General features: G+C 51.9%; 53 protein-coding genes, 1 other RNA gene and 1 other annotated feature (1 of these 55 cut by a window edge). Of the genes, 38 read left to right on the top strand and 16 right to left on the bottom strand.

Annotated features, from left to right (window positions below; genetic code table 11):
• Positions 1 to 572: the 5' portion of a metal ABC transporter substrate-binding protein gene (locus tag SGR01S_RS12340; protein WP_061807574.1), read on the bottom strand. The gene continues 373 nt to the left of window position 1, outside the view; only the first 572 of its 945 coding nucleotides appear in the window; the start codon lies at positions 570 to 572; the stop codon falls past the left edge of the window.
• A gap of 131 nt (positions 573 to 703) precedes the next feature.
• A complete protein-coding gene (gene ghoS, locus SGR01S_RS12335; protein ID WP_037418544.1) occupies positions 704 to 1,003 on the bottom strand; it encodes a type V toxin-antitoxin system endoribonuclease antitoxin GhoS in 300 nt (99 codons plus the stop codon).
• A gap of 109 nt (positions 1,004 to 1,112) precedes the next feature.
• On the opposite strand from ghoS, the gene SGR01S_RS12330 reads away from it, so the two are divergent.
• The 6 genes from SGR01S_RS12330 (at position 1,113) to SGR01S_RS12305 (ending at position 8,772) form a co-directional block, all read left to right on the top strand.
• Positions 1,113 to 1,778, top strand: a complete 666-nt coding sequence (locus SGR01S_RS12330) for a transglycosylase SLT domain-containing protein (protein ID WP_037418547.1) — start codon at positions 1,113 to 1,115, stop codon at positions 1,776 to 1,778.
• Positions 1,779 to 2,087: 309 nt separating this feature from the next.
• On the top strand, positions 2,088 to 2,813 hold the full coding sequence (locus SGR01S_RS12325) for a gluconate 2-dehydrogenase subunit 3 family protein (RefSeq protein ID WP_037418550.1): 726 nt from the start codon (positions 2,088 to 2,090) through the stop codon (positions 2,811 to 2,813).
• Between the two features lie 2 nt (positions 2,814 to 2,815).
• Positions 2,816 to 4,597 (top strand): GMC family oxidoreductase, encoded by a 1,782-nt coding sequence (locus tag SGR01S_RS12320; protein ID WP_037418554.1) that lies wholly within the window; start codon positions 2,816 to 2,818, stop codon positions 4,595 to 4,597.
• Positions 4,598 to 4,609: 12 nt separating this feature from the next.
• On the top strand, positions 4,610 to 5,947 hold the full coding sequence (locus SGR01S_RS12315; RefSeq protein ID WP_061807573.1) for a cytochrome c: 1,338 nt from the start codon (positions 4,610 to 4,612) through the stop codon (positions 5,945 to 5,947).
• 258 nt (positions 5,948 to 6,205) lie between these two features.
• Entirely contained in the window at positions 6,206 to 7,489 is a 1,284-nt protein-coding gene (locus tag SGR01S_RS12310; RefSeq protein ID WP_061807572.1) for an SLC5/6 family protein, read from the top strand.
• 149 nt (positions 7,490 to 7,638) lie between these two features.
• A complete protein-coding gene (locus SGR01S_RS12305; protein ID WP_061807571.1) occupies positions 7,639 to 8,772 on the top strand; it encodes an ABC transporter substrate-binding protein in 1,134 nt (377 codons plus the stop codon).
• A gap of 36 nt (positions 8,773 to 8,808) precedes the next feature.
• On the opposite strand, the gene SGR01S_RS12300 is transcribed toward SGR01S_RS12305, so the two are convergent.
• Positions 8,809 to 9,498, bottom strand: coding sequence for a MarC family NAAT transporter (locus SGR01S_RS12300; RefSeq protein ID WP_037418566.1), 690 nt, complete (start codon positions 9,496 to 9,498; stop codon positions 8,809 to 8,811).
• A gap of 879 nt (positions 9,499 to 10,377) precedes the next feature.
• On the opposite strand from SGR01S_RS12300, the gene thrS reads away from it, so the two are divergent.
• The 8 genes from thrS to ihfA all read left to right on the top strand — a co-directional run bounded on the left by thrS (position 10,378) and on the right by ihfA (position 17,603).
• Positions 10,378 to 12,306, top strand: coding sequence for a threonine--tRNA ligase (thrS, locus tag SGR01S_RS12290; RefSeq protein ID WP_037418568.1), 1,929 nt, complete (start codon positions 10,378 to 10,380; stop codon positions 12,304 to 12,306).
• A gap of 3 nt (positions 12,307 to 12,309) precedes the next feature.
• On the top strand, positions 12,310 to 12,861 hold the full coding sequence (infC, locus tag SGR01S_RS23740) for a translation initiation factor IF-3 (protein WP_013812633.1): 552 nt from the start codon (positions 12,310 to 12,312) through the stop codon (positions 12,859 to 12,861).
• 98 nt (positions 12,862 to 12,959) lie between these two features.
• The gene (gene rpmI, locus SGR01S_RS12280) at positions 12,960 to 13,157 is read left to right on the top strand and encodes a 50S ribosomal protein L35 (RefSeq protein ID WP_004931418.1); all 198 of its coding nucleotides are present in this window, start codon (positions 12,960 to 12,962) and stop codon (positions 13,155 to 13,157) included.
• Between the two features lie 43 nt (positions 13,158 to 13,200).
• Positions 13,201 to 13,557 carry a 50S ribosomal protein L20 gene (rplT, locus tag SGR01S_RS12275; RefSeq protein WP_004943595.1) on the top strand — a complete coding sequence of 119 codons (357 nt, stop codon included), beginning with the start codon at positions 13,201 to 13,203 and terminating at the stop codon, positions 13,555 to 13,557.
• A gap of 115 nt (positions 13,558 to 13,672) precedes the next feature.
• Positions 13,673 to 13,795 (top strand) — a sequence feature (Phe leader region).
• Positions 13,677 to 13,721, top strand: coding sequence for a pheST operon leader peptide PheM (pheM, locus tag SGR01S_RS24200; RefSeq protein WP_130383008.1), 45 nt, complete (start codon positions 13,677 to 13,679; stop codon positions 13,719 to 13,721). (Overlaps the previous feature by 45 nt.)
• A gap of 121 nt (positions 13,796 to 13,916) precedes the next feature.
• A complete protein-coding gene (gene pheS / locus SGR01S_RS12270) occupies positions 13,917 to 14,900 on the top strand; it encodes a phenylalanine--tRNA ligase subunit alpha (RefSeq protein ID WP_037418571.1) in 984 nt (327 codons plus the stop codon).
• A 14-nt stretch (positions 14,901 to 14,914) separates the two neighbouring features.
• Entirely contained in the window at positions 14,915 to 17,302 is a 2,388-nt protein-coding gene (gene pheT, locus SGR01S_RS12265) for a phenylalanine--tRNA ligase subunit beta (RefSeq protein WP_061807570.1), read from the top strand.
• Positions 17,303 to 17,306: 4 nt separating this feature from the next.
• Positions 17,307 to 17,603 (top strand): integration host factor subunit alpha, encoded by a 297-nt coding sequence (ihfA, locus tag SGR01S_RS12260; RefSeq protein ID WP_004943604.1) that lies wholly within the window; start codon positions 17,307 to 17,309, stop codon positions 17,601 to 17,603.
• Between the two features lie 213 nt (positions 17,604 to 17,816).
• Here ihfA and SGR01S_RS24500 read toward each other — a convergent pair whose 3' ends face one another.
• A complete protein-coding gene (locus tag SGR01S_RS24500) occupies positions 17,817 to 17,948 on the bottom strand; it encodes a hypothetical protein (protein WP_037418578.1) in 132 nt (43 codons plus the stop codon).
• 234 nt (positions 17,949 to 18,182) lie between these two features.
• Here SGR01S_RS24500 and SGR01S_RS12255 point away from each other — a divergent pair, with 234 nt between their 5' ends.
• The 15 genes from SGR01S_RS12255 (at position 18,183) to SGR01S_RS12185 (ending at position 33,654) form a co-directional block, all read left to right on the top strand.
• Positions 18,183 to 18,605 carry a DUF2502 domain-containing protein gene (locus tag SGR01S_RS12255; RefSeq protein WP_061807569.1) on the top strand — a complete coding sequence of 141 codons (423 nt, stop codon included), beginning with the start codon at positions 18,183 to 18,185 and terminating at the stop codon, positions 18,603 to 18,605.
• A gap of 176 nt (positions 18,606 to 18,781) precedes the next feature.
• Positions 18,782 to 19,789, top strand: a complete 1,008-nt coding sequence (gene btuC / locus SGR01S_RS12250) for a vitamin B12 ABC transporter permease BtuC (RefSeq protein ID WP_061807568.1) — start codon at positions 18,782 to 18,784, stop codon at positions 19,787 to 19,789.
• 41 nt (positions 19,790 to 19,830) lie between these two features.
• Entirely contained in the window at positions 19,831 to 20,385 is a 555-nt protein-coding gene (locus SGR01S_RS12245) for a glutathione peroxidase (protein ID WP_061807567.1), read from the top strand.
• 20 nt (positions 20,386 to 20,405) lie between these two features.
• Positions 20,406 to 21,161 carry a vitamin B12 ABC transporter ATP-binding protein BtuD gene (gene btuD, locus SGR01S_RS12240; RefSeq protein ID WP_061807566.1) on the top strand — a complete coding sequence of 252 codons (756 nt, stop codon included), beginning with the start codon at positions 20,406 to 20,408 and terminating at the stop codon, positions 21,159 to 21,161.
• A gap of 400 nt (positions 21,162 to 21,561) precedes the next feature.
• Positions 21,562 to 22,716, top strand: a complete 1,155-nt coding sequence (arnB, locus tag SGR01S_RS12235; RefSeq protein ID WP_037418591.1) for a UDP-4-amino-4-deoxy-L-arabinose aminotransferase — start codon at positions 21,562 to 21,564, stop codon at positions 22,714 to 22,716.
• On the top strand, positions 22,703 to 23,683 hold the full coding sequence (gene arnC / locus SGR01S_RS12230; RefSeq protein ID WP_037418594.1) for an undecaprenyl-phosphate 4-deoxy-4-formamido-L-arabinose transferase: 981 nt from the start codon (positions 22,703 to 22,705) through the stop codon (positions 23,681 to 23,683). The genes arnB and arnC overlap by 14 nt, the downstream gene beginning before the upstream one ends.
• Entirely contained in the window at positions 23,683 to 25,665 is a 1,983-nt protein-coding gene (gene arnA, locus SGR01S_RS12225; protein ID WP_037418597.1) for a bifunctional UDP-4-amino-4-deoxy-L-arabinose formyltransferase/UDP-glucuronic acid oxidase ArnA, read from the top strand. The genes arnC and arnA overlap by 1 nt, the downstream gene beginning before the upstream one ends.
• Positions 25,662 to 26,567, top strand: a complete 906-nt coding sequence (gene arnD, locus SGR01S_RS12220) for a 4-deoxy-4-formamido-L-arabinose-phosphoundecaprenol deformylase (RefSeq protein ID WP_061807565.1) — start codon at positions 25,662 to 25,664, stop codon at positions 26,565 to 26,567. The genes arnA and arnD overlap by 4 nt, the downstream gene beginning before the upstream one ends.
• Entirely contained in the window at positions 26,564 to 28,231 is a 1,668-nt protein-coding gene (gene arnT / locus SGR01S_RS12215) for a lipid IV(A) 4-amino-4-deoxy-L-arabinosyltransferase (RefSeq protein WP_061807564.1), read from the top strand. Before arnD ends, arnT begins: the two co-directional genes overlap by 4 nt.
• Positions 28,228 to 28,575, top strand: coding sequence for a 4-amino-4-deoxy-L-arabinose-phosphoundecaprenol flippase subunit ArnE (gene arnE, locus SGR01S_RS12210; protein WP_061807563.1), 348 nt, complete (start codon positions 28,228 to 28,230; stop codon positions 28,573 to 28,575). The genes arnT and arnE overlap by 4 nt, the downstream gene beginning before the upstream one ends.
• Positions 28,572 to 28,964, top strand: coding sequence for a 4-amino-4-deoxy-L-arabinose-phosphoundecaprenol flippase subunit ArnF (gene arnF / locus SGR01S_RS12205; RefSeq protein ID WP_037418607.1), 393 nt, complete (start codon positions 28,572 to 28,574; stop codon positions 28,962 to 28,964). Before arnE ends, arnF begins: the two co-directional genes overlap by 4 nt.
• A 173-nt stretch (positions 28,965 to 29,137) precedes the next feature.
• Complete coding sequence (locus tag SGR01S_RS12200; RefSeq protein WP_037418610.1) at positions 29,138 to 29,602, top strand: NlpC/P60 family protein; 465 nt, start codon at positions 29,138 to 29,140, stop codon at positions 29,600 to 29,602.
• 57 nt (positions 29,603 to 29,659) lie between these two features.
• Positions 29,660 to 30,673 (top strand): lipoate--protein ligase, encoded by a 1,014-nt coding sequence (gene lplA / locus SGR01S_RS12195; protein ID WP_061807562.1) that lies wholly within the window; start codon positions 29,660 to 29,662, stop codon positions 30,671 to 30,673.
• A gap of 552 nt (positions 30,674 to 31,225) precedes the next feature.
• A complete protein-coding gene (locus SGR01S_RS12190; protein ID WP_037418614.1) occupies positions 31,226 to 31,963 on the top strand; it encodes an EAL domain-containing protein in 738 nt (245 codons plus the stop codon).
• A 248-nt stretch (positions 31,964 to 32,211) separates the two neighbouring features.
• Entirely contained in the window at positions 32,212 to 33,654 is a 1,443-nt protein-coding gene (locus SGR01S_RS12185; protein ID WP_061807561.1) for a protein adenylyltransferase SelO, read from the top strand.
• A 45-nt stretch (positions 33,655 to 33,699) separates the two neighbouring features.
• Here the strand turns inward: SGR01S_RS12185 and SGR01S_RS12180 are convergent, their stop codons facing one another.
• The 9 genes from SGR01S_RS12180 to ppsR form a co-directional block, all read right to left on the bottom strand.
• The gene (locus SGR01S_RS12180) at positions 33,700 to 34,485 is read right to left on the bottom strand and encodes a heme ABC transporter ATP-binding protein (protein WP_037418616.1); all 786 of its coding nucleotides are present in this window, start codon (positions 34,483 to 34,485) and stop codon (positions 33,700 to 33,702) included.
• On the bottom strand, positions 34,478 to 35,482 hold the full coding sequence (locus SGR01S_RS12175; protein ID WP_061807560.1) for a FecCD family ABC transporter permease: 1,005 nt from the start codon (positions 35,480 to 35,482) through the stop codon (positions 34,478 to 34,480). The genes SGR01S_RS12180 and SGR01S_RS12175 overlap by 8 nt, the downstream gene beginning before the upstream one ends.
• The gene (locus SGR01S_RS12170; protein WP_061807559.1) at positions 35,482 to 36,312 is read right to left on the bottom strand and encodes a heme/hemin ABC transporter substrate-binding protein; all 831 of its coding nucleotides are present in this window, start codon (positions 36,310 to 36,312) and stop codon (positions 35,482 to 35,484) included. Before SGR01S_RS12170 ends, SGR01S_RS12175 begins: the two co-directional genes overlap by 1 nt.
• Positions 36,309 to 37,343 (bottom strand): hemin-degrading factor, encoded by a 1,035-nt coding sequence (locus SGR01S_RS12165; protein WP_061807558.1) that lies wholly within the window; start codon positions 37,341 to 37,343, stop codon positions 36,309 to 36,311. Before SGR01S_RS12165 ends, SGR01S_RS12170 begins: the two co-directional genes overlap by 4 nt.
• A gap of 63 nt (positions 37,344 to 37,406) precedes the next feature.
• Complete coding sequence (locus tag SGR01S_RS12160) at positions 37,407 to 39,497, bottom strand: TonB-dependent hemoglobin/transferrin/lactoferrin family receptor (protein WP_061807557.1); 2,091 nt, start codon at positions 39,495 to 39,497, stop codon at positions 37,407 to 37,409.
• A gap of 93 nt (positions 39,498 to 39,590) precedes the next feature.
• Positions 39,591 to 39,782 carry a hemin uptake protein HemP gene (hemP, locus tag SGR01S_RS12155; protein ID WP_172479780.1) on the bottom strand — a complete coding sequence of 64 codons (192 nt, stop codon included), beginning with the start codon at positions 39,780 to 39,782 and terminating at the stop codon, positions 39,591 to 39,593.
• 160 nt (positions 39,783 to 39,942) lie between these two features.
• Positions 39,943 to 40,428, bottom strand: coding sequence for a glutathione peroxidase (locus SGR01S_RS12150; protein WP_037418626.1), 486 nt, complete (start codon positions 40,426 to 40,428; stop codon positions 39,943 to 39,945).
• A 112-nt stretch (positions 40,429 to 40,540) separates the two neighbouring features.
• Positions 40,541 to 41,587, bottom strand: coding sequence for a 3-deoxy-7-phosphoheptulonate synthase (locus SGR01S_RS12145; RefSeq protein WP_037418629.1), 1,047 nt, complete (start codon positions 41,585 to 41,587; stop codon positions 40,541 to 40,543).
• A gap of 194 nt (positions 41,588 to 41,781) precedes the next feature.
• Complete coding sequence (ppsR, locus tag SGR01S_RS12140) at positions 41,782 to 42,603, bottom strand: posphoenolpyruvate synthetase regulatory kinase/phosphorylase PpsR (protein ID WP_037418633.1); 822 nt, start codon at positions 42,601 to 42,603, stop codon at positions 41,782 to 41,784.
• A gap of 532 nt (positions 42,604 to 43,135) precedes the next feature.
• Here ppsR and ppsA point away from each other — a divergent pair.
• On the top strand, positions 43,136 to 45,514 hold the full coding sequence (gene ppsA / locus SGR01S_RS12135; RefSeq protein WP_061807556.1) for a phosphoenolpyruvate synthase: 2,379 nt from the start codon (positions 43,136 to 43,138) through the stop codon (positions 45,512 to 45,514).
• 110 nt (positions 45,515 to 45,624) lie between these two features.
• On the opposite strand, the gene rprA is transcribed toward ppsA, so the two are convergent.
• Both rprA and ydiK read right to left on the bottom strand, forming a co-directional pair.
• Positions 45,625 to 45,735, bottom strand: an RNA gene (gene rprA, locus SGR01S_RS12130) — antisense sRNA RprA.
• Between the two features lie 257 nt (positions 45,736 to 45,992).
• A complete protein-coding gene (gene ydiK / locus SGR01S_RS12125) occupies positions 45,993 to 47,093 on the bottom strand; it encodes an AI-2E family transporter YdiK (protein ID WP_061807555.1) in 1,101 nt (366 codons plus the stop codon).
• 252 nt (positions 47,094 to 47,345) lie between these two features.
• On the opposite strand from ydiK, the gene ydiJ reads away from it, so the two are divergent.
• Together ydiJ and menI are read left to right on the top strand one after the other, a co-directional pair.
• Positions 47,346 to 50,402 carry a D-2-hydroxyglutarate dehydrogenase YdiJ gene (gene ydiJ / locus SGR01S_RS12120; protein WP_061807554.1) on the top strand — a complete coding sequence of 1,019 codons (3,057 nt, stop codon included), beginning with the start codon at positions 47,346 to 47,348 and terminating at the stop codon, positions 50,400 to 50,402.
• A complete protein-coding gene (gene menI, locus SGR01S_RS12115; protein ID WP_037418647.1) occupies positions 50,399 to 50,815 on the top strand; it encodes a 1,4-dihydroxy-2-naphthoyl-CoA hydrolase in 417 nt (138 codons plus the stop codon). The genes ydiJ and menI overlap by 4 nt, the downstream gene beginning before the upstream one ends.
• Positions 50,816 to 50,866: 51 nt before the next feature.
• On the opposite strand, the gene SGR01S_RS12110 is transcribed toward menI, so the two are convergent.
• Positions 50,867 to 51,271, bottom strand: coding sequence for a hypothetical protein (locus tag SGR01S_RS12110; RefSeq protein WP_037418867.1), 405 nt, complete (start codon positions 51,269 to 51,271; stop codon positions 50,867 to 50,869).
• Between the two features lie 555 nt (positions 51,272 to 51,826).
• Here SGR01S_RS12110 and sufA point away from each other — a divergent pair.
• The 6 genes from sufA to sufE all read left to right on the top strand — a co-directional run bounded on the left by sufA (position 51,827) and on the right by sufE (position 57,485).
• Positions 51,827 to 52,198, top strand: coding sequence for a Fe-S cluster assembly scaffold SufA (gene sufA, locus SGR01S_RS12105; RefSeq protein WP_037418650.1), 372 nt, complete (start codon positions 51,827 to 51,829; stop codon positions 52,196 to 52,198).
• Positions 52,199 to 52,212: 14 nt separating this feature from the next.
• Positions 52,213 to 53,709, top strand: a complete 1,497-nt coding sequence (gene sufB / locus SGR01S_RS12100; protein WP_037418869.1) for a Fe-S cluster assembly protein SufB — start codon at positions 52,213 to 52,215, stop codon at positions 53,707 to 53,709.
• Positions 53,710 to 53,751: 42 nt separating this feature from the next.
• Positions 53,752 to 54,498 (top strand): Fe-S cluster assembly ATPase SufC, encoded by a 747-nt coding sequence (sufC, locus tag SGR01S_RS12095; RefSeq protein ID WP_037418653.1) that lies wholly within the window; start codon positions 53,752 to 53,754, stop codon positions 54,496 to 54,498.
• Positions 54,473 to 55,759: a Fe-S cluster assembly protein SufD gene (gene sufD, locus SGR01S_RS12090; RefSeq protein ID WP_061807553.1), complete on the top strand. Its 1,287-nt coding sequence runs from the start codon at positions 54,473 to 54,475 to the stop codon at positions 55,757 to 55,759. The genes sufC and sufD overlap by 26 nt, the downstream gene beginning before the upstream one ends.
• On the top strand, positions 55,756 to 56,976 hold the full coding sequence (gene sufS / locus SGR01S_RS12085; protein WP_061807552.1) for a cysteine desulfurase SufS: 1,221 nt from the start codon (positions 55,756 to 55,758) through the stop codon (positions 56,974 to 56,976). Before sufD ends, sufS begins: the two co-directional genes overlap by 4 nt.
• Before the next feature lie 95 nt (positions 56,977 to 57,071).
• Positions 57,072 to 57,485, top strand: coding sequence for a cysteine desulfuration protein SufE (gene sufE / locus SGR01S_RS12080; protein WP_061807551.1), 414 nt, complete (start codon positions 57,072 to 57,074; stop codon positions 57,483 to 57,485).
• Positions 57,486 to 57,671: the final 186 nt, after the last annotated feature.

Genomic DNA, 57,671 nt, shown 5'->3' with positions numbered 1-57,671 from the left:
GGGGCGTCCAGCGCGGAAATTTTGGCCGCATAGGTTTTGGCATTGCGGTTATAGATTTCTGCATTCGCGGGATCGTGTTGCACCAATGCTTGGCGAATGTTCTCGACATATACCAGCGCGTTAGTGGCGGACATCCAGGCATGGGGATTCGGGTTGCCGTTATACGGGCCTTCACGGATCGGGAGCGGGGTGATGCCTTCAGTCACTACGGCAGCGGGCACTTGTTTAATGTTCTCGAAAAAACGTTGGAACCAGCGTTCCAGGTTCATGCCGTTCCACAAAATAAGATCTGCATGTTGCGCTTTGACGATATCGCGTGGTGTCGGTTGATAATCGTGGATTTCGGCGCCTGGTTTGGTAATTGACTCTACCACGGCAGCGTCACCGGCGACGTTTTGAGCGATGTCTTGAATGATGGTGAAGGTGGTCACCACGCGCAGTTTTTTTTCCGCTAACGCAGCATGGCTAGTAAGACTGACGGTCACTAATAGGCACAGCAGTGCGAAAGGGCGGCAACATGTCCACGACCGAATAATGGACCGGCGTGGAAAAGCGTGTTGTTTCAAAAGCATGGTGACATCTCCTGGCTCAAATGAAAATGATTATCAATATCAATTAGAGCAAAGTCAAGCGTCACCTGCAGATTCACTGCCGGTTATTTCCTCAACAGAAAGAATAATACCGTCCGGTAAGTTATAGCATTTTATGTATCAGTATGTAACCGCTTAACGTAGTCGTCATAGGTGACAATTTCGACCTCTGGGGTTTTTCGCAATGCCACCTCGCCAAGCTTCTGCGCCAATAACAGCACATCCTTTTGATCCAGTGGGGTTATTAGCGCGAAACTGTTACTGCCCAGCTCGTGCGGAACGCCCTGTTCGTCAGTCACTGACGTGACAAATCCCTGAAGGGTTAATTGTCCTGTTAGCTTGGCTAAATCAGCTAATCCTTCTTCCTGATAACGAAAAGTCACCACAAAACACGTCGTTGCAGATTGACTCATAATTCACCTCTTGGTATACGAGTAGCTTGAGAGTAGACCAAAAAAAGCGTACAGGCGTCCTTACAAGTTGTATATGCTACGCAACTCATTGAAAGGAGTGAGGGATTCTGTGAAAACAAAAATAGGTTGCCTGACGGCAATTTTGCTGTTGTCGGGGTGCGCCAAAGACCCGCAAACCGCAAACAATAATTCAAGCAGTGGCACAACGCGTGGCGGTTGGTTAAAGACTCCCCCGCAGGCTCCGGTAAACCGCACAGGGACACCGATAGCTTATAACGATTACATTCGTCAGGCCGCCAACAGTTATGGCGTTGACGAAACGCTGATTAAAGCGATTATTCAGGTGGAGTCCGGGTTTAACCCGAACGCAGTCAGCACCTCGAACGCAGTGGGATTAATGCAGCTGAAACCTTCAACCGCCGGGCGTGACGCCTATCGACTAAAAGGAAGAAGCGGGCAACCAAGCTCGCGTGAGTTGAAGGATCCGGCGGTCAATATTGATCTGGGAACAGCCTATATCAATATTCTTCAAAGCCAGCAGCTAGCCGGGATCAATGATCCACAAACGTTGCGTTATGCCACCATTGTTTCTTATGTGAATGGGGCAGGTGCCATGTTACGTACCTTCTCATCCGATAAGCGCGTGGCGGTAAACCGCATCAATCAAATGAGCCCGGATGAGTTTTATCAACACATCCAGAAAAAGCACCCAGCCCCACAGGCGCCGCGCTATTTATGGAAGGTGACGACGGCCTACCAGGCAATGTCACCCTAGTTCAGCTGTCTTTGCTAAACCGGCCCCTCAATGGGGCCGTTTTTTTTAGTGGCGCGCAGTCAAATCGCGATGTATCTCTCATCTTTCGTTATTTCCCATCCTGTTACCTAAAAAACCGCACGAATAGTTAAATTTACATTAACAGCCAAATCTTTACGTTCATTCAATAAGTTACCGGTAACATTATTGCGTTTGATCACTTTTTGGCCTTCAATAAATGTACAAATAGGTAACAATTTATGTTTAAAACCCGCATCGACCGCAAGGTTGAGGTTAAATAGTTGTGATTATCTTTGGATGGAATGTGATATGTCGGACGATAAAACTAACAATTCACGGCGCGATTTCCTGTTGAAATCGATGACTTTAATCCCCGCAGCGGTAATTGGTGGCAGTGGCGTTAGCGCGCTGACAGCCACAATGCCGGCGGTTGCGGCAACAGATACCCCTAAACAAAATGACTACCAGCCCACGTTCTTCACCCCGGAAGAGTGGGCGTTCGTCAAGGCGGCGACGGCGCGGTTGATCCCTGCTGACGATCGCGGTCCTGGTGCGTTGGAAGCCGGTGTACCAGAATTTATCGATCGCCAGATGAATACCCCGTACGCGACCGGTTCTATTTGGTACATGCAGGGGCCGTTTAACCCGGATGTGCCGAAGGAAATGGGTTACCAACTGCCGTTGGTGCCAAAGCAAATCTATAACCTCGGTATCGCTGATGCCGATGCTTACAGCAAGAAAACTGCCGGCAAAGTCTTTGCCGAATTGGACGCTGCACAGCAGGACGCCATGCTGCAGAAGTTTGAGTCCGGTGATGCAGAATTCGAGCAGCTACCTGCCAAGTTGTTTTTCTCCTACCTGCTGCAAAACACCCGCGAAGGTTTCTTCAGCGATCCGATCCATGGTGGCAATAAAGACATGGTCGGTTGGAAGCTGATTAATTTTCCGGGCGCGCGCGCCGATTTCATGGACTGGGTTGAGCGAGGGGAACGTTATCCCTTACCCCCGGTATCAATTCGTGGGGAGAGGGGGTAACAATGGCAACGGTAATGAAAAAAGTAGACGCGGTGATCGTCGGCTTCGGCTGGGTCGGCGCCATTATGGCCAAGGAACTGACCGAGGCTGGCCTCAACGTGGTAGCGCTGGAACGCGGCCCGATGCGCGATACCTACCCGGACGGCTCCTACCCGCAGGTGATCGACGAACTGACCTATAATATTCGTCGCAAACTGTTCCAGGATCTGTCTAAAAGTACCGTGACAATTCGTCACAATACCAGTCAGACGGCAGTGCCTTATCGCCAGTTGGCGGCATTCCTGCCGGGTACCGGCGTGGGTGGTGCAGGCCTGCACTGGTCAGGTGTGCATTTCCGTATTGATCCTATCGAGCTGCGCATGCGTAGCCATTACGAAGAGCGTTATGGCAAAAGCTTCATTCCGAAGGACATGACCATCCAAGACTTCGGCGTAACCTATGACGAGCTGGAACCCTTCTTCGACAAGGCTGAGAAAGTGTTCGGCACTTCCGGCACGGCCTGGACAGTCAAGGGCCAAAAGATGGCGCCAAAGGGCGGCAACCCTTTCGCGGCAGACCGTTCCGACAACTTCCCGTTGCCCGCGCAAAAGAATACGTTTTCAGCACAGTTGTTTGAAAAAGCGGCACGGGACGTGGGTTATCACCCTTACAATCTGCCGTCAGCCAATACTTCAGACTCCTACACCAACCCGTATGGTGCGCAGATGGGGCCGTGCAACTTCTGCGGTTTCTGTAGTGGCTACGCCTGCTACATGTATTCCAAAGCGTCGCCAAACGTCAATATCTTGCCGGCGTTGCGGATGGAAAAACGCTTCGAGCTACGCACCAACGCCAACGTACTGAAGGTGAACCTGACTGACGATAAATCTCGTGCAACTGGCGTGAATTATATCGACGCGCAGGGCCGTGAAATCGAACAGCCGGCTGAGTTGGTGATCCTGGGCGCGTTCCAGTTCCACAACGTGCATTTGATGCTGCTGTCTGGCATTGGCAAGCCTTACGACCCCGTGACGGGTGAAGGTGTGGTAGGACGTAACTTTGCTTACCAAAATCTGACCACTATCAAGGCGTTCTTTGACAAGGACGTGTTTACCAACCCGTTCATTGGTGCCGGCGGTAATGGTGTGGGTGTGGACGACTTCAACGCCGATAACTTTGACCACGCAAAAGAAGGCTTCGTTGGTGGTTCGCCGTTCTGGGTTAACCAGGCAGGGACTAAACCTATCTCTGGATTGCCAACTCCTCCAGGCACTCCGACGTGGGGCAGCAAATGGAAAGCGGCGGTGGCGGATGCTTATACCCATCATGTCTCGATGGATGCCCACGGCGCGCACCAGTCATATCGCAGTAACTATCTGGATCTTGATCCTAACTACAAGAACGTGTTCGGCCAACCGCTGCTGCGTATGACGTTTGACTGGCAGGAAAACGACATCAAGATGGCGCAGTTCATGTTCGATAAAATGGCACCGATCGCCAAGGCCATGAACCCGAAACTGATTTCTGGCAGCCCGAAAAACGCCAACAGCCACTTTGATACTACCAGCTACCAAACCACGCACATGAATGGCGGTGCGGTAATGGGCGAAGATCCGAAGACCAGCGCGGTAAATCGCTACTTGCAAAGCTGGGACGTACATAACGTGTTCTCGATCGGCGCATCGGCTTTCCCGCAGGGGCTGGGTTACAACCCGACCGGCACCGTAGCCGCGTTGGCTTACTGGTCTGCACGCGCTATCCGCGAGCAGTATCTGAAAAACCCAGGCCCTTTGGTGCAGGCATAAGGACGGCGACTGATGAAAGCATTTGTTCCCGCACTGGTTCTCAGTGCACTAAGTTTCTCCGTCTGGGCGCAGGACGCCACGGTCAGCAGCGAGCTGATCAAACGCGGCGAATATCTGGCGCGTGCCGGTGACTGCGTGGCCTGCCATACCAATGGCAAAAGCGGTAAAGCGTTTGCTGGTGGTCTGGCGATGGAAACGCCGATCGGTACTATTTACTCCACCAACATCTCGCCGGATAAGAAAACCGGTATTGGTGATTACAGTTTTGAAGACTTCGATAACGCAGTGCGTAAAGGGGTCGCCAAAAACGGCAGCACCTTGTACCCGGCAATGCCGTATCCGTCGTTTGCGCTGGTGAAAGAAGACGATATGCGTGCCATGTACGCCTATTTCATGCATGGCGTGGAACCGGTGGAACAGGCTAATAAGGATTCCGACATTCCTTGGCCGCTGTCGATGCGTTGGCCGTTGAGCATCTGGCGCGGTATGTTTGCGCCATCGCCGGCGGACTTTGTGGCTGACGCCAAGGCCGATCCTGTGATTGAGCGGGGTCGTTATCTGGTAGAAGGTTTGGGCCACTGTGGTGCTTGCCATACGCCACGCAGCATCACGATGCAGGAAAAAGCACTGAGCAATAACGACGGTGACAACTATCTGTCCGGCAGCAATGCGCCGATCGACGGTTGGGTTGCATCCAGCCTGCGTGGTGACAATAAGGACGGACTGGGAACCTGGAGTGAAGCCGAGCTGACCGAATTCCTGAAAACCGGTCGTAATGACAAGTCGATCGTATTCGGCGGCATGAGTGACGTGGTCGAGCACAGCTTGCAGTACCTGAGCGATGAAGACCTGACGGCGATCTCGCGTTACCTGAAAACACTGCCGCCGAAAGATGGTAAGCAGCAGGCTGCGCCAGTCGAAGACAGTGTCGCTAAGGATCTGTGGCGTGGTAACGACAGCAAGCCAGGCGCGGCGTTGTACGTCGATAACTGTGCCGCCTGCCACCGTACTGACGGCATCGGCTACAAACGTGCGTTCCCGGCGCTTAAAGGCAACCCGGTCGTGCAGACTGAAGATGCGACATCGTTGATTCACATCGTGTTGACCGGTAACACTACGCCGGCGGTAAAAGGGGCTGTATCCAACATCACCATGCCGCCGTTTGGTTGGCGTCTGAATGACCAGCAGGTGGCGGATGTGGTTAACTTCATTCGCTCAAGCTGGGGCAATAGCGCCAAGCCTATCAGCGCCTCTGACGTGGCCAGCGTGCGTAAAGACCGCTCGATGATCCGCGATGAGAAGGAAATGGGTAGTGCAGCGGTGCCGGAACACCCGGACGCTAACAAGTAACTCCCACTGGGGCCTCGTAAGAGGCCTCAGCTTTTTGTGCTCCCCACGGCGATTTTTAGCGCGATAATTGTTCACGAAGCAGACAGTCAGCAAGCGAAAGATAGACCCGGACAGCATTTTTAATTATCCTTTGCCGTCCTTTTATCAGGCATAAGAATGAAATTCTGAGTTAATCCACTGATTATTATTAAAAATTCGCGGAGAAGGATATCCCGTTAGGCGCAATCGTTGTCGCCGCAGATTAAGGTAAGCTTTCCTATGAGTACGATTTCTCCCGATTCAGGCACGCTGGCTTCGGCCCAGCCGGGCAAATGGAATAAGACTGACACCGTCTGGATGTTTGGTCTTTACGCCACTGCGGTGGGTGCAGGCACGTTATTCCTGCCAATCAATGCCGGGTTGAACGGCCCGTTGGTTCTGGTACTGATGGCGTTATTTGCCTTCCCACTGACCTATTTACCCCACCGCGCACTGAGCCGTTTTGTACTTTCCGGCTCCAGCCGCGACGGCAATATCCATGATGTAGTGGTTGAGCACTTCGGTGTCTTGGCCGGCAAAATCATCATGGTGCTGTACCTGATGGCGTTCTTCCCGATTGTGCTGGTGTACAGTATTTCGATTACCAACGCGCTCGACAGTTTCCTGATCCATCAGTTTCATATCACGCCATTGCCACGTATCTGGTTGAGCCTGGTCGTCGTGGTTGTGCTGAACCTGGTTCTGTTGCATGGCAAAGACGCCATTGTTTCGGCGATGGGGATGCTGGTGTTCCCGCTGCTGGTGTTTTTGATGGGTATTTCACTGTACCTGATGCCAACCTGGCAAACGGCCAACTTTGTCAGTGGCCTGGCCAACACGCGATTCAACAGCCCTGATTTATGGCATTCATTGTGGTTGGCTGTACCGGTAATGGTATTTTCTTTTAGTCATGCGCCGATCATTTCGTCGTTTGCCTCGACCCAAAAGAGCCTGTATGGCGATCTGGCTGAACGTCGCTGCGCACGTATCATGCGCTACAGTTACGTCCTGATCTGCGTCACGGTACTGTTCTTTGTCTTCAGTTGCGTGTTAAGTCTGTCTCATGAGGATATGCAGCAGGCAAAAGAACAAAACATAACCGTGCTGACCACGTTGGCGAACAAATTCTCTAACCCATTGATCGCCTATCTTGGCCCGATGATGGCGATGTTGGCGATGGCCAAGTCTTATCTGGGTACCTCACTGGGCGTGACCGAGGGAGCGACCAGTCTGATTGACGGCGTGACACGTGCTGTTGGTAAACCCTTAAGCTCGCGTATTACGCACCGAATTTCCGCTGTGTTACTGTTCCTGCTGACCTGGGCGGCGACCGTCTGGAACCCAAGTGCGTTGCATATTATCGAAACCATCAGTGGCCCGCTGATCGCAGCGATCCTGTTTATTCTGCCGATGTATGCGGTACGCGCGGTACCTGCAATGCGTCGCTATCGTGCGTTAAGCAATATCTTCGTACTGGTGATGGGGCTGATTGCGTTGTCGGCGCTAATATACGGTCTGATTTAATCTGAGTGGTGCGCCGGTTCCGGCGCACCAGCTTGTTTCTGTTCACATCTCTTTTCAATTAACCGAAAACTCGCCTGGCGTTCTCTTTGATAATGGGAGCAGTTCTCATTATTATTTCTGGATTAATTTCCTACGCTAAGGAGTGTTACGTGCACCGTCGAATGACCTTGTTGGCTTTAGCCTGCGCCTGTGGTTTGTCTGCTCAGGCGATGGCGACCACTTATCCGCTCACCCTGACGGATACCGCCGGTCAAACTCTGACCATTAAACAAGAGCCTAAACGCATTGTGGTGCAGGACGGTCGCGATATTCTGACCCTGGCCTTGCTTGACCGCGCCGATCCCTTTAACCGTCTGGTGGCGTGGAATAATTTGCTGAAGAAAAGTGATGGCGAGACCTGGAAAATCCTGCAAAGTAAGTGGCCTGAAGCAAATAACATTATTGATATGGGGTTCAGCGACAAGGGCGAGGTTAATCTGGAAAGCGTGATCGCTAAGCATCCCGATTTGATGGTGGCGCAGCTGCGTTCTAAACCGTCCCTGAGCCAGACTGGCGTACTGGACAAGCTGCAAGCACTGAATATCCCGGTGTTGTTTATCGATACCATGCTTAAGCCAGTGGAGAACACCCCGAAAAGCATCACCCTGTTGGGGGAAACGCTAAACCGTGAAAGTGAAGCGAAACAGTACACGGACTTTTATCAGCAGCACTACCAGCGCATCCTCGATAAAACCAAAACGGTAGAGCCAAAGCCGCTGGTATTTATTGAGGCGAAAGCCGGCCTGAATGGGCTGGAGTCTTGTTGTTTCACGCATGCACATGTCGGCTGGGGCGGGATGATTGAAGCGGTAGGCGCACGCAATGTGGGTTCGGAACTGTTACCGGGCGCGACGGGCGACGTATCGCTTGAGAAAGTGATCAGCATGAAGCCAGATGCCTATATTGTTTCCGGCTCCCAGTGGGCCAGTAAAACCAACGCCGCAGTGCCTTTTGGCTACGGTGTGACGCAACAGCAGGTGGATGATGCGTTCAACAGAATGAAACAGCGTCCGGGCTTTGCCCAGCTTTCCGCGGTAAAAGACGGTCGCTTCTATGGCATTTATCACAACTTCTACAATCATCCGTACAATATCGTTGGACTAGAGTATCTGGCGAAGTTTATCTATCCGAATCAGTTCAAGGATTTGGACCCGGCGAAAACCTACAGTGAGATCCTCAGTCGTTTTACCGAAGTGCCGGAAGGTAAGGGGATTTTAGGCGCGCAGGCGCCGGCAGGTAAATAAGTGAAGCGGGCGCGGCAATCGCGCCCGTTAAACGGATTAGGCGACGGCAGGGGTGTAGGTAGAGATGATCTCCAATATGCCGTTGATAATAAATTGCACACCCATACACACCAGTAAGAACCCCATCAGTCGAGATATTGCCTCAATGCCACTTTGACCCACGAGACGCATGATAGCGCCGGAGCTGCGCAAGCAGGCCCACAGGATCAACGAGACCGTCAGGAAGATAGACACGGGGGCGACCAGCAGTACCCAGTGTGCAAATCCCAGTGTGTTTTCTTTCACACTTGAGGCCGAACTGATGATCATGGCAATGGTCCCCGGGCCAGCGGTGCTGGGCATCGCTAGTGGGACAAAAGCGATATTGACGGAGGTTTTCTTGCGCAATTCGTTATTCTTGGTTTCAATCTCGGGCGCCTCTTCCGCGTGTTGTTGAGGGAACAACATACGAAAGCCAATAAATGCCACGATCAACCCACCGGCAATACGCAAGCCGGGAATAGAAATCCCGAAGGTGTTCATGACCAACTGACCGGCATAGAACGCCACTGTCATGATGAAGAACACATAGACTGACGCCATCAATGATTGTTGATTGCGCTCTTCACGCGTCATGTTGCCCGATAGCCCGAGCAATAGCGCGACCGTGGTGAGTGGATTGGCCAGCGGCAGCAGTAGCACCAAACCCAGCCCAATGGCCTGGAATAACTGCAGAATACTCGTCATGGATCAGACTTCCTGTTTTCAGTGAATATTGTGACGCAGCATAAAGTCATACCCTAACTTGTCGCGCGTTCAGCGGCAACGGGAGGGAAATCGACCTGTAAATATAGAGGAATGGTGTTCGCAGCTCATTATCCCTGAGTGCTGGAGGGGGTTAGCTCGGGAACAGCGTCAGTATTTGCATCATCGTCATTCACACAATCGCTGGTTATCTCTTGTGTATCCTCACACTCCATTGGGGGTTCGTTCACCGCAATGGCTCTTGGGTGGCGGTCTGCCCCCAGATGCAACAGCGCAAAAATAGCCACTAACACGATGCAGGCACCAACGAGTAACTTCAATAACCGATTCATGATGCGGGATGCTGTCTCAACTCTGCCGTTAATGGCATCAGGATAGCGGGAGCGGGGCATGTTCGCCATAGCTGATTTACGCAATATTCTTGCTTGTCTACTCTGAACCGATTTGGGGTGGCGACACCCAAAATTTCGGTGTGTTGGCATCCTTGTCTCTAGATCCCAATTTAAGAGATTAGGGCTTTGTAACTCACACCTACTGATTACTATTAAATATTTTATTTTATTTTAGTGCGGTGAGGCCAGGTGCCTTGATTGCAGAATAGACACTCTGGCTTAGACGGCCTCTTACTTTCCCATTAGAAGCGTGACAACAAACTCCGGGTAGATGGCGCGCTAATCATAGTGTTACACTGTTCGTTCCGTTATGGCGTCGCACCATGGCACATATGCATTATGTGTTCATGAGGGCATATATTCGGCAGGGTAAAGTTGAATAGCGTTCATAACATAATGTATTTAAACGATTTTGTATTTCTTCATGTGATCTGTCGTGTGGGTCACCACTGTAGATAAGGAATTATTAATGCCTGTTATTACTCTTCCTGACGGAAGTCAGCGTCATTTTGACCGTGCCGTTTCCCCCCTGGATGTTGCCCTTGATATCGGCCCTGGCTTGGCGAAAGCCTGTATTGCTGGCCGTGTAAACGGTGAATTGGTTGATGCCAGCGATCTGATCGAATCAGATGCGCAACTGGCGATCATCACCATCAAGGACGCCGAAGGTCTGGAAATCATGCGCCACTCCTGTGCGCACCTGTTGGGCCATGCGATCAAACAACTGTGGCCAGACACCAAAATGGCTATCGGCCCAGTGATTGACAACGGTTTCTACTATGACGTTGATATTGACCGTACCCTGACGCAGGAAGACCTGGATCTGCTTGAAAAGCGGATGCATGAGTTGGCTGACAAAGATTATGACGTCATCAAGAAAAAGGTTAGCTGGCAAGAAGCTCGCGACACCTTTGCTGCGCGTGGTGAAAACTACAAAGTGGCGATTCTGGATGAGAATATCAGCCATGACGACCGTCCTGGCCTGTATCACCACGAAGAATACGTCGACATGTGCCGCGGCCCGCACGTGCCGAACATGCGTTTCTGCCATCACTTCAAATTGCAGAAAACGTCTGGCGCTTACTGGCGTGGCGACAGCAAAAACAAAATGCTGCAGCGTATCTATGGTACTGCCTGGGCAGATAAGAAACAGCTGAATGCCTATTTGCAGCGTCTGGAAGAAGCGGCTAAGCGTGACCACCGCAAGATCGGCAAGCAGCTTGACCTGTACCATATGCAGGAAGAAGCGCCGGGTATGGTGTTCTGGCACAACGACGGCTGGACTATTTTCCGTGAATTGGAAGCCTTTGTGCGTATGAAGCTCAAAGAGTACCAGTATCAGGAAGTGAAAGGGCCATTTATGATGGACCGTGTGCTGTGGGAAAAAACCGGCCACTGGGAAAACTATAAAGACGCCATGTTCACTACCTCGTCGGAAAACCGCGAGTATTGCATCAAGCCAATGAACTGCCCTGGACACGTGCAGATCTTCAATCAGGGCTTGAAGTCTTACCGTGATTTGCCACTGCGTATGGGTGAGTTCGGCAGCTGCCACCGCAATGAGCCGTCAGGTTCACTGCATGGCTTGATGCGTGTGCGTGGTTTTACTCAGGATGACGCCCATATCTTCTGTACAGAAGAGCAGGTGCGTGCCGAAGTAAACGAATGCATCCGAATGGTCTATGATGTGTACGGCACTTTTGGTTTCGACAAGATTGCTGTGAAGCTCTCAACCCGCCCAGAGAAGCGTATCGGTACTGACGATATGTGGACTCGCGCAGAGGAAGATTTGGCTGCCGCGCTGACTGAAAACGGGATTCCGTTTGAATATCAGCCGGGTGAGGGTGCCTTCTACGGACCAAAAATTGAATTTACTCTGCATGATTGTTTGGATCGTGCATGGCAATGTGGTACCGTGCAGCTCGATTTCTTCTTACCGGGTCGTTTAGGCGCGTCGTATGTTGGCGAAAACAACGATCGCGTAGTTCCGGTAATGATTCACCGCGCTATTTTGGGCTCCATGGAGCGTTTCATCGGTATCCTTACCGAAGAATACGCAGGGTTCTACCCGACTTGGATTGCTCCGGTGCAGGTGGTGGTGATGAATATCACCGACAGTCAGTCTGATTATGTCCAGCAATTGACCAAAAAACTGCAGGACGCAGGTATTCGCGTGAAAGCGGACTTGAGAAATGAGAAGATTGGCTTTAAAATTCGCGAACATACTTTACGACGGGTTCCTTACATGTTGGTGTGCGGTGATAAAGAGGTCGAATCAGGCAAAGTTGCCGTTCGTACCCGCCGTGGCAAAGACCTGGGAAGCCTGGACGTAAATGAAGTCGTAGACAAGCTGCTGAAAGAGATTCGCAGCCGTAGTCTTCATCAACTGGAGGAATAAAGTATTAAAGGCGGAAAACGAGTTCAACCGGCGCGTCCTAATCGCATTAACAGAGAAATTCGCGCGCAAGAAGTTCGCCTAACCGGCGTCGATGGCGAGCAGATTGGTATTGTCAGTCTGAATGAAGCTCTTGAAAAAGCTGAGGAAGCGGGTGTTGATTTAGTAGAAATCAGCCCAAATGCCGAACCGCCAGTTTGTCGAATCATGGATTACGGCAAATTCCTCTACGAGAAGAGCAAGTCGACAAAAGAACAGAAGAAGAAGCAAAAAGTTATTCAGGTCAAGGAAATCAAATTCCGTCCTGGTACCGATGATGGCGACTATCAGGTAAAACTACGCAACCTGATTCGCTTTCTTGAAGATGGCGATAAAGCCAAAATCACCCTGCGTTTCCGTGGGCGTGAGATGGCGCACCAACAGATCGGTATGGAAGTGCTTAACCGCGTCCGTAAAGACCTGTGTGAAGATTCTGATTTGGCCATTGTCGAATCCTTCCCTACGAGGATCGAAGGCCGTCAGATGATCATGGTGCTCGCACCGAAGAAGAGGCAGTAAGGCCTCCAAGTAATAGAACTCACGCAGCGCTTGCGTTGTGTGGGTTTTATTCGCCTAACTGATTCGTTGTTTAACAATGCGAAGTGGATTTAATTAAAATGCCAAAGATTAAAACTGTACGTGGTGCAGCCAAACGCTTCAAAAAAACCGGCAGCGGTGGTTTTAAGCGCAAGCATGCTAACCTGCGTCATATTCTGACCAAAAAAGCAACCAAGCGTAAACGTCACCTGCGTCCGAAAGGCATGGTGTCTAAAAACGATCTGGTCCTGGTTACCGCGTGCCTTCCGTACGCATAAACCTTTTTTTTTGAATCTAGAATAAGACTTTAGGAGAGAGCATATGGCTCGCGTAAAACGTGGTGTAATTGCACGCGCACGTCACAAGAAAATTTTAAAACAAGCGAAAGGTTACTACGGTGCCCGTTCGCGCGTTTATCGTGTTGCCTTCCAGGCAGTAATCAAAGCAGGTCAGTATGCTTACCGTGACCGTCGTCAACGTAAGCGTCAGTTCCGTCAGCTGTGGATTGCACGTATCAACGCAGCTGCACGTGTAAACGGCCTGTCTTACAGCAAATTCATTAACGGCTTGAAAAAAGCTTCTATTGAAATTGACCGTAAGATCCTGGCTGACATCGCAGTCTTCGACAAAGTGGCCTTTGGCGCACTGGTTGAGAAAGCGAAAGCAGCACTGGCGTAAGTCAGTTATTAAAGAGGGAGCTTGCTCCCTCTTTAATCTTTGTTTTCAGCTACACACATTGACTTTTATTGACCACCGCTATATCACTGGTGGACAATCATTGACTAGGTAACGCAATCATGAAAGCTGCTATTTTTCGTTTCTTTTTTTACTTTAGCGCCTGAACTCAGGAGGCTTTGCGCGTAAGAAAAGAAACGAAAAGTAGCGCCTAAGCCTCCCTTGTGGAGGCTTTTTTGTTTCTAGCCATCTTCATTATTGCCTGACGGCAAGTTGAAATGCTTTGGAGATGCGCTAAAGGCGTGTTCGAATAATAGATAACAATTACTTAGAGCCATATCGGCCAGAGGAAGAGGAAAGCAATGCCACATCTCGCAGAGCTGGTTGCCAATGCCAAGGCAGCCGTAGAAGATGCCCAGGATGTTGCCGCGTTAGATTTGGTACGCGTCGAATATTTAGGCAAAAAAGGTCATTTCACCTTGCAGATGCAATCGCTGCGTGACGTGCCGGCGGAAGATCGCCCGGCTGCCGGTGCCGTGATCAACCAGGCGAAACAGGCGGTGCAGGAAGCGCTGAACGCGCGTAAAAACACGCTGGAATCTGCCGCGTTGAACGAGCGTCTGGCCGCAGAAACCATCGACGTCTCTTTGCCGGGCCGTCGTATGGAAAATGGTGGATTGCATCCGGTGACGCGTACTATCGATCGTATCGAAGCTTTCTTCGGCGAATTGGGCTTCTCCGTGGAGACCGGGCCGGAAATTGAAGATGACTATCACAACTTCGACGCGTTGAATATCCCGGGTCATCACCCGGCGCGTGCTGATCACGATACCTTCTGGTTCGATGCTACGCGCTTGCTGCGCACCCAGACTTCCGGCGTGCAGATCCGTACGATGAAGAACCAGCAGCCGCCAATCCGCATTATTGCACCAGGTCGTGTGTACCGTAACGATTACGACCAGACGCATACCCCGATGTTCCATCAGATGGAAGGCCTGATTGTTGATAAAGACATCAGCTTCACCAACCTGAAGGGGACGCTGCATGATTTCCTGAATAACTTCTTTGAAGAAGATTTGCAGGTTCGTTTCCGTCCTTCTTACTTCCCGTTTACCGAACCTTCCGCTGAAGTGGATGTGATGGGCAAAAATGGCAAGTGGCTGGAAGTTCTGGGCTGCGGCATGGTTCACCCGAACGTGCTGCGCAACGTGGGCATCGATCCGGAAATTTATTCTGGTTTCGCTTTCGGTATGGGTATGGAGCGTCTGACGATGCTGCGTTACGGCGTTACCGATCTGCGCGCGTTCTTCGAAAACGATCTGCGTTTCCTCAAACAGTTTAAGTAAGGCGGGAATATCACATGAAATTCAGTGAACTCTGGTTGCGCGAGTGGGTAAACCCGGCCATCAGCAGCGAAGCATTATCCGATCAAATTACTATGGCCGGCCTGGAAGTGGACGGCGTGGAGCCTGTAGCTGGTGCCTTCAACGGTGTAGTCGTGGGCCATGTTGTTGAGTGCGGTCAGCATCCGAACGCGGACAAACTGCGCGTAACCAAGATTAACGTGGGTGGCGATCGTCTGCTGGACATCGTCTGCGGCGCACCAAACTGCCGTACTGGCTTGAAAGTGGCTGTTGCAACCGTGGGTGCAGTACTGCCGGGTGACTTCAAGATCAAAGCCGCTAAGCTGCGTGGCGAACCCTCTGAAGGTATGCTTTGCTCGTTCTCCGAACTGGGGATTACCGACGATCATGACGGTATCATTGAGCTACCGGAAGACGCGCCTATCGGAACCGATATTCGCGAATATCTGAAGCTGAACGATAACGCGATCGAAATCAGCGTAACCCCGAACCGTGCCGACTGCCTGGGGATTATTGGCGTTGCACGTGATGTTGGCGTTTTGAATCAAGTCGAGCTGACCGAACCGGACATGAGCCCGGTAGCCGCCACCATTAATGATACGCTGCCAATTCGTGTTGATGCGCCTCAGGCGTGCCCACGCTATCTTGGCCGCGTCGTAAAAGGCATCAATGTTAAGGCTGCCAGCCCTCTGTGGATGCGTGAAAAACTGCGTCGTTGCGGCATCCGCTCCATTGATGCCGTGGTTGATGTGATCAACTACGTACTGTTGGAATTGGGGCAACCCATGCATGCCTTCGACCTGAGCCGCATTGAAGGCGGTATCGTGGTGCGTATGGCAAGCGAAGGTGAAACCCTGACGCTGTTGGACGGTAACGAAGCCAAACTGAATGCCGATACTTTAGTGATTGCCGATCACCAAAAAGCCTTGGCGATGGGGGGCATCTTCGGTGGTGAACATTCCGGTGTCAACGAAGCCACCCAGGATGTACTGCTGGAGTGCGCATTCTTTAGCCCGTTGTCCATTACCGGACGTGCGCGCCGCCATGGCTTACACACTGATGCATCACACCGTTACGAACGTGGCGTTGATCCTGCGTTGCAATATAAAGCAATGGAGCGTGCGACTCGTCTGTTGATTGATATCTGCGGCGGTCAGGCTGGGCCGGTCATTGATGTGACCACTGAAAGCGAACTGCCTAAACGTGCCACCATTACTTTACGTCGTGAAAAACTGGATCGCCTGATTGGTCACGTTGTGCCAAGTGAACAAGTGAGCGACATTCTGCGTCGTTTGGGCTGCCAGGTGACCGAGCAAGGCGATAACTGGCTGGCGGTTGCCCCAAGCTGGCGTTTCGATATGGAAATCGAAGAAGATCTGGTGGAAGAAGTGGCGCGTGTTTACGGCTACAACAATATTCCTGACGTACCGGTACGCGCTGATCTGATCATGACCAAGCACCGTGAAGCGGATCTGACACTGAAGCGTGTGAAGACCATGCTGGTCGATCACGGTTACCAGGAAGCCATCACCTATAGCTTTGTTGATCCTAAAGTTCAGGCCTTACTGCACCCGGGCGAAGAAGTCTTGATTCTGCCAAGCCCAATTTCGGTAGAAATGTCTGCGATGCGTCTGTCTCTGTGGACTGGCTTGCTGTCTGCGGTCGTCTATAACCAGAATCGTCAGCAAACGCGCCTGCGCATGTTTGAAAGCGGCCTGCGCTTTGTACCTGATACTGCGGCAAATCTGGGTATCCGCCAGGACGTCATGCTAGCAGGGGTTATTGCGGGTCATACGCATGAAGAACATTGGGATCTGGCGCGTAAGCCTGTCGACTTCTATGATTTAAAAGGGGATCTGGAGTCTGTTCTGGAGCTGACCGGTAAATTATCCGAAATTCAGTTCAAGGCAGAGACCAATCCGGCATTGCACCCAGGGCAGAGTGCGGGTATTTATTTCCAAGGCGAACGTGTAGGTTTCATCGGTGTAGTTCATCCGGAACTTGAACGTAAACTGGATCTTAACGGCCGTACCGTGGTGTTCGAACTGGAGTGGAACAAGGTCGCAAGCCGCGCCGTGCCTCAAGCGCGGGAGGTTTCTCGCTTCCCGGCAAACCGCCGTGATATCGCTGTTGTGGTGGCTGAAAACGTCCCCGCAGAAGATATTTTGGCAGAGTGTAAGAAAGTTGGCGCAAATCAGGTAGTTGGCGTAAACTTGTTTGATGTGTACCGTGGCAAGGGCGTGGCAGAGGGTTATAAGAGCCTGGCTATCAGTCTGGTATTGCAGGATACCGCTCGTACACTGGAAGAAGAGGAGATAGCCGTTACCGTTGCAAAATGTGTAGAGGCTCTAAAACAGCGATTCCAAGCATCCTTGAGGGATTGAACCTATGGCGCTTACTAAAGCTGAAATGTCAGAACACCTGTTTGAAAAGCTTGGGCTTAGCAAACGGGATGCCAAAGACCTGGTAGAACTGTTTTTCGAAGAGGTCCGTCGTGCTCTTGAGAACGGTGAGCAGGTGAAACTGTCAGGTTTTGGCAATTTTGATTTACGTGACAAAAACCAACGTCCGGGGCGTAACCCGAAGACCGGCGAGGACATTCCGATTACGGCGCGCCGCGTGGTCACTTTCCGTCCGGGACAAAAGCTGAAAAGTCGGGTAGAGAACGCAAGCCCGAAAGAGTAAGTTACGTGCAACCAAAAAAGGCCGCTTTTGCGGCCTTTTTCTTTTTGTGTATTAAACCCAGTTTATTCTTAAATTAAAATGGAGGAAATATTCTCAAATATTAATTTTTGATGGGATTTTTAGCTATAAAATAATATATCGTTTGCGGATTATTCTTATGGTTATTTTTTATTGTTGATCATTATAAATAAAAGGGGCCGAAGCCCCTAATAATCAATAATGGTTGTAGTAGTGACCTGGGCCACCGCCGCCCCGGTGTCCACCACCGTAAGGCCCGAAGCAACAGGCGCTGAGCGCCGTAGTCAGCACAGCGACGGTCAGCAGCAGTACAATACGCTTAATCATAATAATATCTCTTTGGTGGGTGTCAGTTTAATTATAAATGTCGGTAGGGTACGTAGTACGTCAGCTATTCGTTAAACGTTGTTAGCAGCTATAATTATTTAAATAACGGAAAGTTGACTGTATGGATTGTGTAAGGGAGATGAAAACGATCTGAAAATAGGCTTTGGTGAGATAGGCGTAAAATAAACGTGCTGATATAACCACCTCAGCGAGAAAATAAAGTAGGAGCGTAAAATGAAAAAGATCCTGTTGCTGGTGTGTTTACCGCTGCTGCTACCGCTGGTGGCGCAGGCGGATGTCTCTATCGATATCAACGTACCGGGTGTTGCGGTGCACCTGGGGGATCAGGACCGTCGCGGCTACTATTGGGATGGTTACGACTGGCGTCCGCCGCAATGGTGGCATGAGCACCAGGGGCGTGGCATGGGGGAACGCAATAATCGGGGTATGTATTGGGATGGTGGCCGCTGGCAATCCTCGCCGCCGCGTGGCTACGAGCATCGTGGCCCTGAGCGGGGCGGTAACCCGTTCCACGGTGAACGTGATAATCGTGATAACGGCAATCATCATGACAATGGTGACCGCGATAATGGCCGCGACCATGACAATGGTCACAGCAAACCCTATCCGCAAAACAATAACGACCCACGCCGCTAATTGATTTAACGGCGGCTAATCTTGCCATCACCTGCGGGTAGTGGGTAGGTTTAGCCGCTGTTTTCCTGCTGTTATCCTTATGCAATGCTTTCCCTTCTGAGCCTAACCCCCTAATATTTGACCCAGACGTCAATTATTCGGCCGCTGATCACGGCTTGCAGGGAATCGCCACACTTATGTCAACCCGCCAGACTTTTACCTTATTGCTGCACAAGCAGCGTCATCGCGATAAACGGCATCTCATGTTGTTGACGTTGGGCGTTGCTGTTGCTTTTGTTTTCAGCCTCAGTGCAGGTGATGTATGGCTTTGGCCCACGCAGTGGTCGAGTGACGCGGCGCAGCTGTTTGTCTGGCAATTACGCTTGCCCCGTGCGCTGGCGGTGATGTTGGTGGGCGCGAGTTTGGCGGTTGCTGGTGCGGTAATGCAGGCGCTATTTGAGAATCCGTTGGCCGAACCCGGTTTGCTGGGGGTTGCAAATGGCGCTGGCGTAGCGCTGGTGCTAACGGTATTGCTGGGGAATGGTTTGCTGCCGGTGGCGATGATGAGCCTGAGCGCTATTGCCGGTGCACTGATAATGACGTTCCTGTTGCTCAGCTTTGCGCGGCGCAAGCGCTTGACCAATGCGCGTTTACTGCTGGTCGGCGTTGCCTTGGGGATTGTGTGCAGTGCCGTGATGACCTGGGCGGTATATTTCAGTTCCAGCCTGGATTTGCGCCAGCTAATGTACTGGATGATGGGAGGATTCGGCGGCGTTGACTGGCGGCAGAAATGGTTGGTGTTGGCGCTGTTGCCCGTATTGTTGTGGTTGTGCGTTCAGGGCAAGGCGCTGAACTTTATGGCGCTGGGTGAAGTACAAGCATGCCAGCTTGGTCTTTCTCTGCACCTCTGGCGCAATCTGTTGGTGTTAGCGATTGGTTGGTTGGTGGGGGTTAGCGTCGCCTTGGCGGGGGTGATCGGTTTTGTCGGGTTGGTGATACCGCATATACTGCGCCTCAGTGGCCTGACCAATCAACGCTATTTATTACCGGGTTGTGCGTTGGCCGGTGCCGGCGTATTGCTGGCGGCCGATGTCATGGCGCGCATTACTCTGCTGTCGGCTGAATTACCCATTGGTGTAGTGACCGCTACGCTGGGTGCACCTCTATTTATCTGGTTACTGATCCGGGTAAAAAGCGTAAGGTAGTTTCTCTGTTCATCTGCAAACAAAACAAGAGGATAAAATCCATGACTCAACCGATTTATGACATTCCACTGAATACCATCCAAAACCAATCCACCACGCTGGATGCGTATAAAGGCCGCGTGTTACTGGTGGTTAATGTGGCATCTGAGTGCGGATTGACGAAACAGTACGAAGGGCTAGAAGCCTTGTATGAAACCTATCGGGATCAAGGCTTCGAAGTCCTGGGTTTTCCGTCTAACGAGTTCCTGGGGCAGGAGCCAGGGAGCAACGAAGAGATCCTGGCTTTTTGCCGTGGCACCTTTGGCGTCCAGTTCCCGATGTTTGCCAAACTCGAAGTCAACAGTGAAAACCGACATCCGTTGTATCAGGCATTGATTGCTGCAAAACCTCAAGCTGTTGCACCACAGGGCAGTGAGTTCCTGGCACGAATGAGCAGCAAGGGCCGGGCACCGAAGCAAACTGGCGATATTTTGTGGAACTTTGAGAAATTCCTGATCGGGCGTGATGGTACTGTGATTCAGCGTTTTTCTCCAGACACGACGCCGGAAGATCCTGCCTTGGTTGCTGCTGTCAAACAGGCGTTGGTCAAGTCATAAAGAAGGAGTAGTAATTAAGCATGCTGCAACTCAGTCAGGTTGGGGTAGAAGGGCGTTTTGCGCCGTTTTCAGCACAGGTCGATGCTGGGTTGCAGTTTCACCTTATTGGTCCAAACGGCGCCGGTAAAAGCACGCTGCTGGCGCGACTGGCGGGGATATTGCCGGGTACGGGAGATATCTTGCTTGCTGGAAAGCGATTGGAAGGCTATCAGGGCAATGCGCTGGCGTTACGGCGTGCCTATTTGAGCCAACAACAGCCTCCGGTCGCGTTGATGCCCGTCTTCCAATATCTGGAACTGCATCGACCGGCGGGTGCTGCGGAAGAAGCGCTGGAAAGCACCATTCTTTATCTCTGTCAGCGTTTAAAACTGATGGACAAACTGTCCCGCATGTTGACTCAATTATCCGGCGGCGAATGGCAACGAGTGCGTCTGGCGGCAGTATTGCTGCAAGCCTGGCCGACGGTCAATCCGCGGAGCCAACTGCTGCTGCTGGACGAACCGACGAACAGTCTGGATGTGGCGCAGAAGGTTGCTTTGGATAGGTTGTTGCGAGAGTTTTGTCAGAGTGGGCGCAGTGCATTAGTTTGCGCGCATGACCTCAACCATACCTTACAGCAGGCCGACCGAGTTTGGTTATTGCATGCAGGCCGTTTGGTTGCCCAGGGAATCACGCAGGAAGTGATGGAGCCGCTATTACTTTCAACAATTTATGATGTGGATTTTCACCTGCAGGCGGTTGGCGATCAACGTTGGATTATGACCAAAACGGCATAGCTCATTAGTATGGTTAAAATTCGCTCTAAACGAAAATTAAACGTACCCGATATAAATAGCCGGGTAACGACCGGCTTTATTTCCCTTTTTGCTTAAAATTGTCTACCGAATCTTGAAAACCGTCGCTGACGTGCTACGATGATTAAGTTCAGAAACAATAAATAAATAATTACAAATAACTATAACAAGTTGATTTTTAAATAAATTTAATTTTATGATGATGGCCCTCGCAGATCAGATAGCTAACTGATAATAAATCGCATCTTAAGGTTTAGTTAAGCTTGCGGCCGTACATTGGCAGTTAATCCACCAGGAACGATTCTCTCTGGCGTTTAATATTCGTTAAATAAAAGAGATCTACAGTGTCATTAAAAGAAGTTTGATACGTTTGGGGTTAACTATGGATCAATTTTTACCTTTCTCACGCCCAGCGATTGGCGATGAAGAAATCGCGGCGGTAGAAAGGGTATTGCGCTCAGGTTGGATCACTACCGGGCCGCAAAATCAGCAGTTGGAAAGTGAGTTTTGCGCTACCTTCGGCTGTAAACATGCCATTGCTGTTTGTTCCGCCACCGCCGGTATGCACATCACCCTGATGGCTCTGGGTATCGGCCCAGGCGACGAAGTTATCACACCCTCACAGACCTGGGTTTCCACCCTCAACATGATTGAATTGCTCGGTGCGACGCCGGTCATGATTGACGTTGATCGCGATACACTGATGGTCAGCGCCAGCGATGTTGAAGCTGCAATTACTGCAAAAACCAAAGCTATTGTTCCGGTACATTACGCTGGCGCGCCCCTGCAAATGGATGCATTGCGCGATGTGGCTCAACGTCACAACATTCCCCTGATTGAAGACGCCGCCCACGCAGTAGGTTCCCGTTACAACGGTGAGTGGGTGGGTGCACGTGGCACGGCAATCTTCTCATTCCACGCGATTAAAAACCTGACCTGTGCCGAAGGTGGCCTGATTGCCACCGACGATGACGAATTGGCGGATCGCCTGCGTTGTTTGAAATTCCACGGCCTGGCCGTTGATGCTTTTGATCGCCAGCAACTGGGGCGCAAACCTCAGGCCGAAGTGGTCGAGCCTGGCTACAAATACAATCTTTCTGATATTCATGCGGCCATCGCCGTGGTGCAACTGGCCCGCTTACCGCAGCTTAATGCTCGCCGCAAAGCGCTGGCGCAGCGTTATCTCACCGCGCTGGAAGGCTCGCCTTTCTTGCCGTTGGGCTTGCCGGATTACCCGCATGACCACGCGTGGCATCTGTTTATGGTACGTGTTGACGCCGAGCGTTGTGGGATTGACCGTGACCAGCTGATGGAACGCTTGAAAGAAGTGGGTATTGGTACCGGTCTGCATTTCCGCGCGGCCCACACCCAAAAATTTTACCGTGAACGTTATCCGCAGCTGTCCTTGCCGAATACTGAATGGAACTCGGCGCGCCTGTGTACCTTACCGTTATTCCCTGATATGACCGACGACGATGTTGATCGCGTGGTCAAAGCCTTGTCTTCTGTTGTGGAGTCGTTACGTGTCTCGCGTTGAACCGATAAAAAAAGTTTCGGTGGTTATTCCGGTATACAACGAGCAGGAAAGCTTACCTGCTTTGCTTGAGCGTACCAGTGCTGCCTGTAAACAATTGACCCAACCTTATGAAATTATCCTGGTCGATGACGGCAGCAGCGACAACTCTGCTGACATGTTGACCGCCGCGGCTGAACAGCCAGGCAGCTGTGTTATTGCTGTATTGCTTAACCGTAACTACGGCCAGCACTCGGCGATCATGGCCGGTTTCAATCAGGTGAGCGGCGATCTGGTGATTACGCTGGATGCCGATTTGCAAAACCCGCCAGAAGAGATCCCGCGTTTAGTGCGCGTGGCGGAAGAAGGCTATGACGTTGTGGGCACCGTACGTGCTAATCGTCAGGATTCCTGGTTCCGAAAAAGTGCCTCGCGCATCATCAATATGATGATCCAACGCGCTACCGGCAAATCGATGGGGGACTACGGTTGCATGCTACGTGCCTACCGCCGCCATATTATCGAGGCAATGCTGAACTGCCACGAACGCAGTACCTTTATCCCTATTCTGGCTAATACCTTCGCGCGCCGCACCACAGAAATTGAGGTACTGCACGCTGAGCGTGAGTTTGGCGATTCCAAATATAGCCTGATGAAGCTGATTAACCTGATGTATGACCTGATCACCTGTCTGACAACAACACCGCTGCGTTTGCTCAGCGTGGTGGGCAGCGTGATAGCTCTTTCAGGTTTCGTATTGGCAGTGCTGTTGATCGCACTGCGTTTGATTATGGGACCTGAATGGTCAGGCGGCGGGGTGTTCACCCTGTTTGCCGTATTATTTACCTTTATCGGCGCCCAATTTGTCGGCATGGGCCTGCTGGGAGAGTACATCGGTCGTATCTATACCGACGTGCGTGCTCGTCCCCGTTATTTTGTTCAGAAAGTGGTCGGCGAACAACCGACTCACAATACTCAGGAAGAAGAATAATGAAAGCTATTGTATTTGCTTACCATGATATTGGCTGCGCAGGTCTGAAAGCGCTGACTGACGCAGGCTATGATGTTCAGGCGGTATTCACGCATACCGACGATCCTGGTGAGAACAACTTCTTCTCCTCCGTTGCCCGCTTGGGTGCAGAATTGGAGTTGCCGGTTTATGCGCCGGATGACGTTAACCACCCGCTGTGGATCGAACGTATCCGTCAGATGCAGCCGGACGTTATTTTCTCATTCTATTATCGCAATCTGCTGAGCGACGAACTTCTGTCACTGGCACCGAAAGGCGGTTTCAACCTGCACGGTTCACTGCTGCCACACTACCGTGGTCGCGCACCAGTGAACTGGGTGTTGGTGAATGGTGAAACCGAAACCGGCGCGACGCTGCATAAAATGGTCAAGCGCCCAGATGCAGGTGACATCGTTGGTCAACGTAAAGTGGCGATCGCCGCAGATGACACTGCCCTGACGTTGCACAAAAAAGTATTGGAAGCAGCGCAGGTACTGCTGAAAGATGAGTTGCCAAAACTGAAAAACGGCACAGCCACTTTCACCGCGCAAAATGAAGCCGAAGCCAGCTATTTTGGTCGCCGCACTGCGGCAGACGGCGAAATTCTGTGGCATAAATCCGCACAGGAAATCAACAACCTGGTGCGTGCTGTTACCGAACCTTACCCAGGTGCTTTCAGCTATCTCGGTCAGCGTAAATTAATCGTCTGGCGCGCCCGTGTACTGGATACTCAGCATGACAAGCAGCCGGGTACCGTGCTCAGCACTTCTCCGCTGATCATTGCCTGTGGTGAAGGTGCACTGGAAATTGTTGCTGGCCAAAACGATGTGGGCCTGTACGTGCAGGGCAGCCGTCTGGCACAGGAAATGGGTATCGTCACCGACGTGCGCCTGGCCGCTAAGCCAAACGCAGTGATGAAGCGCAGAACACGCGTGCTGATCCTCGGCGTTAACGGTTTCATCGGTAACCACCTGACCGAACGTCTGTTGCGTGATGACCGTTACGATATTTACGGTCTGGATATCGGCTCTGACGCTATCAGCCGTTTCCTGGATAACCCACGTTTCCACTTTGTGGAAGGTGACATCAGCATTCACTCCGAATGGATTGAGTATCACATTAAGAAATGTGATGTCGTTCTGCCGTTGGTGGCGATTGCGACGCCAATCGAATATACCCGCAACCCACTGCGCGTGTTCGAGCTGGATTTTGAAGAAAACCTGAAAATCGTCCGTGATTGCGTGAAATACAATAAGCGCATTATCTTCCCGTCCACCTCCGAAGTGTATGGCATGTGTGACGATAAGGAATTTGATGAAGACCACTCACGCCTGATTGTGGGTCCAATCAACAAGCAGCGCTGGATTTACTCGGTGTCCAAGCAGTTGCTGGATCGGGTTATCTGGGCATACGGTGCCAAAGAAGGCCTGAAGTTCACACTGTTCCGTCCGTTTAACTGGATGGGGCCTCGTCTGGATAACCTGGATGCCGCGCGTATTGGTTCTTCCCGTGCCATTACCCAGCTGATCCTCAATCTGGTCGAAGGTTCTCCAATCAAATTGATGGATGGCGGGGCGCAAAAACGTTGCTTCACTGACATCAACGACGGTATCGAGGCACTGTTCCGTATTATCGAAAACCGCGATGGCCTGTGTGACGGTCAGATCGTTAACATCGGTAACCCGACCAATGAAGCCAGCATCCGCGAATTAGCAGAAATGCTGCTCGAAAGCTTCAATAACCACCCGCTGCGCGATCGTTTCCCGCCGTTTGCCGGTTTCAAAGATGTGGAAAGCAGCAGCTACTACGGTAAAGGTTATCAGGACGTTGAGCACCGTACGCCAAGCATCAAGAATGCACGTCGCTTGCTGGATTGGCAGCCGACCATCGCGATGCAGCAAACCGTTGCTGATACGCTGGATTACTTCTTGCGCACAACCGTTCAGGAAGGTGACGGTGCATGAAGAAAGTCGGTCTGCGAGTTGATGTAGATACCTTCAGCGGCACCCGGGAAGGGGTGCCGCAGTTGCTGGAGTTGTTCGATAAGTACAATATTCAGGCCAGTTTCTTTTTCAGCGTAGGACCGGACAATATGGGGCGCCATCTGTGGCGCCTTTTGCGTCCGAAATTCCTGTGGAAAATGCTGCGTTCTAACGCTGCATCACTGTATGGCTTGGACATTTTGCTGGCAGGTACCGCCTGGCCGGGACGCAATATCTCCCGTCGGCTGGGTCCGTTGATGAAACTTACCGCAGAGGCCGGGCATGAGGTCGGGTTACATGCCTGGGATCACCAGGGTTGGCAGGCCAAAGTTGGCCGCTGGTCTGAGGCTGAGCTGACGCAGCAGGTTCAACTTGGTGTGGACGCACTGGCTGCCAGTACCGGTCAGCCGGTTAAATGTTCGGCGGTTGCCGGTTGGCGTGCAGATACGCGGGTGTTGGAAGTGAAGCAGCGCTTTGGTTTTCACTACAACAGCGATTGCCGCGGTACGCATCCCTTCCGTCCTGTGCTAAGCGATGGTCGCCTGGGAACCGTACAGATCCCCGTCACGCTACCGACCTTTGATGAGGTCATTGGTAGTGAAGTGAGTATGGCTGACTTTAACGATTACATTCTGCGGGCCATTGAAAGCGATCAGGGTGTGCCGGTGTATACCATTCACACTGAAGTAGAGGGTATGTCACAGGCAACGATGTTTGAGCAGTTACTGCAGCGGGCGCAACGGCAGGGCATAGAATTCTGTCCGTTAAGCGCACTGTTGCCCCAAGATTTGGCTTCATTGCCATTGGGCCGCGTCGAGCGTGCTCCTTTCCCTGGCCGCGAAGGTTGGCTGGGCTGTCAAACCGATGTGAAGGACGATTCATGAAGGCGCTAAAAGGATCATGGGCCATTTTATTGGCCATTTTTTTTGCTTTGGTTTACCTGATTCCTCTCAACGGTCGCCTGTTGTGGCAACCGGATGAAACTCGCTATGCTGAAATCAGCCGAGAGATGCTGCAGCGTGGCGACTGGGTCGTGCCGCATTTGCTCGGTCTACGCTATTTTGAAAAACCGGTCGCCGGCTATTGGTTCAACAACATCAGCCAATGGTTGTTTGGTGATACTAACTTTGCGGTGCGCTTTGGTTCGGTATTTAGCACCGGCATGACTGCGTTACTGGTGTTTGTACTGGCAATGCTGATGTGGCGTAATGCCCACCGTGCTTGCCTGGCGGTACTGATTTTCCTGTCTATGGTGCTGGTATTCAGCATCGGCACCTACAGCGTATTGGATCCGATGATATCGTTGTGGCTGGCTGCAGCCATGGTCAGTTATTACCTGACGCTGAAATCCACCACGGTTAAAGGCAAGCTGGGTGGCTACGTGCTGCTGGGCTTAGCTTGTGGAATGGGCTTTATGACCAAGGGCTTCCTGGCACTGGCGGTGCCGGTGATTGCGGTGATCCCGATTGTTATTCAGCAGCGGCGGATTAAAGATCTGTTGATTTATGGCCCTGTGGCGATCGTGGTTGCGGTACTGCTGAGCTTGCCTTGGGCGCTGGCCATTGCTCAACGTGAGCCGGACTTCTGGAATTACTTCTTCTGGGTTGAACATATTCAGCGTTTCGTTGAAGACAACGCCCAGCACAAAGCACCATTCTGGTATTACATCCCGATTCTGATGGCCGCCGTATTGCCATGGCTGGCACTCTTGCCGGGGGCGCTGCTCAAAGGCTGGCGTGAACGGGTTCAACGACCTGAACTGTTCTTCTTGCTGAGTTGGGTGATGATGCCGTTGATCTTCTTCAGCATTGCCAAGGGCAAATTGCCAACCTATATTCTGCCATGCATGGCGCCGATGGCGCTGTTAATGGCGGCTTATGCTGAAGATTGCGTGGCGGCACTGCGCAGTAAGGTCTTCAAGGTTAACGCCGTATTAAACGGGTTATTTGGATTGATCGGCATCTTGGCGCTGGTGGTTCTGGGCTCCGGGTTGTTGCCTAAAGTGCATTTGTTTACCGCACAAGAGTGGCCGAAGATCGTCATCGGCATTATCGCCTTTGCCGGTTGGTTGTTGTTTGCTGTCGTATCGGTGCGTAATAACGCAAAACGCTGGAGCTGGGCGGCGGCTTGTCCGTTGCTGCTGTGCCTGCTGATTGGTTATGCTATCCCACAACAGGTCACTGACTCCAAATTGCCGCAAAACTTCGCGCAGGCCAATATGGCTGAGTTAAGCCACAGTCGCTATGTGTTGACTGATAGCGTTGGCGTGGCTGCGGGTTTGGCCTGGGAATTGAAGCGCAGTGATGTGCTGATGTTTAACCAGAAGGGCGAAGTTTCCTATGGGTTGGACTACGCAGATGCGCGTAGCCATTTCATCAGCGATGCTGATTTCCCGCAGTGGTTGGCTCAGGCACGCAAGCAGGGTGATGTTTCACTGGTCTTGCAGTTGTCCCGAGGCGAAAGCATTGACCAGCAAAATCTGCCGATAGCAGATAAGGTGCAGGTAATGAATCGTCTGGCATTGTTCTGGTACCAACAGCAGCCATGATCATCGGCTATCTGTTGGTCATTGTGGTCAGCTTGCTCACCTGTGGTGGGCAGCTGTGCCAGAAACAGGCCGCTCAGTGCTGGCAGTTAGCTCCCGCCGTCAGGCGGGGGCCAACGCTGCGTTGGCTGGCACTGGCGGTATTGCTGTTGGGGCTAGGTATGGCGGTGTGGCTTAACGTATTGCAACGTTTGCCGCTCAGTTTGGCCTATCCGACACTCAGCCTGAACTTTGTGCTGGTGACGCTTGCCGCCCGCTGGTTGTTTAAAGAACCGACTACCGTACGGCATTGGTGTGGTGTAGGTTCGATTATGCTGGGGATCCTGCTGATGAGTATAAATCCATGAGAGGTTATGCCTGGGGCGCTGCCAGCGTATTGCTGGTTACGCTGGCACAGCTGTTAATGAAATGGGGGATGTCGCAGATCCCACTGATGTCATTTGCTGATGTTACTCTCAGTTTGTTTAGTCAATATTGGCTACCGCTTCTGGCGGTCAGTGGCGGTATCTTTGGCTATGCATTGTCGATGCTATGCTGGTTCTTCGCGCTCCATCATTTGCCCCTTAACCGCGCTTATCCATTGCTGAGTGTCAGTTATGCATTGGTCTACCTGGCAGCGGTGATTTTGCCATGGTTTAACGAATCGGCCACCTTACTGAAAACATTGGGTACGTTGTTTATCCTGTTTGGCGTGTGGTTGATTAACAGCCAGACCAAGGTAAAAACGCCCCAATAACACAAAAACTGCCGCTAATACGATTATCTCCTTCACAGCGCTTGCCTTTTTCCCCCGGTGGGGGATAAATTAGCCCAAAATAGCGATCTCCTTACGTGGTGCCAGCTTTGCCTCGCAGGCGGTATGCTTTACCGGACGGCATGATGCGGCAGCGTGTTCAATGAAGGGATATTATGCGGATGCGTATTTGGTTTTTACTCGCCAGTTTAATACTGGCTGGTTGCAGCAGCCATGCACCGCCTCCAAGCGGCCGGTTGGCGGACTCCATTGTGGTGGTGGCTCAGTTAAATGAGCAGCTGCGCCAATGGTATGGTGCACCTTATCGTTACGGTGGGGTGGATCGGGGGGGCGTGGATTGCTCCGGGTTCGTCTATCGCACCTTCCGCGACCGTTTCGATATGCAATTACCTCGCTCCACAGCAGAGCAAACGTCTCTGGGTACCAAAGTGTCTCGTGATGAGCTAATGCCGGGCGATTTGGTCTTTTTCAAAACAGGTGCTGGCGAGAACGGTTTGCACGTGGGTATTTATGATACGAACGATCAGTTCATACACGCGTCCACCAGCCGGGGCGTGATGCGCTCGTCACTGGACAACGTGTATTGGAAGAAAGCCTACTGGCAAGCTCGCCGCATTTAGTCTTAACTCTTTGATTTGGTGTATCATGGTGGTATCACGTATTTAACGGTGACCGCCATGACACGTTTACGCTTACTGATTTCCGATTCTTACGATCCTTGGTTCAATCTGGCTGTGGAAGAATGTATATTCCGCGAAATGACGACGCAGAAAATTCTGTTCTTATGGCGCAACGCCGAAACAGTGGTCATTGGCCAGTCACAAAACCCGTGGAAAGAGTGCAATACCCGCAGGATGGAGCAGGACGGCATTCGCCTGGCTCGTCGTAGCAGCGGCGGCGGCGCGGTATTTCACGATCTGGGGAATACCTGCTTTACCTTTATGGCGGGCAAACCCGATTACGATAAGACGGTCTCCACCGGGATTATTTTGCAGGCGTTGGCACAGCTGGGTATTTCCGCCACCGCATCCGGGCGTAATGATCTGGTGATCGAGACCGCAGACGGCGTGCGCAAAATCTCCGGTTCGGCCTACCGAGAAACGCAGGATCGCGGGTTCCACCACGGTACGTTATTGCTGAACGCCGATCTTAATCGCTTGGCGGACTACCTTAATCCGGACCCGAAAAAATTGCAGGCTAAAGGCATCACGTCCGTGCGTTCTCGCGTTGCCAATTTGTCCGAGTTTCAACCCGGTATCAGCCATGAGCAAGTGTGTGACGCCGTGACTCAGGCGTTCTTTGATTACTATGGAGAGACTGTCTCGGCGGAGATCATCTCACCTGATGTTTATCCCAACCTGCCGGATTTTGCCGCGCAGTTCGCCAAACAAAGCAGTTGGGAATGGAATTTTGGCAAAGCGCCGGCGTTTAGCCATTTGCTGAATGAACGTTTTGTCTGGGGCGGGGTAGATATCTTCTTTGACGTAGAAAAGGGGCTCATCTGTCGGGCGCAAATCTTTACCGACAGCCTTAGCCCGGCACCATTACAACGTTTAGCCGAAATGCTGATTGGCTGTGCCTACCGTAGTGATGCACTGGCAGCTTGCTGTGACAGTCTGATTACCCAGTTCCCAGAACAGGGGACTGAATTGGCCGAGCTGCGGCAATGGCTGGTAGAGACGATTAAATAACATTCAGGTTCTGAATCTTCTGGGATGAGGCAACTCATCCCTTTTTTATGCCAGAAAGAAGGGGATACTGTCTTCCGTTATCCCTTCCTTGCTAAAAAATGCAGTTAAAACACTGGGGTAGCATAGATTTCTTAGAAATCAAGGTGGCATTTTTTTACAGTTTCAATGCAAGGAATAACGGGCGAAATTGATGCGTAATTAAATTTAATCAGTTTGTGTGCTGTTTGTGCTTATGCAGGTTTTATACCCTGTTAATAGATTGCCATTGTTAGGATTTTCTTTAATTAAAACAATGATAATAAGTCAAATTTTCAGCGTGACTATATCACTTAAGCTAAATATCGCTTTGGTTCGGGTGTAATGCTCGGGTTTTCCCTTAAGCCAAATTGTTTTTGTTTCAGTCCATTAACACCTGAATATAGCTTTAATCTATCAATTAAATGATAAGTTATGGAGAAGTGCATTGATATTTCCGATTAATCTCAGAGGGATTGATCGATAAAATATATTGATATACGATGAGGTGCTCGCCATTCAGCCTGTGGCATTGAAATGAAAATCCAATTCGAAGCTGACTTTATTAGTAGCTATGTTTTTCAACCTGTTTACTCAATGGAGGGCAGGCTGTTAGCGGTAGAAATCTTGAACCGTTTTAATAGTCTGGACGGTGATTTGGCTATGCCGGCTGACATTGGGATTAATTTATTGACCGCTGAGCAAAGGATTGAGTTATTTAATGAGCAATTGAAATTGGCAGAACAGAATGCATCCTGGTTTGCCGAAAACAACGTGTTGTTGACGCTTAATATCGAAGAAACTCTTGTCGATCTGATTCTCACTGATGATCAACTGTGCGAACGCATCAGGAAATGGCCATTTATTGCCTTTGAAATCAGTGAAGGTTTTCCAAATCTTTCGGCAGGTAAAAACAATGAAAAAATCTACCAGCTTAGCGAGAGGTTTTCGCTGTGGTTGGATGATTTTGGTTCTGGTCAGGCAACATTGACCGCATTGTATGATGGTTTGTTCGACTATGTGAAAATTGACAAGCGTTTTTACTGGCAGTTGTTTACCCATCAGGGATATGACGTGGTCATTGACTCGCTATTAAAAAATATCAATCTGCTGTGTAAGGGGGTGATCGTCGGAGGAATAGAGAAAGAGGAATACTTTAATAAGCTCAGACATGCTGGCGTTTTTGGGCTGCAAGGTTTTTTATGGCCTAGCGTCGGTGTGGGTAATCTGGCAGCGTTACGGGTAACACCCGATGAGTTTAAAAACAATAATTGAGAGTACTGCACACAACGGAGCCAATAATGGACTGGATGATTTTTTCTGTGATTCCGGCGCTGTTATTCATTATCATTTTCTCGCTGATTAAGTACTTTATCTACCAGCGTAAAAAAGCATTTAAGCCGTATCGGCATAAACGCTGATCTCCCCGCATCTGCCCACGTTTCAGGCAGATGCGTTCTCCCTACATTTCCTCTGTGTTAATCGCCCCGTCCTGGCTCTACACTAGTGGTAACGGAGGGCCTATGCCGCAGTTTGAAAATGCTTACCATCATCAGTTACCCGGTTTCTATACCGAATTGAATCCTACGCCGCTGAAAGGTGCCCGCCTGCTGTATCACAGTGAGCCGCTCGCACGCGAGTTAGGGCTGGACGAAAGTTGGTTTACCCAAGATAAAACCGCGATTTGGGCGGGGGAAACGCTGTTGCCGGGGATGAAGCCGTTGGCACAGGTGTACAGTGGGCACCAGTTCGGTGTTTGGGCTGGGCAGTTGGGCGATGGACGCGGCATTCTGCTGGGTGAACAACGACTGGCCGATGGTCGCAGTATGGACTGGCATCTAAAAGGGGCCGGAATGACGCCCTATTCGCGTATGGGCGATGGTCGCGCGGTGCTACGCTCGGCGATCCGTGAGTTCCTGGCCTCTGAGGCAATGCATCATCTGGGTATCCCCACTACGCGAGCACTGACCATCGTGACCAGTGAGCAACCCGTCTACCGTGAACAACCGGAACACGGCGCGATGCTATTGCGTGTAGCGGAAAGCCATGTCCGCTTCGGCCACTTTGAACATTTTTACTACCGCAAACAGCCAGAGCAGGTGCAACAATTGGCTGATTTTGTCATTGCCCGCCATTGGCCGCAGTTTCAAGATCAGAGTGATGGCTACTTGCTGTGGTTTACCGATGTCGTCGAACGTACCGCACGGCTTATCGCCCATTGGCAGACCGTTGGGTTCGCACACGGTGTGATGAATACCGATAATATGTCGATTCTTGGTATTACCATCGACTATGGTCCGTATGGCTTCCTCGACGATTACCAGCCCGACTATATCTGTAACCATTCTGACCACCAGGGTCGTTATGCATTCGACAATCAGCCAGCAGTCGCATTGTGGAACCTCCATCGCCTGGCACAGACTTTGTCTGGGCTGATGAGCACTGAACAGCTACAGATGGCGCTGGCGGCCTATGAACCGGCCCTGATGCGAGCCTATGGGGAACAAATGCGGGCCAAGCTTGGTTTCTTCACGCAGTCACAGCAGGATAATGACCTGCTTACCGGGTTGTTGAGCATGATGGCGCAAGAAGGGCGGGATTATAGCCGTACCTTCCGTTTGTTGAGCCAAACGGAACAACAACAGGCACAGTCGCCACTACGGGATGAGTTTATTGATCGCGCCGCGTTCGACAGTTGGTATCAGCAATACCGCCAGCGTTTGCAGCAAGAACAGGTGAGTGATGCCGAACGTCAACAGGCAATGAATGCTGTGAATCCTAAGTTAATCCTGCGCAATTATCTGGCGCAGCAGGCGATTGAAAGTGCTGAGCAGAATGATGTCAGCAAACTGGCACGTCTGCATCAGGCTTTGCTGACGCCGTTTGCTGATGCCGCACAATACGATGATCTCGCCGCATTGCCACCGGATTGGGGCAAACACCTGGAGATATCCTGCTCGAGTTGATTGGGGAAAGTGTCGGGCACGGTATACCGAGCCCGACACCAGGCACTATTGGCGTAGATATACTTGCGGTAAGGCAACTTCCGGATGATGTACCACACCCAAATCCGCCTGGTACCAGCGGGTGAGAATATCGGCCTGTAGGACTTCTTGTGGTGTTCCCGAGGCAACCAACTGCCCTTGATGCAGCAATAAAATACGATCTGCATACAGTGCGGCTAAATTGAGATCGTGAAGCACGCAACACACGGCAATGGGCTGTTGGCGTGTCAGTGTACGCAGCAATCTCAGCGTATGTTGCTGGTGGTAAAGATCCAGTGCTGAGGTTGGTTCATCAAGAAATAACCAGGCTGGCGTTGGTTGCGGTTGCCAAAGTTGAGCCAACACACGAGCAAGTTGCACTCGCTGCTGCTCACCGCCGGAAAGTTGGCGATAATCTCGTTGTGCCAAGTCGAGACAGTCGGTTTGCGCCATCACCTGTTGTATTGCTAGCTGCGCATCACGCTTACCATGTGGCGCTCGCCCCATGCTGACCACTTCCTCTACGGTAAAGGGAAAGGCCAAATCGCTATGTTGGCGCATCACCGCACGCACTTTCGCCAGTTGCTGGGGTTGCCACTGTTCCAACGGACGTCCAAGTAACTGGCATTCGCCACAGCCTGGAGCTAAATACCCGGTTAACAAACGCAGCAACGTCGATTTACCCGCACCGTTAGGTCCGATAATTGCGACCATTTCACCACTGTTGATGCTGAGTGAAACGTCGTTGATTAACCTGCGTGAACCCAGGCTGTAGCGTAATTGCTGCGCGGTCAGACTTGATGTGTTATCCACCCACACGCTCCCGCTGGCGCATAACCAGCCATAAGAAGTAAGGCCCGCCAATCAGACTGGTCATCAAACCGACGGGCATTTCCGCCGGTGCAACCAGCGTGCGTGCAAACGTATCACTGACCAACAACAGGCAGGCTCCCCCCAGAGCAGAGCAAGGTAACAGCCAGCGATGGTCACCGCCAAGGCGCATACGCACCAAATGCGGCACCACAAGGCCGATAAAGCCAATAACACCGCTCATCGCGACTGCCGCACCAATCAACAAGGCGCTCAATAACAACAACTGCAGTTTGGCACGCTGGACATTTACACCAAGGTAATGGGCCTCTTCATCACCCAGTTGCAATAAGTTCAGTCGACGTGCCTGCAACAGCGTGAGTAGGGTGGCGGGTAAGATAAGCGAGGCGGAAACGGCCAGCGTAGGCCACTGTGACTGGCTCAAGCTGCCCATCATCCACAATGAAAACTGACGCAATTGCTGATCGTTACTGAGGTAAGACAGCACGCCAATTGCTGCCATACACAGCGCATTAATGGCAATGCCTGCCAGTAGCAGACGCGACAGGCTGCCGTGGCCACTGCGACTGATCCCGTAGATCAAGATCGATACCAGCATACTGCCAAGAAACGCTGCCAGCATGTGGCCATAGAGGGCGATCACCGGTGGCAAGGCCAGCGGCATGACAATAATCAGCGCGACAAACAGTGCGCCGCCACTGCTGATACCCAATAGACTGGGGTCCGCCAACGGGTTGCGGAACAGCCCCTGCATGACGGCGCCGGATACGGCCAACGCGCAACCAATCACCACCGCTAACAGGACGCGCGGCAGGCGGATATTCAACCAGATATGCCAGGTTGTGTCGCTAAAGGGTTGTTGCCACAAAGTGCGGAATGACAACGTCAGTGCCCCCATATTGGCGGCGCACAGAGCCAGCACAGCCAGCAACACCAGTAGACCGGTAATCGCCAGGCGTGGGGAAGTGCGGCTGTGCATTACTTTTGCTCCGCCGCATTGCGCAATTTAGCCAGTGCGGCAGGTGTTTCTAACCCAAAGCCGAGCAGCGCCATATCATCAACGATCAGCACACGATGTTGTTTACCTGCGGGCGTGAGGGCGATGCCGGGTAATTTCCAAAGCTGTTCCTGTCCACCGAGAGTTTTAATGCCGTCAGTAGTGACCAGTAATAGGTCGGGAGCGCTGGCGATCACGCCTTCCTGCGACAGTGGGCGGTAGCGGCTGAATCCTTGCATGGCGTTTTTCAGACCTGCTGCTGTAATGACAGCATCGGCCGCGGTGTGCTGCCCGGCAGCCATGGGTGTAATACCGCCATGGCTCATGACGAACAAGACCCTGACCGGCAAGGCATCCGTTTTTATCGCCGCCAGTTGTTGCTGGTAGCGAGTGTTTAACTGCTTGCCTTGGTCGGCTCGTTGCAGCGCATCGGCGATGACGGTGATTTTTTCCGGCACGCTCTGCAACGTTGTATCGCCTGGAATGCGCACCACTTTAACGCCGCTTTCTTCCAGCTGTTTGAGTACCAGGGCCGGCTCGGCCAACGCAGTAGTCAGTACCAGCGTGGGTTTTAACGCCAAAATGCCTTCGGCATTGAGTTGGCGCATGTAGCCGACATCCGGCAGCTTTTTGACGGCTTCCGGTTGCAGACTGGTACTGTCTCGCGCTATCACTTCATCGCCCGCGCCCAGTGCGAAGGCAATTTCGGTGACGTCACCACCTATCGAGACAATACGTTCTGCCGCCGACGCGGTGAACGGTAACGCCAGCGTAATACACAACGCCAGGCGACGGATCAATGAAGGTTTCATGCAGCAATGTCCTTAGGCTCAAGTGCGGCGACTTGCTCACGCCACTGGGTTTGTTCAGGTTGACCCTCAGTACGTTGGCCGTAGAGCTGGGCAATTTGTGTGCCGTCAGCAGCGAACAATTCCAGGCTGGTGACAAAGCCGTCTTTGGTCGGTTTACGGGTGATCCAACTTTCGGCGATTGCATCTTCGATTAGATGCAGGGTAAAGCGACGGTTAAAGACGTTAATCCAGCCTTCCTGTGGCATCAGACGTTCAATCTGGCCGGTGAATATCTGCACGCAACCACGGTTGCCGACAAAAATCATGATCTCGTTTTGTAAGCTGTGGGCGGCATCAAGCAATTGCGCCAAGGCGCTGTTATCGACCCGATAAGCCAGATCGTTACCGACGGCCTTGAAGGCCTGCTGGCGCGTCAGTTTGTTGCGGCTCAACAACTGGAAGAATTGGTGAACATCGGTCATTTCACGCCATTCGCGGTCGATCTTTTCGTTGTCCGGTGCGGCGTTACTGACGGTGGCGTCCGGGGCTTTCAGTTCCAACGTCGGATTGTCTGCACTCAGGTGACGTTCCACCAGTGCCATCCAGGCGGCCAGGTCGGTTTCGTCGGTGGTGTATACTTTATGCAACGCGTCCCCTTGATGATCGAAGAACTGAATGCTGTGACGTACACCGCGCTTGTTGGTTTCGCTCATGGCGAACACGCTGGCCCATTGATTGAGGAACAGCCGCAAATCCAATTCACGTGGGTTGAGGATCAGTCCAGCGTGGCCGTTCAGGTGCTGGTTACGGTACCGGCCCATTTGCTCATGCACTGCATAGCTGTTGCGAGTGATGGATTTGGTGACGCCAACCTGCTCCAGCTCGGTCAGCAGGGTACGAGCATCGGCCTGCAGACGACGAGTATCCTGATCAACGCGAGCATGGGTCAGTTCCGCTTCGCTGACGCCAAGCAGCTCGGCCAGATCGCGCGCGTATTTGCCTGGGTTATCAATTTTGGCCTGCTGGTAGCGTTCGTAGAGGGTATTGCTCATAGATAGTTCTCCTGTGTGAGGTTCAATCGGCGGGCATTCGGGTTGCCCGCCGGAATTAAAACGTTACCACTGGTAGCTGACCAGCAGTTTTGCGTTACGGCCATCCTGCGGAATGCCCTGTGGCGAGTAGTATTCTTTGTCGAATGCGTTACCCAGAACTACCGTAGTAGTGATGCCTTGCAGGCGTTCACGCCCTTTATAGCTCAGATAAAAATCGTTGACGCCGTAGCCACCTTGTTCTGGTGTGCCGGTTTCTACACGACTAGCGCGTTGGGTGAGAGTGGCTACCCAACCGGTTGACAAGCCTGTTTCACCCAGCGGGATATCCAGTGTGCTCGTGACGGTATCCGGATTGATGCTGTTTAGCCATTCGCCACTGGTTTCGTTCTTGCCGCGAGTACGGTTGTATGCCAAGTCCCAGCCAAAAATTGAAGTTTTATAACTCAGCATGGCGTCCCAACCCCAGATTTTTGCCCGGTCAATGTTGGTCGAGAAAGTGGTACAACTGATGCAATAAGGGCCACGCGGGCCACGACCCAATTCCATAGTGACATCTGTTGTGATGTAGTCCCGGGCCTTGGTGTCGAAGTAGCTGGCTTTGAATTGCAGGCTGTCATCAGCCAACAGCAGGTCGTCAAAGCGTAATCCGAAACCATATTCTTGGGTCGCATTGGTTTCAGGTTTCAGATTTGGGTTGGGCACCCAATTGTTGGTAATAGTGGTTGGTCCCATAGGGATCGAAAAATGTTTGGAGTCGTTGTACATCTCACCCATCGTTGGGGCACGGAAGGCCTGCGAGTAGGAACCGAACAGCATCAACCAGTCAGTTGGCGTGATGCTGACTGCACCACGTGAGGACCACTTGTCGGCATCCACATCTGCGTACCCGTCGCTAGAGCCTTTATAATTATCGTAACGCGTCCCGGCAAGCAGGGTGATTGGCAAATCACGCAAGGTAATTTCGTCTTGTAACCAGCCAGAAGCAAAGTTGATTTTTGCCTGTGGGAAGCTTTCCGTTGCGCCGCCTGGCGTTTGTTCCTGCTTGTAAGCTTCACTGCCGTAGGTAAACAAATGGGAAGCGAAGGTGTCCGCAAACAATCGCGTGCGGTTTTCCAGCTTCGCACCACGGGTGGTTTGTTTGCGAGCCTCATCTTCACTGCCGTTGGTGTGCGCGTTAATCTCTACTTCGGAATAATAGACTTTGGCTTCTGCATCGAGCCAGTCTTGGCCTACAGGTTTCAATTTGTAGCTGAGTTGACCGTCACGTTGGATTGTCGAACGGTCAGTCATCCGGTTACCGCTGCTGCTGGCGGACTCTTGCGGGTTTTTGGGCTCCTGAGCCCGGTTATTGTAGTAACGCAAATCCCCGCTTAACGACTGGTTCTCATCGAGCGTCCAGGTTCCTTTAGCCAGTACATTACTAATGGTTTCATCATTCGGCGCATCAAAACCGTTACCCTGGCGCAGATTACCGACATCGCGGGTGCCGAATGACAGCAGGCCGTCGAGGTTGTCAGTCTTGCCGTAGGCGCTGGCGCCCATACCCAGGCTGTGATCGCCGCTGCCGGCGGTGCCGTAAACCCGGTAGCCGCTATTATGGCCCGGCAGCAACAAATCAGCGGCATCCACCGTTTCATAGGCAATTACGCCACCCAGAGCACCGCTGCCATACAGCAGGGCCGAAGGGCCGCGTACCACTTCGATACGTTTTACCAACGCAGGATCGAGGAAGGTCGCACCAAGGTGTCCGGTGTCGGTACCCTGACGGATGCCATCAACTAATGTCAGTACGCCATTTTTACCGTAACCGCGCATAAAAACGTCTTGGCCATTACTGCGGCCGGTGCCATTGACGGTAATACCCGGCACGCGGCGTAGCATATCGGCGGCGCTGGTGGCGGTTTGGCTTTGCGGCGTATCGCGTTCGATCACTGTCACCATCATTGGAGCTTCAAAGCTGCTGCGCGCGTTGCCGGTGGCGGCCACGGTCATTGTTTCGTCGCTGGTTTTGTCCTTTTTCACTGGCGAAGCCGCCGTCGTAGAAAGAGAAGAAGTCGTGCTGTTGGTTTGTGCAAAAGTCACCGTCGGCAGAGCGCAGGCAATCGCCAGACTCAATGCGGATAAACGCAGCCGGGTGTAAGGAATCAGAGGCATGTCGCAACTCTCCGTATGTTTTAAACATATCAATAGATTTGCTGGCTGCCTGGATCAAAAACGATCGGGGTGGCTGGCGTTGAGGGATAGGTATTACTTGGTCAGGATCAATTTCCCGGCTTTAGTCTGCCGCAACTGGTAGCGCTGGCCCTGATGGATGATGATCGCCACACCGTCAGCGTCGAGCAGTTGTACGCTGTCGTAGCAGGGAGGTGAGACCAGACCGCTGTCAGCGGAGGACGTGGCTTTGGCAGGCTGGTTGTGGTTGTTATTATCCATCGTCATGTGTGTATAAAGCCGATTTTAAATGGTAATTAATATCAAATTGAGAATCATTATCATGTGAACGAAAGGTTACATCAAGGAAAATTTTCTTACCAATGGAACCTTTTTGCAGGAAAGTGATGTGATACGGGCTGAGCAACTCAGCCCGTAAGAAATGCGGTTATTTCAGCAGCGTTTCGATGCGGTCAAATAAGCGTTCGGGTTTGGTGATCGGTGCGAAACGTTTCACACGTTGTCCGTCGGCTGTCAGCAGGAACTTGGTGAAATTCCATTTGATGCGTTGGCTACCTAATACGCCCGGTGCCAGTCGCTTTAATTCGTTAAAGAGCGGGTGTGCGCCGGGGCCGTTTACCTCAACTTTACTGAACAACGGGAAGCTGACGCCGTAGTTCAGCGTGCAGAAGTTGGCAATTTCCAGTGGATCGCCGGGTTCTTGCGCACCGAATTGATTGCAGGGAAAACCCAGTACCATCAGACCGCGCTCGCGGTAGTATTGCCAAAGGTTTTCCAACCCACGGTACTGCGGAGTAAACCCGCATTTGCTGGCGGTATTCACCACCAAATAAGCCCGGGCGGGAAAGTCACCCAGGGTTTTGTGTTCCCCTTGCAATGTAATGCAGGGGATGGATAACAGTGAATTGCTCATGCAGGGAACTCCATATCCTGTGACAGAAGCGCTCTATAGCGCTGCAATAGGCATAATTATAGATGAGTCGCAGGCGGGTGGAAAAGCCGGGGCGGGCGCCCCGGTTAGTGGATCAGAAGCGGGTATCTACCGCATCCGCGAGCATGGCCAGCAACTGTTCGCTGTCGGACCAGCTCAGGCAAGGATCGGTGATCGACTGGCCGTAGGTCAGTGGTTGTCCTGCAACGATTTTCTGTGTGCCTTCCACCAGGAAGCTTTCTGCCATCACACCGGTGACGGCGACAGAACCGGCGCGAATTTGCTGGCAAACATTTTCTGCCACTTCCAGTTGGCGACGATGCAATTTCTGACAGTTACCGTGACTGAAATCGATCACCAGATGTTCCGGCAGATCGAATTCACGCAGGCTGTCGCAAGCGGCAACGATGTCTGTCGCGTGATAATTCGGCGTTTTGCCCCCGCGCATGATGATATGACCATACGGATTGCCACTGGTCTGATAGATAGTCATCTGCCCGTGTTTGTCCGGTGACAGGAACATATGCCCGGCACGTGCTGCACGGATAGCATCAATGGCAATACGGGTGTTACCGTCTGTCCCGTTCTTAAAGCCGACCGGGCAGGAAAGTGCTGAAGCCATTTCACGGTGAATTTGGCTTTCTGTGGTGCGTGCACCAATCGCACCCCAACTGATCAGGTCGGCAATGTATTGGCCGACAACCATGTCGAGGAACTCGGTAGCGGTGGGCAGGCCGAGTTGGTTCACTTCCAGCAACAGTCGACGGGCCATTTCAATGCCACGATTCACCTGGAAAGTCCCATCCAGCGCCGGATCGGAGATCAGACCTTTCCAGCCCACCACGGTGCGCGGTTTTTCAAAATAGGTGCGCATCACGATTTCCAGGCGATCCTGATAACGAATGCGCAGGGCGTTCAGTCGGCCGGCATAATCAATGGCAGCGTCAAGATCGTGGATAGAGCAAGGACCGATAACCACCAGGAGACGGCGATCCTCACCGGTCAGGATTTTCTCAATTCGCTTACGTGACGCTGTCACGTTGTCAGCGATTTCCGCCGAGATCGGCAACGTCTCTGCCAACGCTTGCGGCGTCACGAGGCTGTCGATGCGCGCGGTCCGCAGTTCATCTGTTTTGTGCATGATTTTCTCTAAAGACTTTTCTTCGCTGCGGCAGGAGTGCCGGGAAGTGATGGCGATCACAATAACGTAAAAACCGATGAATTCAACCGGAGAAACTGTGTTCTCTTGATCAAAGCCGCGAAAAAAAGCACAAAAATTATGGGCTATGAGGAAATCATCAACAGATGGCAGGGGGCTTCCCCGCCATCAGATTATCAGAACATGCGACGGCTCATTCCCAGAATATCCAGAATTTTTGTCGAGATTTCTTCTACCGAATAATTGGTCGTATTCAGATAGCGAATTTGATTTTTGCGGAACAGCGCTTCAACTTCAGCGAGTTCCATGCGGCACTGACGGATAGAGGCATAACGGCTATTCTCACGCCGTTCTTCACGGATCGCGGCTAAACGTTCCGGGTCGATAGTCAGGCCGAAAAGTTTGTGCTGAAACGGCTTCAGCGCGGCAGGAAGATGCAAATTGTCCATATCGTCGGCGGTAAACGGATAGTTGGCGGCGCGAATACCAAATTGCATCGCCAGGTACAGGCTGGTGGGGGTCTTTCCGCAGCGAGACACACCGAGCAAAATCACCTGAGCTTGATCAAGATTACGCAACGAAATTCCGTCATCGTGCGCCAATGTGTAGTCAATGGCGGCAATACGTGCGTCATATTTCCCAAGATTGCTGGCAGTCAGTCCGTGGGTGCGGTTCGGTACCGGGGTCGGTTCCACATCCAGTTCGCCCTGCAGCGGGCCAACCAGCGCTTGCACGATATCCTGACAAAACCCTTCACTTTGAGTAATCACATTGCGCACTTCCGGCGAGATGATCGAGTAAAACACCAGCGGCCGTACGCCGGTATCACGATAAATCTCGTTAATCTGCTGACAGACACCACGGGCGCGCGCTTCAGTTTCCACAAAGGGCAGCGTAAAGGTTGTGGCCGTCACCGGAAATTGCGACAACACTGCGTGACCCAAAACCTCGGCAGTGATCGCCGTACCGTCCGAAATATAAAAAACGCTTCTTTCCACCCTAGGCTCCTTACCTGAAACAGTGACGCAATTATCACACCTGCTTATCCTTATCATCATGGGCTTCATATAATCCAGCGGTAAAGGGGCGGGCAGAAAAATTGTGATAATGCGGACAGAGTCGGTCATTAATTCTGCAGGAAGAGGGGGTGATGACGGGTAAAAATTTCAGTGAAACACTATTTCAATTTTAATGAAAAGTTTGAGATTATTTCCCTTGAATAATTATTCTTCATTATGGTGTTATTTTGGTCTAAAGCATGACAAAGAATAGGGTTTTTAAAACTGTAGTTTAAAAAATACTTAATTTGTTGAGTTTTAAGCTTTTAGTGCGACGGGGAACGATTCCACCGTCATTTTCCCTTTCAGGAAGTTTTCCTAAAATCCACTTTCTTCACCGGGTTGATCGATTCACCTTTCCATTTCCTATGGATCATTGTGCTAGTCTGATTCGGCACCGTTTTAGCGGCGCTGAGAAAGCAAGCGAATTAAATCCGTCTATACCCTACTGATAGCAATAAGGATTGTCTCGATGTCCAACAATGGCCCAGACTTGCGTAATGTGCTTTGGTACAACCAGCTCGGCATGCACGACGTTGACCGTGTCGGCGGCAAAAACGCCTCCCTCGGTGAAATGATCACCAATCTTTCCGATTTGGGCGTGGCCGTGCCAAACGGTTTTGCCACCACCGCGCAGGCGTTTAACGATTTCCTCGAGCAAAGCGGTGTTAACCAGCGCATCTATCAGCTACTGGATCAAACTGACGTTGACGATATTGCTCAATTGACCAAGGCGGGCGCACAAATCCGCCAATGGATTATCGACACGCCATTCCATGCGGAATTCGAGCGTGAAATTAACCTGGCTTACCAGCAACTGGCCGACGGCGAGCCGGAAGCGTCATTTGCCGTGCGTTCATCGGCAACTGCGGAAGATATGCCGGATGCGTCCTTTGCCGGCCAGCAGGAAACCTTCCTCAACGTGCAGGGTATCGACGCCGTCATGGTGGCGATTAAGCACGTATACGCCTCCCTGTTTAACGACCGCGCCATTTCCTACCGGGTGCATCAGGGCTATGACCATCGCGGCGTGGCGCTGTCAGCCGGCGTTCAGCGCATGGTGCGTTCTGACCTGGCGTCTTCCGGCGTGATGTTCACCATTGATACCGAATCTGGCTTTGATCAGGTGGTGTTTATCACCTCCGCCTTCGGCCTGGGTGAAATGGTGGTACAGGGTGCGGTAAACCCTGACGAATTCTATGTGCACAAACCGACGTTGCTGAAAGGTAACCCGGCTATCGTGCGCCGTAACCTTGGTTCGAAAAAAATCCGTATGGTGTATGCACCATCGCAGGATCATGGCAAGCAGGTCCAAATTGAAGACGTGCCAGAACAGCAACGCAATCGTTTCTCTCTGACTGACGAAGAAGTGCAAGGGCTGGCTCATCAGGCACTGCTGATTGAAAAGCACTATGGCCGCCCGATGGATATCGAGTGGGCCAAAGACGGCCATACCGGAAAGCTCTTGATCGTGCAGGCGCGTCCGGAAACAGTGCGCTCTAACGAGCAAACCATGGAGCGCTACCAGCTTAATGGTTCCAGCCCGGTGCTGGTGGAAGGGCGTGCTATCGGTCATCGCATTGGCGCCGGCCCTGTGAAGGTCATCCATAATATCAGCGAGATGGATCGTATCGAGCCAGGTGACGTTCTGGTGACTGATATGACCGACCCGGACTGGGAACCGATCATGAAAAAGGCCGCCGCAATCGTCACTAACCGTGGCGGTCGTACCTGCCATGCGGCGATCATTGCGCGTGAACTGGGCATTCCGGCAGTGGTTGGCTGCGGTAACGCGACCGATCTGCTGAAAGAGGGCCAACAGGTCACCGTTTCTTGTGCAGAAGGCGATACCGGCTTCGTCTACAGCGATATCCTCGATTTTGACGTGCAGAGTTCCGAAGTGACCGAATTGCCGGTTCTGCCGCTGAAAATCATGATGAACGTCGGCAACCCTGATCGTGCCTTTGACTTCGCGCGTTTGCCGAATGAAGGTGTGGGCCTGGCCCGTCTGGAATTTATCATCAACCGTATGATTGGCGTGCATCCGAAGGCGTTGCTGGAGTTTGATCAGCAGACGCCAGAGCTGCAAGCGGAAATCACGACGCTGATGCAGGGCTACGACCATCCGGCCGAGTTCTATGTCGGCCGTCTGACGGAAGGGATTGCTACGCTGGGTGCGGCGTTCTGGCCTAAGCGTGTGATTGTGCGTCTTTCTGACTTTAAGTCCAATGAATACGCCAATCTGGTTGGCGGTGAGAAGTATGAGCCGCACGAAGAGAACCCAATGCTGGGCTTCCGTGGTGCCGGTCGTTATGTTTCGGATAACTTCCGTGACTGCTTCGCGATGGAATGTGATGCGGTAAAACGAGTACGTAACGAAATGGGCCTGACCAACGTTGAGATCATGGTGCCGTTTGTTCGCACCGTGGCACAAGCAGAAGCCGTAGTTGCCGAATTGGCGCGCCAGGGTTTGAAGCGCGGTGAGAATGGCCTGAAAGTGATCATGATGTGCGAGATCCCATCCAATGCGCTGTTGGCGGATCAGTTCCTGGAACATTTCGATGGCTTCTCAATCGGCTCTAACGACATGACTCAGTTAACGCTGGGGCTGGACCGTGACTCGGGTGTGGTATCTGAACTGTTTGATGAGCGTAACGAAGCAGTGAAAATTCTGTTGTCGATGGCGATTCAGGCGGCGAAGCGTCAGGGTAAATACGTTGGTATCTGCGGTCAGGGGCCTTCTGATCACGAGGACTTTGCGGAGTGGTTGATGGATCAGGGCATTGACAGCCTGTCACTCAATCCGGACACCGTAGTACAAACCTGGGTTAATCTGTCTAAGAGAAAGTAATTCTCACACGCTGATTTATCCCTGGCCATAAAGCCGTAACTTTGTTGCGGCTTTATTATTTCTGAATGTAAATAGAAAGGGTGAAAGGAATAATAACAGTCAAAAAAAGAATAAAAAAAAGCCCATCATAGGAGACGGGCAAAGACTACACACAGCAATTCACATGTATGGCATTACATTGTTTGGAAATCTTGCTTTAAATCAGGTATTTGAAGCAATATATGGCAATCATACTAGATATTTAAACACCAATAGTCATTAAGAATCATCCTAATCAATATTCATATTCCCATTTATTTTTAACACGAGTGAATATTATTGGGCTGATAAAAAGATGTATTTTTTCGGTATGTTTAATGTGTGCTCAAAAGAAAGTCACGGCGGTGATTTTATTATCGTGATCGGTTAATTCAGAAAAGCAGGTGAGATGCAGGGGCGAGGGAAGATCTCTGCCCGGCAGCCCGGGCAGAGTTGAGAGTTACATTTGTTCCAGGTCTTTAGCGACCTCTTTCACATCGGCGGTGGGTTCTGGCGCTTCGCTCATCCAGGCCGTGAGCAAGCGATAGGATACAGCCAACACCACTGGGCCGATAAACAGGCCAATCATACCGAACGCCAGTAAGCCGCCAATAACGCCAGACAGGATCAGCAACATCGGCAAATCGGCACCCATGCGGATCAGTACAGGACGCAGCACGTTATCCAGCGTGGCAACCACACAGCTCCAGACCAGTAGCACGGTGCCCCAGGTTGTATCGCCGCTCCAGTACAGCCAGATAATCGCCGGCACCAGCACCAGTAGCGGTCCGAGCTGGGCGACACAACAGATGAAGATCAGCACGGTTAGCAACGTCGCGGCAGGAATACCGGTTATTGCCAGGCCAATGCCGCCCAAGACAGACTGCACCAACGCTGTCACTACAACGCCTAGCGCTACTGCGCGGATCGCCTGTCCGGCCAGTACCACTGCTGCATCGCCGCGTGAGGCACCGAGACGTGTCGCAAAGTGGCGGATACCCAGAGCAACTTGCTCGCCACGAGCATAGAGTAAAACGCTAAACAGCAGCATCAATGTGCAATGTAACAAGAGGCGGCCAATATGTGCCGCTTGCGCGACAAACCAGGTCGCTGTCTGACCGAAGTAAGGCTGGACCTTTGCCACCAGGGCCGTTCCGCCTGCACTCACCAGCGTGTGGTAACTGGTGTAGATCTTATCGCCGATCATCGGGATCGATTGCAGCCAGGCCAGATCGGGAATATGCAATTTGCCAGGCGTGCTAGCCCAGGCAACAACGGGAGCGCTGTTGTCCACTACGCTGCTCACTAGCAGAGATATCGGCAGTATGAACAGCAGGATCAGCAGTATCGTCATCACGACCACCGCCAATGAACGTCTGCCCCAAAGTATTTTTTGCAATTTAATGAGCAATGGCCACGTGGCGATGACCACCATGCCAGCCCAGGCAAAGCCGAGAATAAAGGGTTGAATGACCCAAAAGCAGGCGACGATCATAATGGCGATAAATAGCACGCCAAAAATAATCCGTGGCAAATCGTATCGGGATTGCGGGATTGTCATGAATGAGTTCTCATCCTGGTAAGTTAACTCCTTGGGACCGTTTAATCATGGTGCATATTGGTCAAAAATTACAGGGCGACGCACCTTTTGTTGCGGGCCATTCTGTGGCAAGGCAATTGCAATAATGTGCATGCCTTCACTAAACGAGTATGTTAGTTTTTATCTCTAATAAAAAATAGGGCGGGTCTGAATAAAGGCCTGATTCAGCGTTCATTAACGCATATAAAACAGACAGACAGGGTCAAAAATCGAATGATCCCACAGATTTCTCAAGCGCCCGGCCTCGTTCAGCGGGTGCTCGACTTTTTGGAAGCGTTAAAGCAAAACGGATTCAACGGCGATATCGCCACCAGCTATGCCGATCGGCTGACGATGGCGACCGACAACAGTATCTATCAGTTGCTGCCCGATGCCGTCGTGTTCCCTCGTTCAACTGCAGATGTGGCGTTGATTGCGCGTCTGGCGGCAGAGGAGCGCTTCAGTGCATTGACCTTTAGCCCGCGCGGCGGCGGTACCGGCACTAACGGCCAGTCACTCAACACCGGTATCGTGGTGGATATGTCGCGCCACATGAACCGCATTCTTGAGATCAATGTGGAGCAAGGCTGGGTCAAGGTTGAGGCGGGGGTCATTAAAGACCAACTTAACCAGTATTTGCGTCCATTCGGCTATTTCTTCTCGCCGGAACTTTCTACCAGTAATCGTGCCACGCTGGGCGGTATGATCAACACTGACGCCTCAGGTCAGGGGTCGTTGGTGTACGGCAAAACATCGGATCACGTGTTGGGCTTGCGGGCCGTGTTGCTGGGTGGTGATATGATCGACACGCGCGCTATGCCGACGCCATTGGCGGAAACGATTGCTCACGAAGATACGGTTGAAGGCCGGATCTACCACACTGTGCTCAATAGCTGCCGCGATCAGCGAGCACTGATTCTGGAAAAATTCCCCAAACTTAATCGCTTCCTGACCGGGTACGATCTACGGCACGTATTTAGCGATGACATGCAAACCTTCGATCTGACACGTATTCTGACCGGTGCAGAAGGGACGCTGGCCTTTATTACCGAAGCACGGCTGGATATTACGCCATTGCCGAAAGTACGCCGCTTGGTGAATGTTAAATACGATTCGTTTGATTCCGCACTGCGCAACGCCCCCTTTATGGTGGAAGCCAAGGCCCTGTCGGTCGAGACCATCGATTCCAAGGTCCTGAATCTGGCACGTGAGGACATTGTCTGGCATTCGGTGAGTGAATTAATTACCAATGTGCCAGATAAAGAAATGCTTGGTCTGAACATTGTCGAGTTTGCCGGGGATGACAAGGTGTTGATCGACAGGCAGATGGAGGATCTCTGCCAGCGGTTGGATGAATTGATCACCGAAAAGCAGGGCGGTGTGATCGGCTATCAGATCTGTGGAGATCTGGTCGGTATCGAACGCATTTATAACATGCGTAAAAAGGCTGTCGGGTTGTTAGGCAACGCCAAAGGGCGCGCTAAACCTATCCCGTTTGCCGAAGACACCTGTGTGCCACCACAACATTTGGCCGATTACATTGTCGAGTTCCGCCAGTTGTTGGACAGCCATAACCTTAGCTACGGCATGTTTGGCCATGTGGATGCCGGCGTATTGCATGTGCGTCCGGCACTCGATATGTGCGATCCACAGCAGGAAGTGTTGATGAAACAGCTTTCTGACCACGTGGTGGCGCTGACTGCCAAATATGGTGGGTTACTGTGGGGCGAACATGGTAAAGGGTTCCGTGCTGAATACAGCCCTGAGTTCTTCGGTGATCAATTGTTCATGGAGCTGCGGCGTATTAAGGCCGTGTTTGATCCGAACAACCGTCTCAACCCCGGTAAAATCTGTCCGCCGTTAGGTGTTGATGCGCCGATGATGAAAGTAGATGCAGCCAAGCGTGGCACACTTGATCGTCGTATCCCGGTTGAGGTACGCACTTCGTTCCGTGGTGCAATGGAATGTAACGGCAATGGTTTGTGCTTCAATTTTGATGTACGCAGCCCAATGTGTCCGTCGATGAAGATCACCGGTAGCCGTATTCATTCACCCAAAGGTAGGGCGGCGTTGGTACGTGAATGGTTGCGTTTGCTGTCCGAGCAGGGTGTCGATCCACTGGTGCTGGAAAAACAGCTGCCGCAACAACGTCTCAGTTTCCGGACTCTGATAGAGAAAACACGCAATAGTTGGTATGCCGGTAAAGGCGAATATGATTTTTCACACGAAGTGAAAGACGCCATGTCAGGTTGCTTGGCCTGTAAAGCCTGTTCCACCCAATGCCCGATTAAAATTGACGTGCCGGGCTTCCGTTCACGGTTCTTGCAGCTATACCACACGCGCTATTTACGGCCGGCACGCGACTATATGGTCGCGGGTGTGGAGAGTTACACGCCGCTGATGGCGAAAGCGCCGAAAGTGTTCAATTTCTTCTTCCGCCAGCCCTGGGTTCGTGAGTTAAGCCGTAACACCATTGGCATGGTTGATTTGCCTATGCTTTCCAGCCCGACATTGCGTCAGCAGCTTTCCGGTCATGGTGCCATGACGATGACACTGGAGCAGCTTGAAGCGCTGAGCGTGGAAAAGCGTGAGCAGTATGTACTGATCGTACAAGATCCCTTTACCAGCTATTACGACGCCAAAGTGGTGGCGGATTTTGTACGGCTGGTGGAAAAACTCGGTTACCGACCTGTGTTGTTGCCGTTCTCACCGAATGGCAAGGCCCAACATATCAAAGGGTTCCTGACAAAATTTGCTCGCACGGCGCGCAAGACTGCTGATTTTCTCAACCGAGTGGCAAAGCTTGGCATGCCGCTGGTGGGGGTCGATCCGGCGTTGGTGCTGTGCTATCGCGACGAATATAACGAGATCCTCGGTGAGGCGCGTGGAGATTTTCAGGTACAACTGGTGCATGAGTGGCTTCAGCAACGGTTAGCCGAACGTGCAGAACAACCTGCGACGGGCGAAGCCTGGTATTTATTCGGTCACTGTACGGAAACCACGGCGTTGCCGGCAAGCGGCCAACAGTGGGCGTCCATCTTTGCGCGCTTTGGTGCAAAGTTGGAAAATGTCAGCGTCGGTTGCTGCGGCATGGCGGGGACTTACGGGCATGAAGTGAAGAACCTACAGAATTCACTCGGTATTTATGAGCTATCATGGCATCAGGCATTACAACGTCTGCCGCGGCAACGTTGTCTGGCGACCGGTTATTCCTGTCGCAGCCAGGTCAAACGTATTGAGGGTAACGGTGTAAGACACCCATTACAGGCACTTCTGGAGATGATTGAGTGAAACTGTGGAAACGAGAGACGACGCTGGAACAATTAAACCAGGCCGGTGAAGGCTGCATGGTCAGTCATGTGGGGATCCAATTTACCCGACTAGAGGACGATTACCTCGAAGCGACTATGCCGGTTGATCAGCGCACCCGCCAGCCGTTTGGCTTGTTGCACGGTGGTGCATCGGTAGTACTGGCAGAATCGATGGGATCGATGGCCGGTTACCTGTGTAGCGAAGGGGAACAGAAAGTGGTGGGGTTGGAGATCAACGCCAACCATCTGCGGGCGGTATTTGAAGGCCAGGTGCGTGGCGTGTGCCGTGCGCTGCATGTGGGCCGTCGTCATCAGGTGTGGCAGATAGAAATCTTCGATTCACGTGATCGTCTGTGCTGCACTTCACGCCTGACCACGGCCATTATCGACTAAGTTTACCCCGCAGGTAACCTTACCTGCGGGTATTTTTGCCGTTCAGTCAGCTCATAGCTGAAACGGTACCCGCTTAACGAAGTCTTTCTGGAAGGCATTGGCCTTCTCCCAGGTACCTTCCATCGCATATTTCTGACAGATTAAGGTCAGAGTATGACGGGCAAAATGATAGCTCTGAACCCGGAACAGCTGACAACGCTGTGGGTTGTTGATTTCGACAATCAGTCGGTTATGCAGTTTGCTCAACGCATGCAGGTAGCTTTCATCATCACCGTTCTCCAGACACAGATTGGCCATATTCAGGCTGACACTGTTGTAGCGTTTCAGATGGTTGATATTGCACTCCGGACGTTTAAGCGACGCTTCCGCCATGTAGAAATCTACCGTGGCGTCGCGCACGCTGAATTTATAGTCATCAATTTTGCCCAGCAGCCACGCATTCATCGAGATATTCATTTGTCCGCGCTCAATTAGAATTGAATGATAATCATTATCATATTTATTGGGGCGTTCGTGATCAATCATTCTGTTGAAATTTTTATCGTCAGCAGGGGATGCATTAGGGTTGCGGCAACCCAACATAGTCAGTAGCGACTAAACTTTAATCAGAGAGAACGGCGTTTGTGGGGATGGACTGAAAGGCAAAAGGGCGGGAAATGCAGTTAATTGTCGATAAACGCATTTTTAAGACAGACAAAATTCAGAAATAGGTATTTTCTATGAATGTTTAAATCGACATTAAAAGCCCGGCTCTGTAAAGCGTCCGAGCCAGCGGGTAAGGGTTATGGTGTGGCAGGATGTACTGTAAATTCATAAGGATAAAATGATGCCATTTCTCACCGGCAGCGTCTGACGCGCTGACTGTCCCACGCCGTTGCCGCACGGCGAAGCAAAAATCCGGGCTTTTGGCGGATAACCCCGCAAAACAAACGGTTGAAGTGATAATCGTTATCACTAACATAGTAGCAACCCAGATTGGCTGTGGTAAAACACGAGTGTGAGGTAGGCCATATGCAAACGGAAAATGTCGGCACTTTTTCTCTGGACGAAAATGTCTGGCAAGGCATTTTACTCAGTGACAACGCCGTACAACAAATAACGAAACTAATGCAGCAGGATCCACAAGTGAAGGGGCTGCAACTCGGGGTGAAGCAGTCAGGCTGCGCCGGGTTTGCCTATGTGCTGGATCTCACCCGTGCACCTGCTGACGACGACCTGCTGTTTGAGCGCGATGGCGCCAAATTGTATGTGCCGTTGAAAGCCATGCCGTTTATCGATGGCACCACGGTAGATTTTGTCCGTGAAGGGCTGAATCAGATATTCAAATTTAATAACCCTAAAGCTCAGCATGCCTGCGGGTGTGGCGAGAGTTTTGGCGTTTGAGCGATGCAATCAACATGACACGAAGCAATGTAGAAATGCCTAATGAAGTGCAGGCTTGGGTCAGCGAAGGTCGCTACAAAGAAGGTTTTTTTACCCAACTGGCCACTGATGAGTTAGCGAAGGGCATCAATGAAGACGTGGTGCGCGCCATCTCGGCCAAGCGTAATGAGCCTGAGTGGATGCTGGAATTCCGCCTTGAAGCGTACCGCGCCTGGCTGCAAATGGAAGAGCCACACTGGCTGAAAGCAAACTACGACCGGCTGAACTACCAGGACTACAGCTATTACTCAGCGCCGTCCTGTGGCAGTTGTGATGACGCTTGCGGATCGCAGCCCGGCGCTGAACAACAACCGGGCGCGCCGACAGATAACAACTACCTGACCAACGAGGTTGAACTGGCGTTTAACCAGCTCGGCGTCCCTGTGCGTGAAGGCAGTGAAGTCGCGGTCGATGCGATCTTTGACTCGGTTTCGGTCTCGACGACCTACCGCGAAAAGTTGGCGGAAAGCGGGGTCATTTTCTGCTCGTTCGGTGAGGCTATCCACGAATATCCGGACCTGGTGCGTAAATACCTCGGTCGCGTCGTACCGTCCAACGACAATTTCTTTGCTGCGCTGAACGCGGCCGTGGCCTCCGACGGTACCTTTGTCTATGTGCCGAAAGGCGTACGTTGCCCAATGGAATTGTCGACGTATTTCCGCATCAACGCTGCTAAAACCGGCCAGTTCGAACGCACCATTCTGATCGCCGACGAAGGCAGTTATGTCAGCTATATCGAAGGCTGCTCGGCTCCGGTCCGCGACAGTTACCAGCTGCATGCAGCAGTAGTAGAAGTGATTCTGCACAAAGATGCCGAAGTGAAATATTCGACTGTGCAGAACTGGTTCTCTGGCGGTGACAGCAAGGGCGGCATCCTGAATTTTGTGACCAAGCGTGCGTTGTGTGAAGGTGCGGGGTCGAAAATGTCATGGACTCAGTCGGAAACCGGCTCGGCGATCACCTGGAAATACCCTAGCGTGATTCTGCAGGGTGATAATTCTATCGGTGAGTTCTTCTCGGTAGCGTTAACCAGCGGTCATCAACAGGCCGATACCGGTACCAAGATGATCCATATTGGCAAGAATACCCGGTCAACCATCATTGCCAAGGGTATCTCTGCCGGGCATAGCGAGAATACCTACCGCGGCCTGGTGAAGATCCTGCCGGGAGCAGAAAACGCGCGTAACTTTACCCAGTGTGACTCGATGTTGATTGGGCCGGACAGTGGGGCCCATACCTTCCCGTACGTTGAAGCGCGCAACAACAGTGCCCAGTTGGAACATGAAGCTACGACATCAAAAATTGGCGATGACCAACTGTTCTATTGTTTGCAGCGCGGCATCAGCGAAGACAATGCTATTTCGATGATTGTTAACGGATTCTGTAAGGACGTGTTCTCTGAGCTGCCGCTGGAGTTCGCCGTCGAGGCGCAGAAGTTATTGGCTATCAGCCTGGAACACAGCGTGGGCTAAACGCCGGATTTACAGCGCGACAGCGCGATCTAAGGACACTGCATGTTAAGTATCAAGAATTTAAAAGTCAGCGCGGAAGGCAACGAAATCCTCAAGGGATTGGACCTGGAGATAAAACCGGGTGAAGTGCATGCCATCATGGGGCCGAATGGTTCAGGCAAAAGCACGCTTTCGGCAACGCTGGCAGGGCGTGAAGAGTACGAAGTGACCGAAGGTGAAGTGACCTTCAAAGGTAAGGATCTGCTTGAACTGGCTCCGGAAGACCGGGCGGGTGAAGGGGTATTCCTGGCGTTCCAGTATCCGGTAGAGATCCCCGGTGTCAGCAATCATTTCTTCCTGCAAACCTCGGTCAACGCAGTACGTAAATACCGCCAACAAGAACCGCTCGACCGCTTTGACTTCGCTGATTTTATTGAAGAAAAAATTGAATTATTGAATATGCCGCCTGATTTGCTGACCCGCTCGGTCAACGTCGGTTTCTCTGGCGGTGAGAAAAAACGTAATGACATTCTACAGATGGCAGCGCTGGAGCCGGATCTCTGTATTTTGGATGAAACTGACTCTGGTTTGGATATTGATGCGCTGAAGATTGTCGCTAACGGTGTTAACTCGCTGCGTGATGGCAAGCGTTCGTTCATTATTGTTACGCACTACCAACGTATTCTGGACTACATCAAGCCGGACTACGTTCATGTTCTCTCTCAGGGGCGCATCGTCAAGTCCGGCGATTTCTCTCTGGTGAAACAGTTGGAGGAGCAGGGTTATGGCTGGCTTACCGACGAACAATAACGCGCGCGCGCTGCAACAACTGTATAGCCTGTTTGAAGCACGCGGTGGTGAGCACTCTGCCCATGCATTGGCGCACTGGCAACAGGCTTTGCGCCTGGGTTGGCCGACCCGCAAACATGAAAACTGGAAATACACCCCGCTGGAAGGTCTGCTTGAACAGCAGTTCCTTGAGCCGCCAGTGGAGCAAGTCACGGCCGCTCAGTTGGATGCGCTGGCGCTGGAGATCGACGCTTATCGACTGGTCTTTGTTGACGGGCGATTTTGTGCGGCGTTGAGCGACAGCGACCTGGGTGTTTATCAGTTCGACATTGCACCCTACGGGACGCTACAGGCGCTACCCGAACCGATCCAGCCCGAGATTTTTTTGCATCTGACGGAAAGTCTGGCGCAGGAAACCAGCATTATTCGCGTAGCCGCCGATAAAATCGCGACGCGGCCGCTGTACCTGCTGCACATCAGCAGCGGACGTGGGGCTGAAGGTGAGGTTAATACCGTGCATCATCGGCATCACCTGGATATCGCGCGTAATGCGCAGGCCGAGGTGATAGAGCATTATGTCAGTCTGAACGAGGCTGCACATTTCACTGGTGCACGTCTCACCGCCAACATCGCTGATAATGCCCAATTTCACCATTGCAAGTTGGCGTTTGAGAGCCAGCCGAGTTACCACTTCGCTCATAACGATCTAGTGATTGGCCGTGATGCGCGGGTGAAGAGTGACAGTTTCCTTTTGGGTGCAGGGCTAACACGGCATAACACCAGTGCACAGCTTAATGGTGAAGGCTCTAATCTGGTGATCAATAGCCTGGTATTGCCGGTCGGTAAAGAGGTGTGCGACACCCGTACTTACCTTGAGCATAACAAAGGCTATTGCGAGAGCCGTCAGTTGCACAAAGTGGTGGTCAGCGATCGCGCTAAAGCGGTGTTTAACGGCATGATCAAAGTGGCTAAACACGCGATTAAAACCGATGGACAGATGACCAACCATAACCTGTTGTTGGGTAAGGTGGCGGAAGTAGATACCAAGCCGCAATTGGAAATCTACGCCGACGATGTGAAGTGCAGCCATGGGGCTACCGTCGGGCGCATTGATGAAGAACAGCTGTTTTATCTGCAATCGCGTGGCATTGACAAGCATGCAGCGCAGCAGATGATCATCTTTGCTTTTGCCGCTGAGCTGACTGAGGGTATTGGTAACGATACTCTCCGTGAATCGGTGCTGGCACGCATTGCACAGCGCCTGCCGGGGGAGGCAGCATGAGTTTTCCGATTGAACGGGTACGCAGTGAATTCCCGCTGTTAGCGCGCGAGGTCAACGGTCAGCCGTTGGCTTACCTCGACAGCGCTGCCAGTGCGCAAAAACCGCAGTCGGTGATCGATCGTGAGCTGGATTTTTATCGTCATGGCTATGCGGCGGTACACCGTGGGATCCACTCCCTGAGTGCTGAGGCGACGCAGGATATGGAAGCCGTGCGTGAAAAAGTGGCGACGTTTATCAATGCCGCTTCGGTTGAAGAAATTGTATTCGTTAAAGGCACTACCGAAGGCATTAACCTGGTGGCTAACAGCTTTGGCCGTCATTTCCTGCAACCCGGTGACAGCATTATCATTACCGAAATGGAGCATCACGCCAATATCGTACCTTGGCAGATGCTGGCGCAGGAACGTGGGCTAAATCTACGCATCTGGCCGCTTCAGCAAGATGGCACGCTGGATCTGGCGCAATTGCCTGGTCTTATCGACACGTCCACCAAATTGCTGGCGCTGACCCAGGTTTCTAATGTGTTGGGGACGGTGAACCCAGTGCAGGAAATTACGGCACAGGCGAAGGCTGCGGGTCTTAAGGTGTTGATCGACGGGGCACAGGCTGTGATGCACCAGCAGGTAGACGTACAGGCACTGGATTGTGACTTCTACGTGTTCTCTGGCCATAAGTTGTATGGGCCTTCCGGTATTGGCATTCTTTATGGCAGGCAGGCCCTATTGCAGCAAATGCCGCCGTGGGAAGGCGGTGGCTCGATGATTCAGCAGGTCAGCCTGACACACGGCACAACGTATGCTGAGCCACCGTGGCGCTTTGAGGCGGGTTCACCAAATACCGCAGGCATCATGGGGTTGGGTGCGGCGATTGATTACGTGAATGCGCTGGGGCTGGCAGCGATTGGTGATTATGAGCAATCTTTAATGCATTACGCTCTGGAAGCCTTGCAACAGGTGCCAACACTGAAAATTTACGGCCCGGCAGAACGCGCCGGTGTTATTGCCTTCAATCTGGGGGAACACCATGCCTATGATGTTGGCAGCTTCCTGGATAAGTATGGTATCGCCATTCGGACCGGGCACCATTGCGCGATGCCATTGATGGCGTTCTATAATGTGCCGAGTATGTGTCGCGCTTCATTGGCGCTCTATAACACGCGTGATGAAGTGGATCGGCTGGTGGCCGGGTTACAACGCATTCAGAAACTGCTGGGATAGGGCGATCGGCGTGTGTGCTCCGCCGAGTGAATGAAAGGCTGTTGTATGAGACATGGGGTCGGCATGCCGACCCCTAAATTATTGAAAGGATCCTCATGGCGAACTTGCCGGACAAAGATAAGTTGGTGCGTAATTTTTCCCGTTGCCTTAACTGGGAAGATAAATATCTGTATGTCATCGAACTGGGCGCGAAGCTACCGGCGCTGGATGACTGTGAGCGTCAGGCGGAAAACCTGATTTCCGGTTGTCAGAGTCAAGTGTGGATCGTGATGCAGCTTGACGAGCAAGGGCACGTTGAATTTCACGGTGACAGCGATGCGGCGATTGTCAAAGGACTGCTGGCAGTGGTGTTTATTCTTTATCACCAGATGACGCCAGAGCAGATTATTGCATTGGATGTCCGCCCGTTTTTTGCCGAATTGGCGTTGAGCCAGCATTTGACACCTTCGCGCTCGCAAGGGTTGGAGGCAATGATCCGTGCTATCCGCGCTCAGGCTGCCAAGCTCTGACGTGCTGTAAGACTCATTGATACGTTGTGTTTCCTTGTGTCAGTGAGTCTTTACAAAGACCTGCCTACCTCTCTATTCATCCCGCAAATTAGTGACATATCAGCAGCTTACCTATTGACGTTATGTTGACAAATGCACAAAGCGATTACGTTATAACATGTTGATTTTTAGAGGACTTATTGCCTT

This window comes from Serratia grimesii NBRC 13537 (assembly GCF_001590905.1).
GTDB lineage: Bacteria > Pseudomonadota > Gammaproteobacteria > Enterobacterales > Enterobacteriaceae > Serratia > Serratia grimesii.
Note: the sequence above shows the minus strand (reverse complement) of the source record. Positions and strands in the feature narration are given on the sequence as shown.

What these genes read in the sequence shown, in the direction of transcription:
- ghoS (WP_037418544.1), bottom strand. Translation starts at nt 1,003, where the DNA reads ATGAGTCAATCTGCAACGACGTGTTTTGTGGTGACTTTTCGTTATCAG.
- SGR01S_RS12325 (WP_037418550.1), top strand. Translation starts at nt 2,088, where the DNA reads ATGTCGGACGATAAAACTAACAATTCACGGCGCGATTTCCTGTTGAAA.
- SGR01S_RS12320 (WP_037418554.1), top strand. Translation starts at nt 2,816, where the DNA reads ATGGCAACGGTAATGAAAAAAGTAGACGCGGTGATCGTCGGCTTCGGC.
- SGR01S_RS12315 (WP_061807573.1), top strand. Translation starts at nt 4,610, where the DNA reads ATGAAAGCATTTGTTCCCGCACTGGTTCTCAGTGCACTAAGTTTCTCC.
- SGR01S_RS12310 (WP_061807572.1), top strand. Translation starts at nt 6,206, where the DNA reads ATGAGTACGATTTCTCCCGATTCAGGCACGCTGGCTTCGGCCCAGCCG.
- SGR01S_RS12300 (WP_037418566.1), bottom strand. Translation starts at nt 9,498, where the DNA reads ATGACGAGTATTCTGCAGTTATTCCAGGCCATTGGGCTGGGTTTGGTG.
- thrS (WP_037418568.1), top strand. Translation starts at nt 10,378, where the DNA reads ATGCCTGTTATTACTCTTCCTGACGGAAGTCAGCGTCATTTTGACCGT.
- rpmI (WP_004931418.1), top strand. Translation starts at nt 12,960, where the DNA reads ATGCCAAAGATTAAAACTGTACGTGGTGCAGCCAAACGCTTCAAAAAA.
- rplT (WP_004943595.1), top strand. Translation starts at nt 13,201, where the DNA reads ATGGCTCGCGTAAAACGTGGTGTAATTGCACGCGCACGTCACAAGAAA.
- pheS (WP_037418571.1), top strand. Translation starts at nt 13,917, where the DNA reads ATGCCACATCTCGCAGAGCTGGTTGCCAATGCCAAGGCAGCCGTAGAA.
- pheT (WP_061807570.1), top strand. Translation starts at nt 14,915, where the DNA reads ATGAAATTCAGTGAACTCTGGTTGCGCGAGTGGGTAAACCCGGCCATC.
- ihfA (WP_004943604.1), top strand. Translation starts at nt 17,307, where the DNA reads ATGGCGCTTACTAAAGCTGAAATGTCAGAACACCTGTTTGAAAAGCTT.
- SGR01S_RS24500 (WP_037418578.1), bottom strand. Translation starts at nt 17,948, where the DNA reads ATGATTAAGCGTATTGTACTGCTGCTGACCGTCGCTGTGCTGACTACG.
- SGR01S_RS12255 (WP_061807569.1), top strand. Translation starts at nt 18,183, where the DNA reads ATGAAAAAGATCCTGTTGCTGGTGTGTTTACCGCTGCTGCTACCGCTG.
- btuC (WP_061807568.1), top strand. Translation starts at nt 18,782, where the DNA reads ATGTCAACCCGCCAGACTTTTACCTTATTGCTGCACAAGCAGCGTCAT.
- SGR01S_RS12245 (WP_061807567.1), top strand. Translation starts at nt 19,831, where the DNA reads ATGACTCAACCGATTTATGACATTCCACTGAATACCATCCAAAACCAA.
- btuD (WP_061807566.1), top strand. Translation starts at nt 20,406, where the DNA reads ATGCTGCAACTCAGTCAGGTTGGGGTAGAAGGGCGTTTTGCGCCGTTT.
- arnB (WP_037418591.1), top strand. Translation starts at nt 21,562, where the DNA reads ATGGATCAATTTTTACCTTTCTCACGCCCAGCGATTGGCGATGAAGAA.
- arnA (WP_037418597.1), top strand. Translation starts at nt 23,683, where the DNA reads ATGAAAGCTATTGTATTTGCTTACCATGATATTGGCTGCGCAGGTCTG.
- arnD (WP_061807565.1), top strand. Translation starts at nt 25,662, where the DNA reads ATGAAGAAAGTCGGTCTGCGAGTTGATGTAGATACCTTCAGCGGCACC.
- arnT (WP_061807564.1), top strand. Translation starts at nt 26,564, where the DNA reads ATGAAGGCGCTAAAAGGATCATGGGCCATTTTATTGGCCATTTTTTTT.
- arnE (WP_061807563.1), top strand. Translation starts at nt 28,228, where the DNA reads ATGATCATCGGCTATCTGTTGGTCATTGTGGTCAGCTTGCTCACCTGT.
- arnF (WP_037418607.1), top strand. Translation starts at nt 28,572, where the DNA reads ATGAGAGGTTATGCCTGGGGCGCTGCCAGCGTATTGCTGGTTACGCTG.
- SGR01S_RS12200 (WP_037418610.1), top strand. Translation starts at nt 29,138, where the DNA reads ATGCGGATGCGTATTTGGTTTTTACTCGCCAGTTTAATACTGGCTGGT.
- lplA (WP_061807562.1), top strand. Translation starts at nt 29,660, where the DNA reads ATGACACGTTTACGCTTACTGATTTCCGATTCTTACGATCCTTGGTTC.
- SGR01S_RS12190 (WP_037418614.1), top strand. Translation starts at nt 31,226, where the DNA reads ATGAAAATCCAATTCGAAGCTGACTTTATTAGTAGCTATGTTTTTCAA.
- SGR01S_RS12185 (WP_061807561.1), top strand. Translation starts at nt 32,212, where the DNA reads ATGCCGCAGTTTGAAAATGCTTACCATCATCAGTTACCCGGTTTCTAT.
- SGR01S_RS12175 (WP_061807560.1), bottom strand. Translation starts at nt 35,482, where the DNA reads ATGCACAGCCGCACTTCCCCACGCCTGGCGATTACCGGTCTACTGGTG.
- SGR01S_RS12170 (WP_061807559.1), bottom strand. Translation starts at nt 36,312, where the DNA reads ATGAAACCTTCATTGATCCGTCGCCTGGCGTTGTGTATTACGCTGGCG.
- SGR01S_RS12165 (WP_061807558.1), bottom strand. Translation starts at nt 37,343, where the DNA reads ATGAGCAATACCCTCTACGAACGCTACCAGCAGGCCAAAATTGATAAC.
- SGR01S_RS12160 (WP_061807557.1), bottom strand. Translation starts at nt 39,497, where the DNA reads ATGCCTCTGATTCCTTACACCCGGCTGCGTTTATCCGCATTGAGTCTG.
- hemP (WP_172479780.1), bottom strand. Translation starts at nt 39,782, where the DNA reads ATGACGATGGATAATAACAACCACAACCAGCCTGCCAAAGCCACGTCC.
- SGR01S_RS12150 (WP_037418626.1), bottom strand. Translation starts at nt 40,428, where the DNA reads ATGAGCAATTCACTGTTATCCATCCCCTGCATTACATTGCAAGGGGAA.
- SGR01S_RS12145 (WP_037418629.1), bottom strand. Translation starts at nt 41,587, where the DNA reads ATGCACAAAACAGATGAACTGCGGACCGCGCGCATCGACAGCCTCGTG.
- ppsA (WP_061807556.1), top strand. Translation starts at nt 43,136, where the DNA reads ATGTCCAACAATGGCCCAGACTTGCGTAATGTGCTTTGGTACAACCAG.
- ydiK (WP_061807555.1), bottom strand. Translation starts at nt 47,093, where the DNA reads ATGACAATCCCGCAATCCCGATACGATTTGCCACGGATTATTTTTGGC.
- ydiJ (WP_061807554.1), top strand. Translation starts at nt 47,346, where the DNA reads ATGATCCCACAGATTTCTCAAGCGCCCGGCCTCGTTCAGCGGGTGCTC.
- SGR01S_RS12110 (WP_037418867.1), bottom strand. Translation starts at nt 51,271, where the DNA reads ATGAATATCTCGATGAATGCGTGGCTGCTGGGCAAAATTGATGACTAT.
- sufA (WP_037418650.1), top strand. Translation starts at nt 51,827, where the DNA reads ATGCAAACGGAAAATGTCGGCACTTTTTCTCTGGACGAAAATGTCTGG.
- sufB (WP_037418869.1), top strand. Translation starts at nt 52,213, where the DNA reads ATGACACGAAGCAATGTAGAAATGCCTAATGAAGTGCAGGCTTGGGTC.
- sufC (WP_037418653.1), top strand. Translation starts at nt 53,752, where the DNA reads ATGTTAAGTATCAAGAATTTAAAAGTCAGCGCGGAAGGCAACGAAATC.
- sufD (WP_061807553.1), top strand. Translation starts at nt 54,473, where the DNA reads ATGGCTGGCTTACCGACGAACAATAACGCGCGCGCGCTGCAACAACTG.
- sufS (WP_061807552.1), top strand. Translation starts at nt 55,756, where the DNA reads ATGAGTTTTCCGATTGAACGGGTACGCAGTGAATTCCCGCTGTTAGCG.
- sufE (WP_061807551.1), top strand. Translation starts at nt 57,072, where the DNA reads ATGGCGAACTTGCCGGACAAAGATAAGTTGGTGCGTAATTTTTCCCGT.